Annotated in this window: 51 protein-coding genes (2 of these 51 cut by a window edge); 46 read left to right on the top strand and 5 right to left on the bottom strand. The window is 46.3% G+C overall.

The window, feature by feature from the left end; all coding sequences use genetic code 11:
- The 5 genes from AR1Y2_RS15815 to AR1Y2_RS15795 all read left to right on the top strand — a co-directional run.
- Positions 1-150, top strand: the 3' portion of a protein-coding gene (locus AR1Y2_RS15815) for an MgtC/SapB family protein (protein WP_330576940.1). 522 nt of this gene lie to the left of the window's left edge; 150 of the gene's 672 nt are visible here — the last part of the coding sequence; the start codon falls outside the window, past its left edge; it ends in the stop codon at positions 148-150.
- Positions 131-664, top strand: a complete 534-nt coding sequence (locus AR1Y2_RS15810) for a GNAT family N-acetyltransferase (protein WP_330554809.1) — start codon at positions 131-133, stop codon at positions 662-664. Before AR1Y2_RS15815 ends, AR1Y2_RS15810 begins: the two co-directional genes overlap by 20 nt.
- A gap of 65 nt (positions 665-729) precedes the next feature.
- Positions 730-1,263 carry a VanZ family protein gene (locus AR1Y2_RS15805; protein ID WP_137329830.1) on the top strand — a complete coding sequence of 178 codons (534 nt, stop codon included), beginning with the start codon at positions 730-732 and terminating at the stop codon, positions 1,261-1,263.
- A 353-nt stretch (positions 1,264-1,616) separates the two neighbouring features.
- Positions 1,617-3,104, top strand: a complete 1,488-nt coding sequence (gene abc-f / locus AR1Y2_RS15800) for a ribosomal protection-like ABC-F family protein (protein ID WP_137329829.1) — start codon at positions 1,617-1,619, stop codon at positions 3,102-3,104.
- A 56-nt stretch (positions 3,105-3,160) separates the two neighbouring features.
- Entirely contained in the window at positions 3,161-4,465 is a 1,305-nt protein-coding gene (locus tag AR1Y2_RS15795) for an NCS2 family permease (protein WP_137329828.1), read from the top strand.
- A 5-nt stretch (positions 4,466-4,470) separates the two neighbouring features.
- On the opposite strand, the gene AR1Y2_RS15790 is transcribed toward AR1Y2_RS15795, so the two are convergent.
- Together AR1Y2_RS15790 and AR1Y2_RS15785 are read right to left on the bottom strand one after the other, a co-directional pair.
- The gene (locus tag AR1Y2_RS15790; RefSeq protein ID WP_137329827.1) at positions 4,471-5,100 is read right to left on the bottom strand and encodes an SdpI family protein; all 630 of its coding nucleotides are present in this window, start codon (positions 5,098-5,100) and stop codon (positions 4,471-4,473) included.
- Positions 5,101-5,367 (bottom strand): autorepressor SdpR family transcription factor, encoded by a 267-nt coding sequence (locus tag AR1Y2_RS15785; protein WP_137329826.1) that lies wholly within the window; start codon positions 5,365-5,367, stop codon positions 5,101-5,103. It abuts the gene before it with no gap.
- Between the two features lie 150 nt (positions 5,368-5,517).
- Here AR1Y2_RS15785 and AR1Y2_RS15780 point away from each other — a divergent pair, with 150 nt between their 5' ends.
- The 16 genes from AR1Y2_RS15780 (at position 5,518) to AR1Y2_RS15705 (ending at position 22,860) form a co-directional block, all read left to right on the top strand.
- Positions 5,518-6,351: an AraC family transcriptional regulator gene (locus tag AR1Y2_RS15780; RefSeq protein WP_137329825.1), complete on the top strand. Its 834-nt coding sequence runs from the start codon at positions 5,518-5,520 to the stop codon at positions 6,349-6,351.
- Between the two features lie 35 nt (positions 6,352-6,386).
- Positions 6,387-7,340: a DMT family transporter gene (locus AR1Y2_RS15775; RefSeq protein WP_137329824.1), complete on the top strand. Its 954-nt coding sequence runs from the start codon at positions 6,387-6,389 to the stop codon at positions 7,338-7,340.
- 26 nt (positions 7,341-7,366) lie between these two features.
- Entirely contained in the window at positions 7,367-7,690 is a 324-nt protein-coding gene (trxA, locus tag AR1Y2_RS15770; protein ID WP_137329823.1) for a thioredoxin, read from the top strand.
- Positions 7,691-7,752: 62 nt separating this feature from the next.
- A complete protein-coding gene (gene trxB / locus AR1Y2_RS15765; protein WP_137329822.1) occupies positions 7,753-8,688 on the top strand; it encodes a thioredoxin-disulfide reductase in 936 nt (311 codons plus the stop codon).
- A 325-nt stretch (positions 8,689-9,013) separates the two neighbouring features.
- Positions 9,014-9,544, top strand: coding sequence for a ribosome hibernation-promoting factor, HPF/YfiA family (gene hpf, locus AR1Y2_RS15760; RefSeq protein WP_137329821.1), 531 nt, complete (start codon positions 9,014-9,016; stop codon positions 9,542-9,544).
- A gap of 464 nt (positions 9,545-10,008) precedes the next feature.
- Positions 10,009-12,576: a preprotein translocase subunit SecA gene (gene secA, locus AR1Y2_RS15755; RefSeq protein WP_137329820.1), complete on the top strand. Its 2,568-nt coding sequence runs from the start codon at positions 10,009-10,011 to the stop codon at positions 12,574-12,576.
- An 11-nt stretch (positions 12,577-12,587) separates the two neighbouring features.
- Positions 12,588-13,691, top strand: coding sequence for a peptide chain release factor 2 (gene prfB / locus AR1Y2_RS15750; protein ID WP_137329819.1), 1,104 nt, complete (start codon positions 12,588-12,590; stop codon positions 13,689-13,691).
- Positions 13,684-14,328, top strand: a complete 645-nt coding sequence (locus AR1Y2_RS15745) for a SanA/YdcF family protein (protein ID WP_137329818.1) — start codon at positions 13,684-13,686, stop codon at positions 14,326-14,328. The genes prfB and AR1Y2_RS15745 overlap by 8 nt, the downstream gene beginning before the upstream one ends.
- Entirely contained in the window at positions 14,325-14,957 is a 633-nt protein-coding gene (locus AR1Y2_RS15740) for an amidase domain-containing protein (RefSeq protein ID WP_137329817.1), read from the top strand. The genes AR1Y2_RS15745 and AR1Y2_RS15740 overlap by 4 nt, the downstream gene beginning before the upstream one ends.
- A 30-nt stretch (positions 14,958-14,987) precedes the next feature.
- Positions 14,988-15,887, top strand: a complete 900-nt coding sequence (locus AR1Y2_RS15735; RefSeq protein ID WP_137329816.1) for an InlB B-repeat-containing protein — start codon at positions 14,988-14,990, stop codon at positions 15,885-15,887.
- A gap of 137 nt (positions 15,888-16,024) precedes the next feature.
- Positions 16,025-16,468 carry an ACT domain-containing protein gene (locus tag AR1Y2_RS15730; RefSeq protein WP_137329815.1) on the top strand — a complete coding sequence of 148 codons (444 nt, stop codon included), beginning with the start codon at positions 16,025-16,027 and terminating at the stop codon, positions 16,466-16,468.
- A gap of 5 nt (positions 16,469-16,473) precedes the next feature.
- Complete coding sequence (locus tag AR1Y2_RS15725) at positions 16,474-17,688, top strand: homoserine dehydrogenase (RefSeq protein ID WP_137329814.1); 1,215 nt, start codon at positions 16,474-16,476, stop codon at positions 17,686-17,688.
- A 17-nt stretch (positions 17,689-17,705) separates the two neighbouring features.
- Positions 17,706-18,905: a cofactor-independent phosphoglycerate mutase gene (locus tag AR1Y2_RS15720; RefSeq protein ID WP_137329813.1), complete on the top strand. Its 1,200-nt coding sequence runs from the start codon at positions 17,706-17,708 to the stop codon at positions 18,903-18,905.
- Between the two features lie 22 nt (positions 18,906-18,927).
- The gene (locus AR1Y2_RS15715) at positions 18,928-20,130 is read left to right on the top strand and encodes an aspartate kinase (protein WP_137329812.1); all 1,203 of its coding nucleotides are present in this window, start codon (positions 18,928-18,930) and stop codon (positions 20,128-20,130) included.
- A 99-nt stretch (positions 20,131-20,229) separates the two neighbouring features.
- Positions 20,230-20,709, top strand: a complete 480-nt coding sequence (locus tag AR1Y2_RS15710; RefSeq protein ID WP_137329811.1) for a deoxycytidylate deaminase — start codon at positions 20,230-20,232, stop codon at positions 20,707-20,709.
- Positions 20,710-20,721: 12 nt separating this feature from the next.
- Positions 20,722-22,860, top strand: a complete 2,139-nt coding sequence (locus AR1Y2_RS15705; RefSeq protein WP_137329810.1) for a Tex family protein — start codon at positions 20,722-20,724, stop codon at positions 22,858-22,860.
- A 5-nt stretch (positions 22,861-22,865) separates the two neighbouring features.
- Here the strand turns inward: AR1Y2_RS15705 and ymfI are convergent, their stop codons facing one another.
- A complete protein-coding gene (gene ymfI / locus AR1Y2_RS15700; protein ID WP_137329809.1) occupies positions 22,866-23,591 on the bottom strand; it encodes an elongation factor P 5-aminopentanone reductase in 726 nt (241 codons plus the stop codon).
- Positions 23,592-23,707: 116 nt separating this feature from the next.
- Here ymfI and AR1Y2_RS15695 point away from each other — a divergent pair, with 116 nt between their 5' ends.
- From AR1Y2_RS15695 to AR1Y2_RS15625, 15 genes are all read left to right on the top strand, one after another.
- Positions 23,708-24,964: an LCP family protein gene (locus AR1Y2_RS15695; protein ID WP_137329808.1), complete on the top strand. Its 1,257-nt coding sequence runs from the start codon at positions 23,708-23,710 to the stop codon at positions 24,962-24,964.
- 69 nt (positions 24,965-25,033) lie between these two features.
- Positions 25,034-25,867 (top strand): YitT family protein, encoded by an 834-nt coding sequence (locus AR1Y2_RS15690; protein WP_137329807.1) that lies wholly within the window; start codon positions 25,034-25,036, stop codon positions 25,865-25,867.
- 90 nt (positions 25,868-25,957) lie between these two features.
- Positions 25,958-27,043 carry a PucR family transcriptional regulator gene (locus AR1Y2_RS15685; RefSeq protein WP_137329806.1) on the top strand — a complete coding sequence of 362 codons (1,086 nt, stop codon included), beginning with the start codon at positions 25,958-25,960 and terminating at the stop codon, positions 27,041-27,043.
- A 23-nt stretch (positions 27,044-27,066) separates the two neighbouring features.
- Entirely contained in the window at positions 27,067-27,747 is a 681-nt protein-coding gene (gene ftsE, locus AR1Y2_RS15680) for a cell division ATP-binding protein FtsE (protein WP_137329805.1), read from the top strand.
- Entirely contained in the window at positions 27,737-28,645 is a 909-nt protein-coding gene (gene ftsX / locus AR1Y2_RS15675; RefSeq protein WP_137329804.1) for a permease-like cell division protein FtsX, read from the top strand. The genes ftsE and ftsX overlap by 11 nt, the downstream gene beginning before the upstream one ends.
- 10 nt (positions 28,646-28,655) lie before the next feature.
- On the top strand, positions 28,656-29,867 hold the full coding sequence (locus AR1Y2_RS15670) for a murein hydrolase activator EnvC family protein (protein WP_137329803.1): 1,212 nt from the start codon (positions 28,656-28,658) through the stop codon (positions 29,865-29,867).
- Positions 29,868-29,979: 112 nt separating this feature from the next.
- The gene (locus AR1Y2_RS15665) at positions 29,980-30,867 is read left to right on the top strand and encodes a LysR family transcriptional regulator (RefSeq protein ID WP_175403678.1); all 888 of its coding nucleotides are present in this window, start codon (positions 29,980-29,982) and stop codon (positions 30,865-30,867) included.
- A gap of 169 nt (positions 30,868-31,036) precedes the next feature.
- Positions 31,037-31,477, top strand: a complete 441-nt coding sequence (locus tag AR1Y2_RS15660; RefSeq protein WP_137329802.1) for a MaoC family dehydratase — start codon at positions 31,037-31,039, stop codon at positions 31,475-31,477.
- Positions 31,465-33,033 carry an acyl CoA:acetate/3-ketoacid CoA transferase gene (locus tag AR1Y2_RS15655; RefSeq protein ID WP_137329801.1) on the top strand — a complete coding sequence of 523 codons (1,569 nt, stop codon included), beginning with the start codon at positions 31,465-31,467 and terminating at the stop codon, positions 33,031-33,033. Before AR1Y2_RS15660 ends, AR1Y2_RS15655 begins: the two co-directional genes overlap by 13 nt.
- Position 33,034: 1 nt before the next feature.
- Entirely contained in the window at positions 33,035-34,351 is a 1,317-nt protein-coding gene (locus AR1Y2_RS15650) for a GntP family permease (RefSeq protein WP_137329800.1), read from the top strand.
- A gap of 254 nt (positions 34,352-34,605) precedes the next feature.
- Positions 34,606-35,760 (top strand): S41 family peptidase, encoded by a 1,155-nt coding sequence (locus tag AR1Y2_RS15645; RefSeq protein WP_137329799.1) that lies wholly within the window; start codon positions 34,606-34,608, stop codon positions 35,758-35,760.
- A gap of 26 nt (positions 35,761-35,786) precedes the next feature.
- On the top strand, positions 35,787-36,638 hold the full coding sequence (locus tag AR1Y2_RS15640) for a prepilin-type N-terminal cleavage/methylation domain-containing protein (protein WP_137329798.1): 852 nt from the start codon (positions 35,787-35,789) through the stop codon (positions 36,636-36,638).
- Positions 36,639-36,842: 204 nt separating this feature from the next.
- On the top strand, positions 36,843-38,219 hold the full coding sequence (locus tag AR1Y2_RS15635) for a GntR family transcriptional regulator (RefSeq protein ID WP_137329797.1): 1,377 nt from the start codon (positions 36,843-36,845) through the stop codon (positions 38,217-38,219).
- Between the two features lie 77 nt (positions 38,220-38,296).
- A complete protein-coding gene (locus AR1Y2_RS15630; RefSeq protein ID WP_137329796.1) occupies positions 38,297-40,894 on the top strand; it encodes an EAL domain-containing protein in 2,598 nt (865 codons plus the stop codon).
- Positions 40,869-44,456 carry a response regulator gene (locus AR1Y2_RS15625; protein ID WP_137329795.1) on the top strand — a complete coding sequence of 1,196 codons (3,588 nt, stop codon included), beginning with the start codon at positions 40,869-40,871 and terminating at the stop codon, positions 44,454-44,456. Before AR1Y2_RS15630 ends, AR1Y2_RS15625 begins: the two co-directional genes overlap by 26 nt.
- Before the next feature lie 94 nt (positions 44,457-44,550).
- Here AR1Y2_RS15625 and AR1Y2_RS15620 read toward each other — a convergent pair whose 3' ends face one another.
- Positions 44,551-47,466: an InlB B-repeat-containing protein gene (locus tag AR1Y2_RS15620; RefSeq protein WP_137329794.1), complete on the bottom strand. Its 2,916-nt coding sequence runs from the start codon at positions 47,464-47,466 to the stop codon at positions 44,551-44,553.
- A 193-nt stretch (positions 47,467-47,659) separates the two neighbouring features.
- On the opposite strand from AR1Y2_RS15620, the gene AR1Y2_RS15615 reads away from it, so the two are divergent.
- The 4 genes from AR1Y2_RS15615 (at position 47,660) to uvrA (ending at position 53,618) form a co-directional block, all read left to right on the top strand.
- Positions 47,660-47,968 carry an MGMT family protein gene (locus tag AR1Y2_RS15615; protein ID WP_137329793.1) on the top strand — a complete coding sequence of 103 codons (309 nt, stop codon included), beginning with the start codon at positions 47,660-47,662 and terminating at the stop codon, positions 47,966-47,968.
- 22 nt (positions 47,969-47,990) lie between these two features.
- Positions 47,991-48,530 (top strand): methylated-DNA--[protein]-cysteine S-methyltransferase, encoded by a 540-nt coding sequence (locus AR1Y2_RS15610; RefSeq protein WP_137329792.1) that lies wholly within the window; start codon positions 47,991-47,993, stop codon positions 48,528-48,530.
- A 267-nt stretch (positions 48,531-48,797) separates the two neighbouring features.
- On the top strand, positions 48,798-50,783 hold the full coding sequence (uvrB, locus tag AR1Y2_RS15605; RefSeq protein ID WP_137329791.1) for an excinuclease ABC subunit UvrB: 1,986 nt from the start codon (positions 48,798-48,800) through the stop codon (positions 50,781-50,783).
- A 9-nt stretch (positions 50,784-50,792) separates the two neighbouring features.
- Complete coding sequence (uvrA, locus tag AR1Y2_RS15600; protein ID WP_137329790.1) at positions 50,793-53,618, top strand: excinuclease ABC subunit UvrA; 2,826 nt, start codon at positions 50,793-50,795, stop codon at positions 53,616-53,618.
- A gap of 58 nt (positions 53,619-53,676) precedes the next feature.
- Here uvrA and AR1Y2_RS15595 read toward each other — a convergent pair whose 3' ends face one another.
- The gene (locus AR1Y2_RS15595) at positions 53,677-54,219 is read right to left on the bottom strand and encodes a stage V sporulation T C-terminal domain-containing protein (protein ID WP_137329789.1); all 543 of its coding nucleotides are present in this window, start codon (positions 54,217-54,219) and stop codon (positions 53,677-53,679) included.
- Positions 54,220-54,379: 160 nt separating this feature from the next.
- Between AR1Y2_RS15595 and AR1Y2_RS15590 the strand changes: the two genes are divergently transcribed.
- The 6 genes in view from AR1Y2_RS15590 to tsaD are tightly spaced (at most 15 nt apart) and all read left to right on the top strand, a layout consistent with a single transcriptional unit that may run on beyond the window.
- Positions 54,380-54,886, top strand: a complete 507-nt coding sequence (locus tag AR1Y2_RS15590) for a YcxB family protein (RefSeq protein ID WP_137329788.1) — start codon at positions 54,380-54,382, stop codon at positions 54,884-54,886.
- A gap of 4 nt (positions 54,887-54,890) precedes the next feature.
- Positions 54,891-55,310, top strand: coding sequence for a tRNA (adenosine(37)-N6)-threonylcarbamoyltransferase complex ATPase subunit type 1 TsaE (tsaE, locus tag AR1Y2_RS15585; protein ID WP_243118782.1), 420 nt, complete (start codon positions 54,891-54,893; stop codon positions 55,308-55,310).
- On the top strand, positions 55,311-56,030 hold the full coding sequence (gene tsaB, locus AR1Y2_RS15580; protein WP_137329787.1) for a tRNA (adenosine(37)-N6)-threonylcarbamoyltransferase complex dimerization subunit type 1 TsaB: 720 nt from the start codon (positions 55,311-55,313) through the stop codon (positions 56,028-56,030).
- On the top strand, positions 56,011-56,715 hold the full coding sequence (rimI, locus tag AR1Y2_RS15575; protein ID WP_243118781.1) for a ribosomal protein S18-alanine N-acetyltransferase: 705 nt from the start codon (positions 56,011-56,013) through the stop codon (positions 56,713-56,715). Before tsaB ends, rimI begins: the two co-directional genes overlap by 20 nt.
- Before the next feature lie 15 nt (positions 56,716-56,730).
- Positions 56,731-57,642 (top strand): ribonuclease Z, encoded by a 912-nt coding sequence (locus AR1Y2_RS15570; RefSeq protein WP_137329786.1) that lies wholly within the window; start codon positions 56,731-56,733, stop codon positions 57,640-57,642.
- A 10-nt stretch (positions 57,643-57,652) separates the two neighbouring features.
- Positions 57,653-57,671, top strand: the start of a protein-coding gene (gene tsaD, locus AR1Y2_RS15565) for a tRNA (adenosine(37)-N6)-threonylcarbamoyltransferase complex transferase subunit TsaD (protein WP_137329785.1). 1,004 nt of this gene lie beyond the right edge of the window; the window shows 19 of its 1,023 coding nt (coding positions 1-19); the start codon lies at positions 57,653-57,655; the stop codon falls past the right edge of the window.

The following is a 57,671-nucleotide window of genomic DNA, read 5'->3' as shown; positions in this document are numbered from 1 at the left end:
TCTATAGAGATTCTGAACATTTCGGTGGAAAAGATGGGCGAAGAAAGTATTAAGGTGAGGCTTGATGTGAAGCTGCCTGACAGCTTTAATATGTATGATGCGATTAAGCGGCTGCTGGAGAACGAAAATATTGAATCCATTGATATCTGAGACAGAAAAGGAACCGGATATGATCAGAAAAGCACACAAAGATGACGTAAAAAGGATCACACAGATTTATAATGAGGTGGTGGCCAATTCAGCCGCCACCTTTGACTTGGAAGAGAAGTCATTAGAAGACCGGGCAGCGTGGATGGAAGAGCATAAGGGAAACCACCCGCTGCTTGTTTATGAGACGAATGGAAGTGTTGTCGGCTATGCAAGCCTGTCTTCTTACAGGGAGAAAAAAGCGTTTGACGCCACCGTGGAATTGTCCGTCTATCTGGACAGCAGGTACAGAGGCAGGGGGATCGGCACAGCGCTCATGGAAGCAATTCTTTTGGAAGCAAAGAGCCGAAAAGATATCCACACAGTAGTCTCTGTCATCACGGGAGGAAATAAAGCCAGCCAGAAGCTTCATGAAAGCTTTGGGTTTGATTTCTGCGGCACGGTCAGGGAGGCTGGGTATAAGTTCGGAACCTACCTGGATATAGACACCTATCAGCTAATTGTCAGAAATAAATAAGAATTTTGAAGTTTTTTCTTTTGTCTTTTTTGGTACCCTAATATTATAGAAAAGGGGGTAGCTTTATGGGAAGGCAAAAAGAAAGTAAACTTAGAAATACTATTTTTAACGGTGTATTCGTTTTTTATCTTGTTTTTTTGTTTGAAAATATTTTATTTAAATATGTACAGCCCTGGCAGCTGTTCCGGTCCGGAAGATACTACGCAAGATCCCTGAACCTGGTCCCATTCAAGCAGATCTTCGCATCCTCGGGGATCGGGGATCTGAATATCTATGGGAACATCATTTTATTTGTTCCGCTGGGTATTTATCTAATGTTTTACATGAAAAAGAAAAAGGCCGTAAAAAGCCTTGCCGTCATTTTCGCCCTGAGTGTGTTTTTTGAGTCATTTCAGTATGCGGCAGCGATCGGGGCCACCGATCTTGATGATGTGATATTAAATTGTCTGGGCGGGCTTGCAGGAATTCTTTGCTATAAGATCTTGGTTTTTCTATGCAGAGGGAACGAACAGACCGCAAAGACGGCTGTCACATGGATCGCCGCAGCGGCAGGGATCCTCACAGCGGTACTTGTCATATTGCTGGTTGCCTATAATTAATGGTTTACAAGAGACCGGATTTATTTTATACTAAAGTTATTATTAAGAGACGAGGTGGAAGGATGATTATTATTTCTTGCTAAAAATGAATCTGCATAAACAAGGAGGGAGACCTTCTGGTTTTATGCATTCTGCAAGAAAGATCATCCAGACTGCTGCTATATAGAGTAATGTCAATGTACGCCCGGCGTGCCTGATATTTTTGTATGCAAACCTGCAGGAAGATTCTTTCCTGCAGGTTTTTTTAGTCCATAGAAAAGTTTCCTCTATGGAATAAAAAATGCTCCGCGAGAATCCCACAAGTGGGATTCCTCATTGGAAAAGAATAGAAGGAAATTAAGGAGGTGCTATATATGTCATTGATACAAATTTCAAATTTGACATTTTCATACGATACAAGTTTTGATTATATTTTTGAGCATGTTTCGTTCCAGATTGATACAGGCTGGAGACTGGGGCTTACCGGGCGGAACGGACGGGGAAAGACAACATTTCTGAAGCTATTAATGGGAGAATATGAATATCAGGGGTCCATTCAATCTGGTATGGAATTCGACTATTTCCCGTTTCAGGTGGAGGAACCAGAACAGATGACAATTGATGTACTGGATAGAATTGATCCGCAGTATGAGCTGTGGAAGATCATGAAGGAACTGTCGCTGCTGGATATCTCAGATGAAGTGCTGTACCGGACGTTTGGGAGTCTTTCCAACGGGGAACAGACAAAAGTGCTGTTGGCAGCATTGTTTGCTAAGGAAAATCACTTTTTGCTCATTGATGAGCCTACCAATCATCTGGATGCCAATGCCAGGAGGAAGGTGGCAGAATACCTGAAATCAAAGAAGGGATTCATTCTCGTGTCACATGACCGGACCTTTTTGGATGAGTGTATAGATCATATTTTATCCATCAATAAAACAAATATTGAGGTGCAGAAGGGGAACTTTACTTCCTGGTATCAAAATAAGATGCTCAACGACCAATTTGAAATGGCGGAGAATGAAAAACTGAAAAAAGAGATCGGAAGGCTTTCGGATGCACAGAAAAGAACAGCCGGGTGGTCACGGGAAGTGGAAAAGACCAAACGGGGAACCAGAAATTCGGGTCTGCGCCCTGACCGGGGCTTTATCGGCCATAAAGCCGCAAAAATGATGAAGAGGTCAAAAGCCTCTGTAACGAGAAAGGAGGAGGCAGTCAAAGAGAAATCAAAGCTGCTTAAAAATATTGAAACTATGGACTGCTTGAAGCTGTCACCGCTGGCCCATCATGCCAGAAGGCTGGCAGAGTTTAAGGATGCAGCGATCTCCTACGGAGACAGGACAGTGGCAGAGCATCTGAGTTTTTCTGTGGAGCAGGGCGACCGGATCGCTCTTACCGGACACAACGGATGCGGAAAATCCAGTGTTTTGAAGCTTTTGATGGGGGAAAAGATTTCTTATACAGGGGCATTATACGTTGCAAAAGGACTGAAAATATCCTATGTCCCCCAGAACACGGACGGACTAAGGGGGAATCTGAGAGATTACGCATACGAATATGGGATTGATGAGAGCCTGTTTAAGGCGATTCTTAGAAAATTAGACTTTTCAAGGCTTCAGTTTGAGAAAAGAATCGAGGAATTCAGCGAGGGACAAAAGAAAAAAGTATTGATCGCCAGAAGCTTGTGCGAGGAAGCACACCTGTATATCTGGGATGAACCTCTGAATTTTATTGACGTGTTTTCACGGATGCAGATTGAAGAGCTGCTGCTAAACAGCTGTCCGACCCTTCTGTTTGTGGAGCATGACCAGACTTTCAGCGGCAGGATTAAAACAAAGGAAGTGATCATGAGGCCGCTCTGAATGAAGATTCCCCAATATGGAAAGAATATCTCCTGAAAAGCAAAAGGAGGATTCTTATGAAACACTGGATCGAAAAACAATTTCATTTGAAGAATAATCATACAGATATCAAGACAGAATTTTTGGCCGGGATCACAGTGTTCGTCACCATGGCTTACGCACTGGCAACAATACCAAACATGCTGGAAATAACAGGGGTAGATAAGCATGTGATGATGACGATCATGGTGATGCTTATTGTGGTTACAACCCTTGCTATGGCGTTTTACACAAACCGGCCGTTTGCTCTGGCTCCGGGACTCAGCAGCGCCGGGATCGTGGCCGCTATGATCGCAGGAGAACAGGTACCCGTAAAGATTGCAGGCGGTGTTGTCTTCTGGAGTGGGATATTGTTTCTTTTGATTACCTTCCTTGGACTCAGGGAGGCAATCGTCCGTGCGATTCCAGCCAGTTTAAAATATGCTGTCAGTGCGGGGATCGGTCTGTTTATCGCAGTGATCGGAGCCAAAGGAGCAGGACTCATTGTGGCAGACCAGTCTAAGAATAGTCTTTCCTTTGGGAACCTCGGATCGCCGGAGGTTATTGTCGCAGTGCTTGGGTTTCTTGTGCTTTTGGTCTTGAGAGCAAGACGGGTGCCGGGGGATATGATCCTTTCCATTCTGGCTGCCACGGCTGTTGGCCTGCCTCTGGGCGTCACAAAACTCCCTGAAAAGATCATTTCCATGCCGGCTTCTATAGGAGGACAGCTCTTTAATATTAATATTCTGGGAGCTCTGCATGTGCTGTATCTTCCGTTTTTAATTGCTTTATTCGTGCCGGACTTTTTTGCAACAGTAGGAACGATTCTGGGAGTGGGAGCTAGAGCCGGATATTTAGATGAGAACGGGAACTTTGACGGTATCGACAAATGTTTCCAAGTGGATGCTGCCGCTACCAGCTTCGGGGCCCTGTTCGGGATGCCGGGACTGACCACATACCTGGAATCCTCTGCGGGAATCGAGGCAGGGGGCAAGACAGGCCTTACCGTCGTGTTTACTAGTATCTTTTTTCTATTGGCATTGTTTTTTGCACCGGCGGCTCTGATTATACCATCTGCCGCCACAGCGCCTGTATTGATCTATATTGGGATCAGCATGTTAGAGGCTATGAGACACATTCACTATGATGATATAACAGAAAGTATGCCGGCATTTATGTGTGTTGCGTTCACTGTATTAGCTGGGAATATCGCCAACGGTATCTGTACAGCGATCCTGTTTTACCTGGTCATGAAAGCGGCGGCTGGGAAAGTAAAAGAGATACATGTGTTCATGTATCTCTTGGGTGCAGTCAGTGTGCTTTACTTCTATACGCTTTTATAAAGATTTCAGCGCTTTTTATAAAACTCCATATAGGAGAAGACAAACGGTGCGAGCACCATGACAGCCAGTACAGAGAGGAAAACGGGTACCTGGAATGGAACTGGTGCTAAGGAAGCAAGGGTGATCATAAATCCTCCCAGGACCCACAGCTTTCCGGTAAAACGATGTGTTCTGAACCAGTTCTGTTCATCTGCCAGGGCCCATGGGGTACGGATACCTATAAAGTAATTATGTTTTGTCTTAGGCAGAAGATTCCCGAGAAAAATGAACAGGGAACCGATACCGAGACAAAAGATTAGATTTACGTTAATATTCATACGGAAAGCAGCGGCTATTGTCATAATTTGGACGGCGAAGAAGACCAGGCCGATGACAAAGCTGTAGCGGTTATATTCCTTTTGGAATTTCTTGTAATTACCAGAGTTAGGATCTGTCTTTCTCATTACTTGAAAAAGTATTGTCAGAAAAAAGATAACAGCGGGAAACAGAAAGATCGTAAGCTTTGGAGCATACCGGTCGATGGTCCCATGTGCATTCCAATGTGCAGGGATCTGTTCCGGCAGGGAAGAGAATACAACGAAGGAAAGCAAAAGAGAGACTGCTGTCAGTAAAATGCTAGGTTTGTATTGTTTCATTTATTTTTCCTCCTTAAAACTTTGAAACCAGTGGATCACTTCTTCAAATACAGATAAATTTAATTCGTAATAAATATATTTTCCTTGTTTCTCATCGGTGATCAGATTTGCATTCTTTAAAATGTTCAGATGATGGGACACGGTTGCGCCTGTCATTTCAAAATGGCTGCATATCTCTCCTGCCGACAAGGAACCTTCTTTCAGCAAGTCTAATATCTCACGTCTTGTGGAATCTGACAATGCCTTAAATGTTTCCTGAAAACTCACAGTGCCTCCTCTCTGAATCATTTAGAAGTTTATCTAAATGAATTGTATCACAGCATTAGTACAAAGGCAAGAACATTTAGAGAATTATCTAAATGTATTCTGCAATATCATGCAAGATTTTTGAGAAGAGTTTGTGTTAAACTTAAAACTATGAAAGAAATAAGAGAAATTTTTTATGACAAACAATTAAATATTGAGGCTTATGGCTTTTATGGCCTGAAACAGAAATTTCCCAATCACTTTCACGACCACTATGTGATTGGATGTATTGAGAGCGGTATAAGGAAGGTCACATGCCGGGGAGAGGAATTTCTCATTGAGCCTGGAGATCTGTTGTTTTTTAATTACAGGGAGAACCATGCCTGCGAGCAGGTTGGAGATTATCCTTTAAACTGCAGGTTTATTAACATCAAGAGGGAAAGGATGAGAGAGATCGCAGAAGAGATCACTGGAAAAAGCGGCTATCCGGAATTTGTGAGACCCGTAATCCGCCAGTGTCCAAAGGCAGAGCTGCTCCGGGAGGTCTACCGGATGGTGGCAGAGGGAAAGGAAGAATTTGAAAAGGAGGAACACTTTTATCTGCTGATGGAACAGCTTCTCTCAGAATATGCAGTATTTGAAAAGAGAGGTGTACAGGTGCCGGATACGGAAAAGCTGAACGATGTCTGTGATTATATTAAGGAGCATTACAGTGAGAACGTCTCTCTGGAGCAGCTCTGCGGGATCGCCGGTGTGAGCAGGTACAGCCTGATCCGGTATTTTACAAAATATAAAAAGATAACACCGTACCAGTACCTTGAATCGATCAGGATTAATCAGGCAAAGCTTTACCTGGAAGAAGGGATGGAGCCGGCGGAGGCTGCAGCTATGACTGGATTTTCTGACCAGAGCCACTTCACCAACTTCTTTAAGCGGCTGTTCGGCTTGACACCTGCCCAGTACCAGCGGATTTTTATCCAGAAAATTGATAAGACTCCGCTATAAACCATAAATATTTTGCAGTAGAGAGGAATTTTATTATGGAAGACAAAAAATACATACAGGGCCATCTGTTTGCTATGGCCACCATTTTTCTGTGGGGTACCACATTTATATCAACGAAGATCCTTCTCCGTGAGTTCCAGCCCATCGAGATTCTTTTTTTTCGGTTTCTGCTCGGCTTCTTAGTACTGATTGTCATTTACCCAAAGAGATTGAAGACAAGAGGATGGAAGGAAGAAAAGTATTTTATCGCTGCCGGCCTTTGTGGGATCACTCTGTACTATTTATTTGAAAATATTGCACTTACCTACACTATGGCTTCCAACGTGGGAGTCATTATTTCTGTATCTCCGTTCTTTACGGCATTGCTGGCAAGGATTGTGACAGGAGAGAAGGCTCTTGGAAAGCGTTTCTTTCTAGGTTTTTTTCTTGCCATGTGCGGGATCTGCCTGATCACCTTCGGCGGGAATACAGCTCTTCATCTGAGCCCCAAAGGAGATCTTCTGGCAGTCCTGGCAGCGTTTGTCTGGGCGGCTTATTCCATGCTCACAAAAAAGATCGGAAGCTTTGGCCACAATATCATACAGGCGACAAGGCGCTGTTTTGCCTGGGGCCTTTTGTTTATGTCGCCGGTCCTGCTCTTTACAGATTTTTCTCTGGAAACAAAACGGTTCCTGGAACCTTTAAACATGGGGAACCTTCTATTTCTAGGCATTGGAGCTTCCGCCATCTGTTTTGTGACATGGAATACGGCGGTGAAACGGCTGGGAGCAGTGAAGACAACTGTCTATATCTATATGGTGCCGGTGGTGACCATCATCACCTCTGTCCTGATACTCGGAGAAGTGCTGACGGTAAAAGCTTTAGCAGGGGCGTTTCTCACCATAGCCGGTCTGTTTTTATCTGTAGAAAAGAAGAAAAAAAGGGCAGATTGTGACTTGCTCACAGAAGTATTTCCAAAAAGCGATATAATGGGATCAGAAAGTAAATAATGTTTTGATAAAAAGGAGTGACCATTATGTCAGTATTAAAAATAACCAGTGCAAATTTTGAGCAGGAAGTTTTAAATTCAAAGGAGCCGGTGCTCATCGATTTTTGGGCAACCTGGTGCGGACCGTGCCGGATGATGTCACCAGTCATTGACGCAATCGCAGAGGAAGTAAAAGGGATAAAAGTAGGAAAAATCAATGTTGATGAGGAACAGGAACTGGCAGTGAGATACCGCGTTATGTCCATCCCTACAATCCTGATATTTAAGAACGGAAGTATTGAACAGAGCTTTGTGGGAGCCAGAGATAAACAGGAGATCCTCAGGGCGCTGAAATTGCAGATGGCAGAATAAGACCACACAGGAATGTGTTATAATAAGAAGGAAAACAGACAAGTAAAGAAAGGGGTTTCCTTATGAAGATTTATGATTTGATCATTATCGGCGCGGGACCGGCAGGTATGTCCGCAGCCATTTATGCAAAAAGAGCGATGCTTGAAGTACTCGTATTAGAAAAAGAAGCTATGTCAGGAGGGCAGATCGTACAGACTTATGAAGTTGATAATTATCCTGGGCTTCCAAAAATGAATGGAATGGATCTGGGAGATCAGTTCTTCAACCATGCTTCTGATCTGGGAGCAGAAGTAAAGACCGGGGAAGTGCTGGAGATCAAACATGACCAGCCGGTCAAAGAGATCATATTAAAGGACGGAGAAGTGTTAAAGACCAAGACGGTCATGCTTGCCACAGGAGCTACCCACAGAAAGCTGGGAATCCCTGGAGAAGAAGAATTGACTGGCCTGGGTGTTTCCTACTGTGCCACCTGTGACGGAGCGTTTTTTAGAAATAAAACTGTGGCTGTGGTAGGCGGCGGGGATGTTGCGCTGGAGGATGCACTGTTTTTGAGCAGAATGTGTGAAAAAGTGTATCTGATCCACAGAAGAGATGAGTTCAGGGGCGCCAAGATCCTTAGAGATCAAGTGACGAAAAACGACAAAATTCAAGTAATCTGGAACACTGTCGTGACGAAAGTCGACGGAAATGAGAGAGTAGAATCTATTTCCATCAAAGATGTGCATAACGATGTGGATAAGTCGCTGAAAGTCGATGGATTATTTATCGCAGTGGGGACGGCTCCGCAGAGCACGCTTCTAAAAGATGAACTCAAAATGGACGAAAGAGGCTACATTGTGGCCGGAGAAGACGGAGTGACGAATATTCCAGGAATTTTTGTAGGTGGGGACCAGAGGACCAAAAATCTGCGCCAAGTGGTGACTGCTGCCGCAGATGGGGCAAATTGTGTGGTATCAGTGGAGAATTATCTCCAAAAGTTAGAATTGCCTGACAATTGAAAGAGCATACTAAAAACTTAAAAATCAAGAGGAAAAGTTTGTTTTGTCATATTTGTATATGAGTCGTATTTTCAAGTATTAAATCGAGAAATACAGAAAAAAAACATCACATTTTATCCACAGGCTAAAATAGCGGTTCTTCGCAATAATACAGTTATACACAAAGTTATCCACATTATCCACAGTTGACAAAGGTCGAAACAGTGCAAAGAAATTCGACAAAATGAAACATCTGTTTTGTGTAGAATTTATAAAAAGATTTGTTTCCAATGGAAAAGCTATATGATATAATAATTAATATCAAATAGTAAAGGAGTTGGAAGCCATGAATTTCATTATTAGCGGTAAGAACATTGAAGTAACAGAAGGAATCAAGGCAGCAGTAGAAGAGAAATTAGGCAGGCTTGACAAGTACCTGAATGATGACATTGACATCATCGTTACTTTAAGTGTTCAAAAAGAGAGACAAAAGATTGAAGTAACAATTCCTATGAAGGGGCACATTATACGTGCAGAACAAGATAGTGCGGATATGTATGTATCCATTGATTTGGTCATTGATATTCTCGAACGTCAGATCAGAAGATATAAAACCCGTTTGATGAGTAAAAAATACGAAGGCGCAGGATTAAAACAGGAGTTCATCGACAAGGACGAGGATGTGGATGATGATGAGATTCGTATTATCAGAAGCAAAAAGTTCGCGATCAAGCCGATGGATGTGGAAGAAGCCTGCATCCAGATGGATCTTCTGGGCCACAATTTCTTCGTATTCCGTAACGCCGACACTTTTGAAGTGAATGTAGTATATAAGAGAAAAGGCAGTACATACGGACTAATCGAACCAGAATTTTAGGAAGTATGATTTTTTAGGGAGCTGAGGCTCCCTTTTTTTATTCCATAGGAAAGTTCTCCCTATGGAACAAAAAAGCCCTCCGGGCATGATGCGCACGATGTGCCAAGGAAGGCTGCTTTTGCAGCCGCACATCGGCGCGCAAAGCGGAACAAGTCCCTCATGATTGAGGGATTTAGGGAGTTGAAGCGGACTTGTCCGCTTTGTTCTTTCATAGGAAAGTTCTCCCTGTGATAAAAAGCCCTGCGGCCATTATGCGAGCAAAGTGAACTTGTCTGTTTTACATTTTATAAGGAAGAATCCTGTTATGGCGGCTTGTAAGAAAAGCTGTTCTAAATACGGGAAAAATCCACTTGTATGCTGATAATTGCGGGTTCTCTTTGATAAAAGCTTTTGTTGCCACCCTATTCCAGAAGTGTTACAATATCATAGATTACATGTGAATTTGAATATTTGGGAGTGAAACTATGAGTTTGATAGGAAAAATTTTTGGTTCGCACAGTGACAAAGAGCTGAAGCGTATCAGTGGAATAGTTGATAAAATCGAGGCATTGGACGAACCAATGCAGAAATTATCCGATGAGGAATTAAGAAACAAAACCGTAGAATTTAAAGAGCGCCTGGGCAAAGGAGAGACATTGGACGATCTTCTGCCGGAGGCTTACGCGGCTGTCAGAGAAGCCAGTGCAAGGACCATCGGACTGAAGCATTACCGTGTTCAGCTGATCGGCGGTATCATTCTCCACCAGGGAAGAATCGCAGAGATGCGTACCGGTGAAGGTAAGACCTTGGTCTCCACCCTTCCCGCTTACCTGAATGCCCTGGAGGAAAAAGGTGTCCACATTGTAACGGTTAATGATTATCTGGCAACCCGTGATGCCGAATGGATGGGACAGGTTCATAACTTCTTAGGTGTCTCCGTTGGTGTTGTTACCAATGATATGGAAAATGATGAACGCAGGGCTGCCTATAACTGCGACATTACGTATATCACCAACAATGAACTAGGATTTGACTACTTGAGAGACAACATGGTCATTGAAAAAGAAGATCTGGTGCAGAGAGACCTGCACTATGCCATCGTGGATGAGGTCGATTCCGTACTGATTGATGAGGCCAGAACTCCATTGATCATTTCCGGACAGAGCGGGAAGTCCACAGAGCTTTACCGCGCCTGCGATATCCTGGCAAGACAGATGGAACGCGGTACCTCCAACGGAGAGCTTTCCAAGATGGACATTCTCATGAACGAGGATATCGAGGAAGATGGGGATTTCCTTGTGAACGAAAAGGATAAGCATGTGCTCCTGACTGCTCAGGGTGTAAAGAAGGTGGAGGAATTTTTCCACATTGATAACCTGGCAGATCCGGAAAATCTTGCGATCCAGCACAACATCATTCTGGCGTTGCGCGCCCACAATCTCATGTTCATCGACAAAGATTATGTGGTAAAAGATGACGAAGTACTAATCGTCGATGAGTTTACAGGACGTATCATGCCTGGAAGACGGTATTCAGACGGACTTCATCAGGCCATTGAGGCAAAAGAGGGAGTCAAGGTAAAAAGAGAGTCCAAGACACTGGCTACGATCACATTCCAGAACTTCTTTAACAAATACGATAAAAAATCTGGAATGACCGGTACTGCTGAGACTGAGGAACAGGAGTTTCGTGAAATCTACGGCATGGACGTTGTCGTTATCCCGACAAACAAGCCAGTGGTGCGAGTTGACCATGAAGACGCCATATATAAGACAAAACATGAAAAGATGAATGCGGTCGTGGAAGAGATTGCCGCCTCCCATGCCAAGGGTCAGCCGGTCCTGGTTGGTACGATCACCATCGACATGTCCGAGGAACTGAGCCGTATGCTCAAGAAACGCGGCATCAAGCACAATGTCTTGAACGCAAAGTTCCATGAAAAGGAAGCGGAGATCATTTCCCATGCAGGTGAGATTGGTGCAGTTACCATCGCTACCAACATGGCAGGACGTGGTACTGATATTGTCCTGGCTGACGGAGTATCTGATCTGGGCGGCCTTAAGATCATCGGTACAGAGCGTCATGAATCCAGACGTATTGATAATCAGCTGCGCGGACGTGCAGGCCGGCAGGGAGACCCAGGTGAGTCTAAATTCTACCTGTCTCTGGAAGATGACTTGATGAGGCTGTTCGGATCTGAGCGTATGATCTCAGTGTACAACACCCTTGGCATACCAGAAGGAGAAGAGATCCAGCATAAATCCATCAGCAGGACCATTGAGAAGGCCCAGAAGAAGATCGAGAACAACAACTTTGGAATCCGTAAGAACCTGCTGGACTATGACCGTGTGAACAATGAGCAGAGAGAGATCATGTACAAAGAACGCCGCCGGGTGTTGGACGGTGAAAACATGAAAGACTCTGTCCTACACATGATCAAGGAAACCATCTCTGAATATGTGAACCAGTGTGCCAGTGAGGACGCCGCACCGGAAGAATGGGATATGGATACACTGAATACAGAGCTCCGGCCAATTATTCCGTTTGGCAAGATTGAACTGAGTCAGGAAGAAATCCAGGCAGGAAAGCCGGAACTGCTCGCTGAGCGTCTGCAGGATGAAGCTGTGGAGATGTACGCCCAGAAGGAAAAAGAGTTTGAGGACTACGACCTGCGTGAGATCGAGCGCATCATTCTTTTGAAGGTCATTGACCGCAAGTGGATGGACCATATCGACGATATGGACCAGCTTAGGGAAGGGATCGGTATGCAGGCATATGGACAAAGGGATCCGGTAGTGGAATACCGCATGGCCGGATTTGAGATGTTTAATGTGATGACAAAGGCGATCCAGGAGGAGACAACCGGTGCTCTGTTCCACGTAGAGATTGAGCAGAAGGTGGAAAAAGAACAGGTTGCCCAGGTGACAGGTACAAATAAAGATGACAGCGGTGTCAAGACTCCGTATAAGAGGAAAGGGGAAAAGATCGGAAGAAATGATCCATGCCCTTGCGGAAGCGGAAAGAAATACAAAAACTGCTGTGGAAAAAATTAAGGAGTTTTCGAGTGATTGAATTAGATCAGTTAAAGTATAACTTGAATTCCTACCGGGAGCCGCTTGAGAGATTAAGCGGTTCTCTTGGTTTGGAAGAAAAAAAAGAGCGGATCGAGCAGCTGGAGCTTGATATGGAGGCTCCGGGGTTCTGGGAGGACTTAGAAGAGTCCCAGAAGGTAGTAAAAGAGGTTAAGGGTCTGAAGGACCAGGTGGAAGGTTATGAAGGCCTAAGAGAACAGTTTGAGGACATAGAGACCTTAATCGAGATGGCGGCTGAGGAAGAGGACGAAGAACTGGCAGCGGAGACTCAAGAGGCTTTTATGGAGTTTGAGACATCCTATGAAAGTCTGCGTATCTCTACGCTGCTGAGCGGGGAATACGACAAGAATAATGCCATTTTAAGTCTTCATGCGGGAGCCGGCGGAACAGAGTCCTGCGACTGGGCCAGCATGCTGTACCGGATGTACACCCGCTGGGCCGGGAAAAAGGGATTTGAGACAAAGGTCATCGACTACCTGGACGGGGATGAGGCAGGGATCAAATCGGTCACTGTCGAGATCAAAGGCGAGAACGCCTATGGATATCTCAGGTCAGAGAGGGGAGTCCACCGTCTCGTGAGGATCTCGCCGTTTAACGCAGCCGGAAAGCGTCAGACCTCCTTCGCATCCTGTGACGTGATGCCGGAGATCGATGAGGATCTGAACGTGGAGATCGCAGATGAGGACATACGGATCGACACCTACAGGGCCAGCGGAGCCGGAGGTCAGCACATCAATAAGACGGATTCCGCCATTCGGATCACACATCTGTCCACAGGGATCGTTGTCCAGTGCCAGAACGAGCGGTCGCAGCATAAAAATAAAGATCAGGCTATGAAAATGCTGAAGACGAAGCTGTATCTCCTGAAAGAACAGCAGCACTTAGAGAAGCTTTCTGACATCCGCGGCGATGTGGGAGACAACGGATGGGGAAGCCAGATCCGGTCCTATGTATTGCAGCCTTACACTATGGTGAAGGACCACAGAACAGGAAAAGAAAGCGGCAATCCGTCGGCAGTTCTGGACGGGGACCTGGACAGTTTTATGAACGCATATCTAGCCTGGAGCAATGATTAAGAAGACGCTGCGGTATGGGGCCGGAACGATAGCTGTTCTGGCGCTGTCCGCAGTGTTATTTTCTTTGTTTTGTTTTTGTCAGGTTACTGCCTCGGATGAAGTGCTGTTTATGGAAGACAGAGACTCTATCCCGAAAGCGGATGCGGTTATCATTCCGGGAGCAAAAGTAACGGACGGTATTCTCTCCGCCCCATTAAAAGATAGGGTGGACACGGCTGTTTTGCTTTACAGATGGAAAAAGGCAGATAAATTTTATCTCTCAGGAGACAGAGATGAGACCAGCGCTATGCGAAACACTCTGATCATGCAAGATATACCCAAGGATTCTATTGTAATTGATGAGGGCGGAATGAGTACTTATGATACGATCTGCCGGATTCATGAAAATGCAAAGAAGGAGAAGTTTCTTATTGCGACGCAGGAACAATATGCGAAGAGGACTGCTTTTTTGGCCAAAAAACTTGGGATGAACGCCCGGTGTGTCCGGGCGGACCGGATGTTTTACCAAAATGTTGGAAAGACGAAACTGAGAGAATATTTCGCCTGCACCAAAGCCTGGCTGGAGGCGGTGGTGTTAAGGCCGGGACCACATGATTCACTGAAGAAAATTCCTATGAAAGAGGTCGGAGAGAGATGAAAAAATGGGTGCTTTGGTTCCTTTTTACGGTGACAATTTTGTCAGGATGCCAAAGAGCGGTGAAAAAGAATCCGAATAAAGAAGGATATGACAGGAAACTGGCGGTAGAATATGCCTTGAAGTACTCGGAACACAGAAATCGAAATTACCCTAATATGCAGTTGAATTGTACGAATTTTGTCTCCCAGTGTCTGGTAGCGGGAGGGAAAAAGCAGGACAAAGGAGAGAATCCAGAGAGGGGAACGAGGATTCGTTTTGACAGTGATATCAATCGGTGGTACAGTAAGAAAAAGGTGTGGGACAGCAAGCGCCCCGCGGATTTTTATACATCTGCCGCCTTTGTGAGAACAGATGCTTTTTTTAAGTACTGGACAGAGGTAAGGGGACTGGAGCTGAAAAAGTACAAGAATACATTTGCAGGAAGGGAAAGCCTCATAAAGGAGGCTGTGCCGGGAGACGTCTTTGTGTTCTACGACGGAGAAGGACAAATCATTCATTTTGGTTTGATCACCGCAAAAGAGGACAATGATCTGTTCTATTCGGCAAATACGAAAGACAGAAAAAACTTCAGCATATGTAATATTAATTCAAGTTATTATCCTGTATACGGAGTTTTATTTGTAAAGTAGGGAAACAGCCAAAATCAGAGGAGGGATTTTATGAAGGGAATCAAAAAGTATACAGTGGTTTTGATGTCAGTTTTGCTGGTATTGATATCATCTGTATCAGTTTTCGCAACGAGTAAAAAGGACAAGAGCAACTGTGATTGCCAGATTAATGGTTTTTCAGTTACGGTCGATGGGGTTTCATATTCGGCGGACGGCAATAAAACTTATTATATTGAGGATGCAGATAAGCTGAATTTGGAACAGATAAGCAGGGCGGTCGTGAAAGATCCACGGCATACAGACGCACATCCAACCGAACTGTCTTATAGTTTTGATGATCAATCCTATCAGGTAATCCAGAAAATCGGGGAAGGAGAGAGTTCTCCTGTCTCAGTGGACATGCCGCTTGATTTTAAAGGGAAAACGGATATCTATTTTAAACTTGCAATGCAGAATCGGAATGAAACAGCCAGCTATATTCACCTGAAAACTTATCCAAAATATCAAATTACATATGACCTTAACGGAGGAAGTATGGAGGGGAATCCTGATATCTTTACGGAGGTGTCAGATACTTTTACACTGAAAAACCCTGTGAGGAGTGGATATAAATTTTTGGGATGGACTGGAACCGGGCTGGACGTAATGTCTCAGGAGGTTACAATTCAAAAAGGCAGTACCGGGGACCGCACTTATACGGCAAATTGGGAGCAGATTCAGACGACAGCCACGGATCAAACCTCAACACAGGGGCAGGGTTCCGGTACGCAACAGACGGTGGATCCTAAAAAGGCAGGGACGGACGGGAAACAGAAGGAAACCGGCAGCAGCAAAAGCGATGTTGCCAGGACCGGGGATGATCTTAAAGGAGAACCAATGATCTATTTCATGATTTTGACCGGAGGATTGATCACTATGGGTCTTGTCATCAAAAAGCGCAGAGCAAACTAAAAACGAGTATTGCAGGACATACAGCTGCATGGATTGTATGTCCTGCATTTTTGATTTATATGGTTGCTTCTTTTTCAAAAATATGATAGTATCGTGTGGAAAAACAAATGTGTTCAGCACACGCACAGAGGTGGACTATGTTAGAAGATTCAAAATATTACGTCATTAAAAAAAAGGCAGTCCCTGAGGTTTTGTTAAAGGTCCTGGAAGTCCAGAAGCTTCTGGACGCGGAGCAGGCAAAGTCCATCCAGGAGGCCACGGAGACCGTGGGGATCAGCCGGAGTTCTTATTATAAGTACAAAGACGATATCTTTCCTTTTCACGCAAGTAAAAAGGGGCGCAACATCACCTTCGTGATCGAAGTGGAGGACCAGCCGGGAGTGATGGCCACGGTGCTCCAGGTGTTTGCCAGTTATAAGGCCAATATCCTGACGATCCATCAAAGTATTCCGATCAACGGAAAAGGAGTGCTGACGGTCAGTGTGGATATTGTCGATATGGAGACCGATGTGTCTGCCATGATCGAAAGTGTAGAGAAGCTTGACAACATTACATATGTAAAAATAATTGCAAAGGAGTAAAACAGATGATAAACATTGCGGTATTGGGGTATGGAACGATCGGCTCAGGAGTTGTGGAGGTTATTGAGACAAACCATGAGAGTATCAATCACAAAATCGGGGAACCGGTTCATGTAAAATATGTACTGGACAAAAGGGATTTATCCGACACGCCGGTAGCCTCAAAGGCAGTCACAGATTATGATATCATTTTAAATGACGATGAGGTAAGCATTGTCGTTGAAGTGTTAGGCGGGGTAGAGCCGGCATATACTTTTGCAACGCAGGCATTGGAGCACGGAAAGAGTGTGGCAACGTCAAACAAAGAGCTGGTGGCGGAAAAGGGGGCAGAACTTCTGGCCCTGGCAAAGTCCAAGAACCTGAACTTCTTATTTGAAGCCAGCGTGGGAGGAGGAATTCCAATCATCCGTCCGTTAAACCAATCCCTGACTGCAGATGAGATCAATGAGATCACTGGTATTTTAAATGGAACGACCAACTATATTCTGACAAAGATGGCCGACGAAGGCACAGATTTTGATGAAGTTTTAAAAGATGCGCAGAATAAAGGATATGCAGAACTCCATCCGGAAGCGGACGTGGAGGGATATGATGCGTGCAGGAAGATTGCCATCCTGACTTCACTGGCGTTTGGAATGCAGGTGGATTACGAGGATGTACATACCGAAGGAATCACAAAGATCACAGAAACCGATATGAAATATGCAAAAGCCCTGAATATGAGCATTAAACTTCTTGGAACAAGCAAAAAAATTGGGGATAATGTATATGCTATGGTATGCCCGATGATGATTGGAAAGAATCATCCGCTCATCGGGGTCAACGATGTTTTCAACGGCATTTTTGTAAATGGCAACGTAATCGGGGATGTGATGTTTTACGGAGCGGGAGCAGGGAAGCTGCCTACAGCAAGCGCTGTTGTAGCTGACGTCATTGATGCGGCAAAGCATAAAGAGAGAAATATCATGCAGATCTGGAGTGAAAAGAAGCTGCATCTTGCGGATATCGGTGAGTTTGAGCACAAGTTCTTTGTGCGTCTTCCGAAAGACAGCGACCGTTCAAAGGTAAAAGAAGTTTTTGGCGATGTAGAAGAAGTTTCAGCAGAAGGGGTGACAGATGAATTTGCATTTGTTACACTGAAAATGAAAGAAAAAGACTATCAGGAAAAGATCAAAGCGTTTGATTCCGTTTTGGGAATGATCCGTATTAACGTAAAATAGATTTGGAGGACTAGTTTATGAAGTATGTTGTTGTGTTGGGAGACGGGATGGCCGATGAGCCTATAGAGCAGCTCGGTGGGAAGACACCGCTTCAGGCGGCCAGGACACCGGTTATGGATGCCATGGCAAAGGTATCAGAGCAGGGAATCGCCTATACAGTTCCGGAGAACCTTCCAGCCGGTAGCGATGTGGCAAATCTCGCCATGCTGGGATATGATCCTCAGAAGTATTACTCAGGGAGATCACCGCTGGAGGCTCTGTCCATCGGCGTGGATATGAAGGATACTGATATTGCTTTGCGCTGCAACATTGTCACCTTATCAGAGGATGAGGCATATGAGGAAAAGACCATCATCGACCACAGCTCCGGGGAGATCACTACAGAAGAAGCAAAAGTGCTGATCGACGCGGTGAAAAAGGAACTGGAGACAGAAGAATTCCATTACTATCCTGGGGTGAGTTACCGCCATCTGACGATCTGGGATCACGGATATGTTGCGGATCTGACACCTCCTCACGATATTCTCGGCAAACAGATCGGGGAATATCTTCCGGAAGAAAGCAAGCTCCGTGAAATGATGAAAAAGAGTTTTGACATATTAGATCACCATCCGGTCAACCAGAAGCGCAGGCAGATGGGGCTGAATCCGGCCAACAGTATTTGGTTCTGGGGAGCGGGCACCCGCCCGGCACTGGATGATTTTGAGGCTAAGACCGGAAAGAAGGGCGCTATGGTCTCCGCTGTGGATCTGCTGAAGGGCATCGCGGTGGGCACGCATATGCTCAACTTAGATGTGGAGGGCGCTACAGGCGGTCTCGATACAAACTATAAAGGAAAAGCCATGGCTGCTGTGGACTCCCTGACGGAAGAAGGGGCAGACGTAGTTTATATCCATGTGGAAGCTCCTGACGAGATGGGGCATCAGGGAAGTGTGGAGAATAAGGTAAAGGCCATTGAATTTTTGGATGACCAGGTCATTCGTGTGGTGGCAGAGGAACTTAAAAAACGGGGAGAAGATTTCCGTATGCTCATCGGACCAGATCACCCGACACCGATCTCTATCCGCACTCACTCCAAAGATCCGATCCCGTTTATGATCTATGACAGTACAAGAGAGATAGAAGGCCAGAAGGAGTACAGCGAGGAAGCAGCCAGGAGCACAGGGCTTGTGATGGAGCACGGACACGACTTGATGGACCGGCTTTTACAAAAATAAGAGAAAATTTTAGGAGGCAAGGATGCTAATTGTTAAGAAATTCGGAGGTACATCCGTAGGAAATAAAGAAAGGATCTTAAATGTGGCAAACCGCTGCATTGAGGAATACCAGAAAGGAAATGACGTGGTCGTGGTTCTGTCCGCCATGGGTAAGATGACAGACGAACTGATCGCCATGGCAAAAGACATCAATCCAAATCCGCCGAAGCGGGAGATGGATATGCTTTTGACCACCGGAGAGCAGACATCAGTTGCCATGATGGCTATGGCGATGCACTCTATGGGAGTTCCTGCCGTGTCCCTGAATGCGTTTCAGGTAGCGATGCACACCACCCATGCCTACAGCAATGCCAGGATCAAACGGATTGATACGGACCGCATTTTTAACGAGCTGGAGCAGCGTAAGATCGTCATCGTGACAGGTTTCCAGGGAGTAGACCGTTTTGACAACTACACGACTTTAGGAAGGGGAGGCTCCGACACTACGGCAGTTGCCCTGGCAGCAGCACTAAATGCCGATGCCTGTGAGATTTATACAGATGTAGACGGAGTTTACACAGCAGATCCAAGAAAAGTGTCTACGGCCAAGAAGCTTCAGGAGATCACCTACGATGAGATGCTGGAGATGGCCACACTTGGGGCTGGTGTTCTCCATAACCGTTCCGTGGAGCTTGCGAAAAAGCACGGAGTCCAGCTGGTGGTACGTTCCAGCCTGACAAAGGAAGAGGGAACGGTTGTAAAAGAAAGGATCATGATGCCGCAGGCAGAGATCAGCGGTGTGGCAGGAGACGATGACGCAGCACGTATTTCTGTGACTGGGTTGGAGGATGAGCCTGGGGTTGCATTTAAGCTGTTTAATATTCTTGCAAAGAGAAATATTAATATTGATATCATTCTGCAGTCTGTAGGGCAGAATAAAAAAAAAGACATTTCTTTTACAGTAAAGGAAGATGACGCTGAGTTAGCCGTAAACACTATCAAGGAACACCTTCCGGTGGGAAGTTATGCAGATGTAGATGCGACCACGGATGTGGCTAAGGTGTCCATTATCGGAAGCGGGCTTATCGGCCATTCCGGAATGGCTGCGCGTATGTTTGAGGCACTGTACGAAGTGGGTGTAAATATCCGAATGATCTCAACATCTGAGATTCGGGTGACCGTTATCGTGGATCGGGATGATATGGTGAAAGCCATGAATGCCGCACACGAAGCGTTTGAACTATAAAAGAAAGACAAAGAGGGAACACCGCCTGCATTCCGGGCGGTGTTTTCTGTTCCGTAGAATGGAATAGAACAATTTAGATGCTTAGGAAAGGAGAGTCGAATGAAAAGAACAGATTATTTATCATGGGACCAGTATTTTATGGGCATTGCGCTTCTGTCTGCACAGAGGAGTAAGGATGACCATACACAGGTGGGAGCATGCCTTGTCAATGACCAGAATAAAATATTATCCGTGGGCTATAACGGGATGCCCACAGGCTGTAACGACGACGATATGCCGTGGGAGAGAGACGGGGAGCCCCTGGATACAAAATATTTTTATGTCTGCCACGCGGAACTCAACGCGATCCTGAACTACGGGGGAGGCTCCCTGGACGGGGCGAGAGTGTATGTCACCTTGTTTCCGTGCAACGAATGTGCCAAGGCGATCATCCAGAGCGGCATGAAGGAAGTTATCTATATGCAGGACAAGTATGCTGACGACGATATGACCGTTGCATCTAAGAAAATGTTTGATATGGCCGGAGTAACATACCGGCAGTTTGAACCGAAGGACCAGACAATCGAATTGCACTTATAAGGAATTGGGAATATGGATATCATCAATATTTTAAAAGACGAGTTGGGAATCAAAAGAACACAGGCTGAGACGGCTGTAAAGCTCATAGACGAGGGCAATACTATACCGTTCATCGCACGGTACCGGAAGGAGATGACCGGTTCCTTGGACGATGAGACCCTGCGGAATCTGGACGAGAGACTGAAATACTTAAGAAACCTCCAGGACCGGAAGGATGCTGTGTTAAAGAGCATCGAGGAGCAGGGAAAGCTAAACGGGGAACTGAAAAAGCAAATCGAGGATGCGGTCACATTGGTGGCCGTGGAGGATCTGTACCGGCCGTATAAGCAAAAGAAACGGACCAGGGCGATGATCGCCAGGGAAAAAGGATTGGAGCCTTTAGCGGATCTGCTGATTCTGCAGGCGTCCCAAAGACCGGAAGAGGAAGCACAAAAGTTCATTGATGAAGGGAAAGGCGTGGAATCGGCGGATCAGGCCCTTCAGGGGGCCAGGGACATTCTGGCCGAAAGGATCTCCGACGACGCCAAATACCGGGAGTGGATTAGAAAATCTTATCAGGAACACGCAAAGATCCTGTCTTCTGCCAAGAAGCCGGGGGAAAAGTCTGTCTATGAAATGTATTACGATTTTGAGGAACCGGTGAAAAAGGTCGCTGGCTACAGAATACTGGCTATGAACCGGGGAGAAAAGGAAGGGCTTCTGACTGTTAAGATTGAGCCGGACCATGAAAAGATCGCTGCCTATCTTGTCAGAAATATCATAAAAAAGCAGAATCATCCTTCAGCAAAGTATCTTCTGGAAGCCATTGAGGACAGCTATAAGCGCCTGATCGCTCCGTCCATTGAGCGGGAGATCAGGAACGAACTCACGGAACAGGCTCAGACGGAAGCGATTAAGGTGTTCGGCAAGAACTTAGAACAGCTTCTCATGCAGCCTCCGATCGCGGGACAGGTAGTGCTCGGCTGGGACCCAGCGTTCCGGACAGGCTGCAAGCTGGCGGTGGTGGATTCTACCGGGAAGGTTCTGGACACCGTGGTCATTTATCCCACAGCGCCCCAAAACAAAGTCAAAGAAGCCAAGAAGACTGTGACGGACCTGATCAGAAAATATGGGATCACACTGATCTCCATCGGAAACGGGACCGCATCCAGAGAATCAGAGCAGATCGTTGTGGAGTTACTGAAGGAGATCAAAGAACCGGTCCAGTATGTGATCACAAATGAGGCAGGAGCTTCCGTTTACTCTGCCAGCAAACTGGCTACTGAGGAGTTCCCTAATTTTGATGTGGGACAGAGAAGTGCTGCTTCCATCGCAAGAAGAGTCCAGGATCCGCTCTCTGAACTGGTAAAGATCGAACCTAAAGCCATTGGTGTGGGGCAGTATCAGCATGACATGAACCAGAAACAGCTTTCAGAAGCTTTGGCAGGTGTGGTGGAAGCGACGGTAAATAAGGTCGGTGTAGACTTAAACACTGCCTCTGCGTCACTGCTGGAATATGTGGCAGGAGTTTCAAAGGCTGTGGCAAAGAATATTGTCACCTACAGAGAAGAAAACGGAAAGTTCGTCAGCAGAAGAGAGCTGTTAAAAGTTGCAAAACTCGGCCCAAAAGCCTATGAGCAGTGTGCAGGCTTTTTGAGGATCGCAGGGGGAAAGAACCCTCTGGACGCCACCGGAGTGCATCCGGAAACCTATAAAGAGACGGACCAGCTTTTAAAGAACCTTGGTTATTCTGTAAAAGAGCTGTCAAGCCAGGGGTTTAAGGATATTGGAAAGAAGATCACGGACTATCGGAAGCTTGCCGGTGAGCTGGGCATGGGAGAGATCACGCTCAGGGATATTGTGAAGGAGCTGGAAAAGCCCGGGCGTGACCCAAGGGAAGATATGCCAAAACCGATCTTAAGGACGGATGTTATGGAGATGGAAGACTTGAAAGAAGGCATGAAGTTAAAGGGAACTGTACGAAATGTCATTGATTTCGGTGCCTTTGTGGACATTGGAGTACACCAGGACGGGCTGGTGCATATCTCCCAGATGGCGGACCGCTTTATCAAGCATCCGCTGGAGGTGGTCAGCGTCGGAGATGTGGTGGATGTGACTGTACTCAGTGTAGATCTGGAGAAAAAGAGAATCCAGCTTTCCATGAAGGAGTAAGGGTATCATCCCCATCCGCCGGAAAATGTGATAACCTCGCCGGTCAGGTAACGGGGGGCTGTACAGATATGATAGATCATCTCTGCGGCCTCCCTTGGTTCTGCAATCCGGTCTGCGGGGATCTCCCGCCGGATGCTCTCTTTTTCTTCTTCTGTGAACCCGGCGTTCATATCGGTGTCAATCATGCCGAACGCAACTGCGTTTACGGTAATGTTGCTGGGCGCAACCTCCTTTGCCAGGGCTTTTGTAAAGGTATTGACGGCGCCCTTGGCAGCGGAATACAGAACTTCACAGGATGCGCCGGCGAAACCCCAGACAGAGGAGACGTTTAAGATTGTGCCTGACTTTCTGCGTATCATATAAGGGAGAGCGCTGCGGCAGGAGGCAAACAGAGACAGCACATTGGTGTCCATCATTTCCCTCCAGTCGTGTTCCGATGTATCTGTAAAGAGGCCGACTCTGGAAATTCCTGCATTATTGACCAGGCAGTCCAGACTGCCAAAGTGGCTGACCGTACTTTCTACCATCTTCTCCACAAAAGAAAGATCTGAGATGTCCCCAGTGAAAGAAAGACAGTCACAGCCAAGGCTTAGAAGCTCCTGCTTAAGGGCCTCAAGCTGCTCTGGATGGCGGAAGCCGTGGACAGCCACATTCCAGCCGTTTTGTGCAAAGACCAGGGCGGTTTCCCTGCCGATCCCCCTGGAACTACCAGTGATGAGTACAGTATTCATAGTCTCTCCTCCTCGATTTAAGAAAACTTTAAGGAGAGTATAGCATATAGTTTTGTTGAAATAAATCGATTTATTTGGTATACTGAACGGAGTTTTTAACGGAAGGAGCATGAAAGATGGCCAGAAGAGCAAGAAGAAAAGCAGGAGCCGGGGCGATCATCCTGCGGATATTGGTAGTCGTGGTACTATCAGCAGCGGTAGGAGTCGGTTCTTTTGCAGGGAGCAAAGCGTTTTTCCTGAATAGATTAAAAAAAGACAAGAAGTCTAAGATAGCGGAGGCATTAAAGGCGGAGAGCCAGGAACGGGTTGACGTATCCCTGGTCAGAGTAAAGGACGCTTTAGCTATCCGTATCTATCATAATAAGGATAAGCAGATGATCTTTGTGCCGATCAGAAAGGATACGATCCTTACCCTGGACAATGACGGAGTCAAAGCCATGGGCGGAGACAAAAAGACGGCCACAGTGGAAGAACTGGCGGCAAAGGTAAGTGATATCAAGGTCATCAAAGCACAGGTTGAAAAGACACTGGGCATCACCATCGGCAATTATGAGAGCTTATCCCAGAAGAATTTTACAAAGGCCATCAACAATGCCGGGGAAGTGGAATTAAACCTGGAAAGTGAAGTAGCTTACAAAGACCAGAACAAGATGCTGGTCCACATTCCGGAAGGCAACAACACCATCAACGGAAATCAGGCGCTGGGGCTTATATTGGACAGCAGTCAGTTCAGCGATGAAAATGACCATATCACTCTGGTAGGAGATCTGGTCACAAAGATCGCGCAGAGTATCGGAAAGAAATCACTGAGTGAATATAAAAGCTTTGCGAAGACATATTACGACAGCTATGCAAAGAGCAATGTGTCCTACGACAGCATCAAAGATAACTTGAACAGGATGCACGAAATCAGCTCTAAGGACTTTACCTATCAGATTCTTCCGGGAACCGATGAAGGGGAGAACTTTAAACTGAATACAAAGAAGACAAAAGAGATGTTTGACGAGCTTTTGTCTGAAAATGGTGAAGTACCGGACTCGGCTACGACAGCGAAGAAAAAGGACACTTCCACAACGGCGAAGAAAAAGGACACGGAAGTCTCTTCAAAGGGGATTTCCATTGAGATACAGAATTCCACCAGGATCAGCGGTCTCGCAGGAAGCTGGAGAGATAAGCTTTCCGGAGACGGGTTCACTGTGGGCAGCATCAAGACAAACCGCCAGGGTGCGCTGACAGACACGAAGATCATTGTTGCCAAAAAGGGAATGGGCGAGGATCTGAAATCATATTTCAAGAATCCTACCATTGAAGTGGGCAGCGTTGACAGCGGCGCACAGATCTGTATCATTCTGGGAAGCAATGACGATATTTAGCAAGACAGAATAAAGGGTCTAAAAGGGGCCATACTAACAATAAACAAGGTTTATGTTAGGAGGCGCCCGGTGAAACGAAAAGAAGTAATCAGTATCATAATCGGAACATTTTGTATGGCATCAGCTACCAACACAGTATTTCAGCCATTCGGAATCGTCACAGGCGGTTTCGGAGGGCTTGGGATCATTTTTGATAAGCTGTGGGGCATCCCGCTGTGGATGACGAACGTCACACTGAATGTTCCTCTTTTTTTACTTGCATTCCGCTACAAGACAAAAAAATTCATGGCGAGGACCATATGCAGTGACATTATGCTGTCTGTTTTCCTGGGAGTACTGCCTAGATTCTCATTTTTCCCGAAAGATTTTTATGTAAATCTGATATTAGGGGCCATTCTCATGGGGATTGGACTTGGAATGGTGATGAAGGAGAGGACTTCCACGGGGGGAACGGACTTAATGGCGTTTCTCCTGCATGTGGTATTGCCGCATATGAGCATCCCGATGCTGCTGGGAATGCTGGACGGGGTCATAGTATTGTTTGGTGCCTTTATCTTTGGGGTAGAGAAAACCAGTTATGCCCTGCTGGTAATCTATGGAATAACGAAGATCACAGACAGTGTTGTGGAAGGGTTCCAGGTATCCAAACTGGTTTATGTGATCAGTGGACATCAGGAGCAGATCTCAGACCAGATCCTGTTCCGGCTGGGCCGGGGGGCCACCAAGCTGTCTTCTGTAGGGGCCTATACCGGGCAGAGCAGCGAGACTCTCATGTGCATCGTCTCAAAGAAGGAAGTGCCGGTGCTGAAGAAGATTGTCATGGAAACAGACCCAAAAGCTTTTGTCATTATATCTGACACAAGAGAGACAATTGGGGAGGGGTTTGTGGATTATACACAATAAAATAAAAAAGTTACTATCTTTCTCTTTTTTTTTTGTACATTTTGCTATATAGTAGTAGAAAAGGTCGGTAAAAAGAAAGGGCGTGTGAAAATGATTTCAAATCAAATCCTGCAGGAGACATTAGACGGGATCCACAATATTTCCAATGTGGATTTATATGTAATAGATTTAAATGGAAAGGTTTTGGCAAAGACAAAAGAAACAGAAGCAGAGGATGAGGATACATTAAAAGGGTTCATCAATTCCGTGGCGGAGAGCCAGGTGGTGGGCGGAAAACAGTATTTTAAGATCTTCGACGACAAGCGTCTGGAGTATGTGCTGCTTGCTGACGGAGAGAGCGAGAGCATGTATATGGTGGCCAAGATGGCTGTATTCCAGATTGAAAATCTGCTGGTGGCTTATAAGGAAAGGTTTGATAAGGATAACTTTATTAAAAACCTCCTGCTGGACAATCTGCTTCTGGTGGACATTTATAATCGGGCCAAAAAGCTGAATATTGACATCGAGGCGAGAAGGGTTGCCTATCTGATCGAGGCCACCTACGGCAAAGAGCAGAATCTTGTGGAGACAGTGAAGCAGCTGGAGGATACCACGGATGATGATTTCATTGCCGCTGTGGATGAAAAGAGTATTGTCCTGGTGAAGGAAGTCTGTGAAAAGGCTCAGTCCAAGCAATTTGTCAAGACGGCAGAGAAGCTGCTGAAAGGATTAAAAAAGGTCGGGATCAACGATGCTAGGATCGCCATTGGCACCATAGCAAAGGGGATCAAGGATGTATCCCGTTCTTATAAAGAGGCCCAGATCGCTCTGGAAGTGGATAAGATTTTCTACGAGAACAAAGAAGTGGTGGCCTATGACCAGCTTGGAATCGGAAGGCTGATCTATCAGCTGCCGCTGCCGCTCTGTAAAATGTTCATCAAGGAAGTGTTTGGAGATTATTCACCGGAGGAGATCGATGATGAAACACTGGCTACGATCTATAAGTTCTTTGAGAATAACCTGAACGTTTCCGAGACATCCAGGCAGCTGTATATACATAGAAATACTCTTGTATACCGTCTGGACAAAATACAGAAAAGTACCAATCTGGACCTGAGGAATTTTGAGGACGCCATTGCCTTTAAGATCGCTCTTATGGTCGTACAGTACATGAAGCATATGAATACACTTGGATAAATGTCTTAGAGGGGAGTCATTCGATGATTACACTGCAGAATGTGACGAAGGAGTACCAAAAAGGCAGCATTGGACTGGATAACGTTTCACTGGAGGTAGATAAGGGGGAATTTGCCTTCATTGTTGGAAAGAGCGGATCCGGTAAGACAACGCTGATCAAGCTTTTGTTAAAAGAACTGGAAGCCACGTCTGGGGATATCGTTGTGAACGGTTATCATTACCAGAAGATGAAGAAACGTCAGATACCGTATATTAGGAGGCAGATCGGCGTGGTATTCCAGGATTTCCGGCTCTTAAGGGACCGGAGTATCTATGAGAATGTGGCATTTGCCCAGCAGGTGATCGAGGTGCCTAAGAGGGCCATGAAGCGCCAGGTGCAAAATGTCCTTGAGATGGTGGGGCTGGGCAACAGGCTCAGGGCCCTGCCGGACGAACTGTCCGGCGGTGAGCAGCAGAGGGTTGCCATTGCCAGGGCTTTAGTCAACCATCCAGCGCTTCTGCTGGCGGATGAACCCACCGGGAATTTGGACCCGCAGAACGCAAAGGAGATCATGGATCTTCTGGTGGAGATACAGAAGCGGGGGACCACGGTCATTGTTGTGACCCATAATAAGGACATTGTGAACGAGATGGGGAAACGGGTCATCGCGCTGAATGAGGGAGCCGTCCATCACGACGAGAAAGGCGGCACCTATGATATTTAGACGACTGGCCTATGGATTTAAAGAAGGGCTGAAAAATATACTAAGAAATAAGATCTTTTCTCTGGCGACGGTGGGCACGATTATGGCTTGTATTTTTCTGCTGGGAGTGACATTGTCTGTGCTTCTCAATGTGAGGGCCACGGTAAAGCAGGCGGAGGATTCTGTGACCATCTCAGTATTTTTCGATGAAAAGCTGCCAAAAGGACAAAAGGATGCCATAGGAAAAGGAATCAAAAATCATAAGGAGGTCCAGTCTGTCCGCTATGTATCAGCGGAGGAAGCGTGGGCCAAGTATAAAAAAGAAGTGTTCAAGAACAATGAGGATCTTCTGGAAGGCTTTGAGGGAAAAAACCCGTTAAATGAATCAGACTCCTATGAAGTTATGCTAAAGGACGTGAAGTACCATGAAAAGATGGTGGGAGAGTTTAAGTCCATGGACGGTGTGAGGAAGGTAGAGTATGCAAAAGGTGCGGCTGAGGGGATATCCAAGGCCAATCTGTTGGGAGCTTATGTGGCAGGAGCCATCATATTAATTCTGTTGTTTGTCTCCGTTTTTCTTGTGAGCAATACCGTTTCCATAGGAATTGCTGTGAGAAAAGAAGAGATCGCGATCATGAGGCTCATCGGCGCCACTAACCGGTTTATCAGAGCTCCGTTTATCGTAGAGGGGGCAGTCATCGGCATGATAGGCTCTTTGATCCCTGTGGGTGTCATTTACATAGGATATAAGGTGATCGTTAATTATATCATGGATAAATTCCACGTTCTGACCAACTTCATGGAGTTTGTTCCGGTGCATCAGATCATGGTATATCTCATACCGGCATCACTGCTGGTCGGACTGGGCATCGGATGTCTCGGAAGCAGCTTTACCATCAGAAAATATCTGAGAGTGTAGGAGGTTTGCTATGAAGAGAAAGTATTACAATGTACTGGCATTTCTTTTGATCGGTTCTCTTTGTTTTACTGCGCTGCCGGCAGTTACAGTAAAAGCCAAAAGCAAAACCGAGGATCTGAAGGACAAGTCCAAGAAAAAGGAAGAGGAAAACAAACAGCTGGAAAAGAAGGTTGCCGACATGGAAAAGCAGATCCAGGAGATGGATCAAAAGATTGAGAAAGCATCCAACAAGGCGGACCGGCTGGAAAAGAAACTGAAAGATACAAAAAAACAGGTGGAGGTTACCAAGCAGAAGCTTGGTGAGGCTAAGGCTTCCAAAGAGAAACAGTATAAGATCATGAGCAAGAGGATCAAATATCTGTACGAAAATGGAAGCGCCGGTTATATTGATGTGATCGTACAGGCGAAGTCTTTTAATGAATTCTTAACCAGGCTTGATTATGTCTCAAAGATCTCCAACTACGACAACAACATGTTCCGAAAGCTGAGGAAGACCCAGGACAGCATAGCACTGGCATCCAAAAAGCTGGAGAAGAGTTATCAAGAGATAAAGACTGTCACAAAGGAGGCCAAGGAGGAAGAGAACAAGATCGTCAGTCTGGCCGATGGCAAAAAGGCAAAGCTTACGCAGTTCCAGCAGAAGATCGCATCCAATAAAGATTTGATGCAGAAGTATCAGGACCGTCTGAATTCCTATGACACAGCGTCCAACACCCCTTCCGGCGGCAGCTCGGGAAGCAATTCCTCATCCGGAAGTTCCGGGGGCAGCTCTTCGGGCAGTTCCGGTGGCTCCTCATCGGGCAGCCACCATTCAGGGGGAGGCAGCTCGTCATCATCTTCCCTGACCTGGCCGGTTCCTTCCTGCCACACCATCACCTCACCCTATGGCAACCGTACTCATCCGGTGCAGGGAGGAACGAAGTTCCATGAGGGCATCGATATCGGCGCTCCGAAAGGCTCCACCGTGGTGGCGGCGGGAAGCGGCACCGTGGAAGTGGCCGGATACAGCCCATATAACGGAAACTGGGTAAAGATCGATCACGGAAACGGGCTGGAGACATTATATCTGCACAATTCGTCCCTGAACGTTTCAGCAGGGCAGAGAGTCAGACGGGGACAGAAGATCGCATCCTCAGGATCCACAGGTATGTCCACGGGACCTCATGTTCATTTCGCCGTAAAGAAAAACGGCAGCTATGTAAATCCCATGAATTATTTATGACAGGACCTATGGAATCAGGGGTATGAAAAAATATCATACCCCTGTTCTTTTTTTATCTGGAAGATTCATAGTATAATGGATTTAACAGGATAATAAAGGAAAGGAGCGGAGTATGAACTTAAAACAGCTGACTTATTTTGTCGCCCTGGCAAAAAACCAGAATTTTACCACAGCGGCAAATGAACTGTTTATATGCCAGTCGGCGCTGAGCAAGACCATCAAAGCGATGGAGGAGGATCTGAACGTGCAGCTGGTGGACCGGACGGCAAAGCATTTCTGCCTGACGCCGGAGGGCCGGATGCTCTATCAGGAGGGACAGGATGCACTGGAGAGCATCAACAATCAGATGGAGCATTTACGGGACTGTATCAATGCGGAGAACGGCGAAATCTCTGTAGGAATCCCGCCGGTGATCAGTACGATTTATTTTGCGTCCATCATTCAGGGATTCAGAAAAGCCTATCCGGGAATCCGGCTTAACATAGCGGAGGAGGGCGCCAACACGGTAAAAGAAAAGGTACAGTCAGGGGAGATCGACATCGGCGTGGTGATCCTTCCCTTTGCATCAGATGATTTTCATATCCTGCCAGTGTTTAAGTCGGATAATGTACTGACCGTCAGCACGGAGCATCCGCTGGCATGCCGGGATAAGGCCGCTTTTAGGGAACTTCGTAATGAAGAATTTATCTCTTTGGATAAGACCTTTATGCTTCACAGCCGGACAAGGGAGCTGTGTCATATGTCCGGTTTTGAGCCTAATATCGTTATGGAGAGCTCCCAGTGGGACTTTGTGGCTGAGATGGTATCCCTAAATCAAGGTGTGGCCATCCTGCCGCGGCCTATATTATCCCGTTTTAACTCTGATAAGATTAAGATCCTGACATTGACAGAGCCTGAATTCCCCTGGGATATCGCACTGATCATAAGAAAAGATAAGTATGTGTCAAACCCAATTAAAAATTTTCAAACGTATGTAAAAGAACACGGGAATATTAAATAAAGAAAATGCAAAGAACTAAACTTGAGAAGTAATTCAGGCTTAGTTCTTTTTTTTCATGCTGTCTATGAATTTTATACATTTTACTGTGAGAATCAACCAATTCTATAATAGATTTATCAAAAGAATTATGCAATGTGATGGATTAACGGTAAAAGGGAAGGAGTAAAGAATGGGAAATTGTTCATTGAAAGTGGGAGATGAGTGTTCTTTTTGTAAACAAATCAGCAATGAGGATGTTCTGGCATTTGCAGAAGTGACGGGGGATAAAAATCCTCTGCATCTGGACGACAGTTATGCAAAGAATACGGTATTTAAAGAGAGGATCGCTCATGGAATGATCAGCGCCGGAGTCATCTCCGCTGCCATTGCCATGAGGCTTCCGGGGCCGGGCACCACATATCTGGGGCAGTCTCTAAAGTTCACCGGACCTGTAAAGATCGGCGATACAGTGACAGCAACACTGAGAGTGAAAGAGATGAAAGAGAAGCCGAAGTTTACCATCGCCACTATTGAAACTACCTGTGTCAATCAGGAAGGCAAGGTTGTAGTTGAGGGAGAAGCGACTGTCATTCCACCGGAACGTAAGGAGGATGAAGCATGTCTAAATTAAAAAGCGCAGAGGAAGCGGTAAAACAGATCAAGGACGGCGACACTGTAGCAATCAATGGCTTTGGGTTTGGGTTCGGGTTCGCAGAGGAGATCGCAAAAGCTCTGGGTGAACGCTATGAAACAGAGGGGCATCCAAAAGATCTGACCCTGCTGTTTGCTTCCGGTTGCGGCGACGGCGGCGCACTGGAGGAAGACTTTGGATTGGACCACCTGGCAAAAGAGGGAATGGTGAAAAAGATCATCGCAGGGCATGTAGGGCTTGCAAAAAAGCTGAGCAAGATGATAAACGACAATAAGATCGCCGCGTATAATTTCCCCCAGGGTGTGGTTGCACATTTATTCCGCGCCATCGCAGGCGGGAAACCGGGAGTGCTGACCCAGGTAGGACTAAAGACCTTTGCGGATCCGCGAGTGGAAGGCGGGCGCATGAATGAGGCAGCCCAGAAAGAAAGCTTTGTGGAGGTTATGGAAGCAGGAGGAAAGGAATATCTGTTTTATCGCTCCATTCCTGTGGATGTGGCTGTCATCAGGGGAACAATAGGTGATGAAAAAGGAAATATGACCGTGGAGGAGGAAGGTGTTCTGCTGGAAACCCTTCACATAGCAGAGGCGGCAAAAAACTCCGGTGGAATTGTTATCGGGCAGATCAGAGAAGAGGCAAAGGCCGGAACGCTGGATCCAAGAGATGTGTATATCCCGGGAATCATGGTGGATACCTTGGTGAAATCGAAGCCTGAAAATCACAAAATGAACTGCACACTTTCATTTGATCCCTCATTTACGGGAGATGTGAAGGTACCTTCTGACAGCATTGCCCCCATGGAGATGGGCATACGGAAAGTCATCGCTAAGAGATGTGCCAAGGAATTAAAGCTGGACACCACCATCAACCTTGGCATCGGAGTGCCGGAGGGAGTGGCCGCTGTAGCCTTAGAGGCAGGAATTGCAGACCGTCTCACCATGACCATTGAGGCGGGAGCCATCGGAGGTGTTCCTCAGGGAGGACACAGCCTTGGGGCGTCCGCAAATGTGGAGGTGCTGATCGGGCAGCCGAATCTTTTTGATTTTTATGACGGAGGAGGCCTGGACCTGACCTGCTTAGGACTTGCGCAGGCAGATGCCCAGGGGAATATCAATGTCAGCAAGTTTCACGGAAGAATGGTGGGCTGCGGAGGGTTTGTAAATATATCCCAGAACACGAAAAATGTGATCTTCTGCGGGAGTTTTACTGCGGGGAAATCATTGATCGAAGTAAAAGATAAAGGGCTTCAGATCGTACAGGACGGAGAGTTCATAAAATTCGTGGATAAAGTGGAGCAGATCACCTTCAGCGGGGATTACGGGGCAGAGACGGGGCAGAATGTATTGTATGTGACAGAGCGGGCTGTATTCCGACTGACAAAGGACGGCCTGGAGCTGACCGAGATCGCGCCGGGCATTGACCTTGAGAAGCATATTCTCGAGAAGATGGAATTCAGGCCTCTGATCTCCAAGAATCTCCGGGAAATGGATGCTGATATATTTGAAAACACACCGCTGAAAATAGGAGGAGAATAGCATGATTGGAATTGTTTTAGGGCTTGCACTGCTGGTATTTCTGGCGTATAAAGGATATTCAATTATCTGGGTGGCTCCCGTGTCTGCCATGGTGGTGGCGCTTACTGGAGGTCTGTCACTCCTGCCCGCTTATACAGACACCTACATGCAGGGACTTGTGGATTTTGCGAAATCCTGGTTTCCGATGTTCCTTTTAGGGGCGATATTCGGAAAGGCCATGGAAGTCACAGGGGCTGCACATTCCGTGGCGAAAAAGCTGTCTTCTATGATTGGCGCACAGAGAGCAATCCTGGCTGTAATCATCAGCTGCGGTATATTGGTCTATGGGGGGATTTCCCTATTTGTGGTGGTATTCGCTATCTACCCAATCGCTGTCTCCTTGTTCCGGGAGGCAGACCTTCCCAGAAGGCTGATACCGGGCTGTATCGCCTGCGGAGCATTTACTTTTTCCATGACTGCTTTTCCGGGAAATCCACAGCTTAATAATATCATTCCCACGAAATATTTTGGCACCAATGCAATGTCAGGACCTATTATGGGAATCGCAGGAGGGCTTGTAATGCTTGTGGGCGGTTATATGTGGCTGTCTTACCGGTCAAAAAAAATGACTGCCGCGGGAGAACACTTTGATGAACCGGACAATATGAAAGAGAGCTCATCAGAAAATCTGCCGAACCCTTTCGTTTCTGTTGTTCCTCTGTTGATCGTGGTGGTATCATTGAATGTCCTGCCTATGTTTATCGCTTTTCCAGATGATAAAAAATCCACCTACGCTATCATTATTGCGCTTTTGCTGGGCATCGCGGCATCAGTGTTGTTGAATTTGTCTCAGTTAAAAGACATTATTGCTGCTGTCAGTGAAGGTGCCAGCGGATCTGTCATGGCGATTATGAACACATCGGCTGCCGTAGGTTTTGGGGCAGTGGTGAAAGCGGTTCCTGGATTTGCGGTGCTGACAAAGGCGGTCCTGGGAATCAAGGCAAGCCCGCTGATCTCCGAGGCATTAGCTGTGACACTGCTGGCAGGAGCTACCGGATCTTCTTCCGGTGGTATGGGAATTGCGCTGGAGGCGTTGGGACCAAAGTATATGGAGATGGCAGCGGCATTAAATATTGACCCTGGAGCATTTCACCGGGTGGCTTCCATCGCTTCTGGAGGCCTTGATTCACTGCCGCACTGCGGAGCTGTCATCACACTGCTGGCAGTGGCCGGAATGACCCATAAGAAATCCTATGCGGATATTGGAATGGTAACCTGTGTGATACCGATATTGGCTACTATCGTTGTCGTTGCAATGGGAATGATGGGGATCGTGTGACATCAGTGTTTACTTCATGATCTATACGGTCATCAAGTCAGGTATATGAAAAAAGGAGCACATTCCAGAGGCGTTATTACAAACAGTACGATTTTGCAGATCCATGAAAGTATCATATAACACCAGATATTCCTTGGAATTTACTTCCACGCCCTCAGTTGAGGGTTGTGGGAGTTTTTTTCCGGTGTTATAATGGAACACATATTTGCAGGGTGCTTTTGTATCAACAAAAGAATCCGGACATGGAGGTCGATATGAAGAAACAGTTCTCAAAAATTTTGATCGCAGTTCTCCTGGTAGTATCCCTTGGAGAGGGATTCTTTTTATACCGGGCCTATTCGGTTTCAGGAGATCAGCTGGAGGTTGCAAAAAAGCTGGATCGCCTGGAAAAAACCGTGGACCAGTATTACACTGGAAAGATAGACCAGGAACAGCTGGAGAATTACACATACAAAGGATATCTGGCAGGTCTGGGAGACCCGTATTCCACTTATTATTCAGAGAGCGAATTTAAAGAGCTGATGGAATCCACTGACGGTGTATTTACTGGAGTGGGGATTTATCTTTCCCAGGATACAGTGACGGGAGCGATCAAGGTGGTCAAAGTCATAAAGGGCGGACCGAGTGACGGAAGCGGTATCAAATCTGGTGACGTTCTCGTAGAAGTAGATGGAAAGTCTGTCAGTGACAAAGATCTGGATAAAGTTGTGTCGGAAGTCAAAGGGGAAGAGGGTACGAAGGTCAAACTGTCATTTCTCAGAGGAAAAGAAAAGGACACAAGAGATTTCACCATTACAAGAAAAAAAGTTGAGACCCAGACTGTCGAGACAAAAATGCTTGACGGAGGCATCGGCTACCTTTCCATCTCAGAGTTTGATGAGGTGACAGTGAGCCAGTTTAAAGAAGGGATACAGAAGCTTGAGAAGCAGGGTATGAAAGGCCTGATCCTGGATGTCAGGGACAATCCAGGAGGGCTTGTGGATGCCGTTGTAGATATTGTCGATGAACTGCTTGGAAAAGGAAAGATTGTGTCCATCAAGGATAAGCAGGGAAAAGAAAAGGTATACCGCTCAGATGCTGCCCAGTCAGTGAAGGTACCGCTTTGCGTTCTTGTGAACGGAAACAGTGCCAGTGCGTCAGAGATTCTGTCCGGCGCGGTGAAAGACCACAAGAGAGGTACCTTAATTGGTGAGAAGACATTTGGAAAGGGAATCGTCCAGGGCTTCTTTAAGCTGGGTGACGGCTCTTATGCCAAGCTCACATATGCATCTTACTATACACCTTCCGGGCACAATATTCACAAAAAGGGTATTAAGCCCGATGTGGCAGTGAAGAATAATTCCAAATCAAAGGGAGATCAACAGCTAAAGAATGCACAGCAGGTGCTTGTAAAACAGCTGGAGAAATAAACTATTAGTAAGAGGGATAAAAACTTATGAGAAAGAAAAAGGATGGATTTACGTTAGTGGAGCTCATTGTAGTTCTGCTGATCCTGGCAATATTAATCGCTCTTCTGATCCCATCCATGACTGGATATATAAGAAAAGCCAAGGAGAAGGCGGCCATCGTTGAATGCCGGAATTGTGTCCAGGCGGCTCAGGCAATTCTTTCAGAGCAATACGGGGAAACTGGAACTGCAGCCCTGTCTTCTCCCTACAGCCAGGTCCTGGACCAGGCGGAGGAAAAGGGAACCATTCAGGAGATTCGTTACAATGGTGACTATAAGGTGACCTACCTAAAATATACTACAAAGGGCAAAATTACGGTTGTCTATGAAAATGACACCTACAGGATCATCAGGGATGAAGCGGGCGGAGGAGGAGACAGCACCGAGTCTGGTAAGGATGAGGAAACCTCCGGCAAAGGCGTGACGATCATAGACAGCAGCGGGGCAAAGCATGAAATCAAAGCCTCTTCAAAGGATGGATGGGAACAGAAAAAGGATGCCATAAACAACGGATATGGGGCCGGGTTTGGAAATGGCGTCCTATACCAGGATCAAACAGGGCTCTATGCGTCCGTGAACGACCCGTATTTTGGTACGGACCAGAATAAGGATCTTACGCTGGCTGACCTGTCAGCAAGGAATCCCAATCAGCTGATCAAAATTGACTCCGGTACAAAACTGTATATCAAGGATGACGTGGAAAATGAGTCAGGTCCGTATTTAAAGAATGTTAAGCGCGGGGATCTGTGTTATGTGGACGGCAGCTATTATATCGCTCCTGGTCCTGTAAGTGAATGGGATAAACCAGGACAAGGAAATTGGATCAAGCTTCAGTTTTAGGATCAACATAAGAGCTGCATCTTCAAATAATCATGAGGGCTTCTGGGGGTGATACTCCCAAGAAGCCCTTGTTCTATTATGGGAAAATCTTTCTTCCTCTCTGTTGCTATCCTGGTAGAATTATGCTAAAATTTATTAATATATATATGAGCAGAGTTTGAGAATATAATTTTAACAGATCATTACATACGGGGTGCTATAAATATGGAGTTAGAATCCGGGATCAATAAGCTTATTTTTGAATACTATGAGGCCAGAATCGTCTATGGATATTATGAATATGGAGATAAACTTCCTGCAATTCCAAAGATCTGTGCGGTTTTTCGTATGGCTCCGGCCACAGTCCGCGCCGGTTTAGCGGCCTTGGAGAAACAAGGTTACATACGTATTGACGCAAGGAAGGCCTCAATGGTGATCTACAAAGCGGACCGGGCAAAGAGACGAAAGCTGGCAGCTGAATATTTTGTGCCTAGAAAGGAAGAAATTAAGGATTTGCTTGATTCCAGCGACATGCTGATCAGACCTATATGGGACTTGGCCATAAGCCGTCTGGGAATGGAAGACTGGGCCAGGTTCAAAGAGGAATTGGGACAGCCGTCGGAATTTTTGGGAATGATGCCAATCCGTTTTTTTCTGTTCACTCTGTGTGAACTGGGCAACAGTCTGATTTTAAATCTGTATTGGGAACTGATCCGCTTTCTGCGTTTTCCTTATCTGGAGATCAGCCGGCAGACGGATCCGGGTGGTCAGGAATACAGCCATAAAACGATGCTGGAGTTGAGAAATCAGTATGAGGCCGAGTTCCGGGACGGCGTAGACAGATTGTTTGATTTTATAGAGGAATCCGTGAAGGAATATGCTATGGAGGATACAGAACAGATTTCATTTGAATGGAATATTTACCGTCAGAGGCCTCAGCTGTGTTATACACTTGTCTGTCATGTGATTCGCGATATCGGAAAGGGAATTTATCCTGTTGGAAGTTTTCTGCCATCTCTGCCGCAGATGTCTAGACACTATGGTGTATCTGTCAGTACTGTCCGTCGGTCATTGAGTATTTTAAACAGCGTAGGGATCACACAGTCCTTCCAGGGAAAAGGGACACAGATCCAGATGAACGTCCGAGAGATCAATTTTGAACGTCCTGAGATCAGAGACGGCCTCAGGCTTTACTGTGAAAGCCTGCAGCTGCTGCATATTACGATGCAGCATGTATTCTTATATACATTTGAAAATGTCTCAGAAGCGGATAAAGACATATTTAAGCATCGGTTTTTACAACTCCTAGAAGAGAAAAACAGCTATCTTTGCTTTGATATCAGCCTGGCATTTATAGAGGAACACTGTCCTCGTTCCATTATTCGGGAATGCTATAAGAAGGTCAGGGAGCTGACAGCATGGGGATATCCGTTCACTTTGTACCGTCTGAACGGTAAAAGTATGCACATGGAATACTCACAGATCATAGAGAAAGCCGCTGGTTATTTAAAAAGCGGTGATCTGTCTGCATTTACCGACTGCCTGGAAGATTTGTTAGAACGAGAAGAACACAATGTCAACGTTGCTTTTTCAAAATACTAGGCTTTTTCATAACACGATGTCAAACCGGCGAAGAGGAGGACTTCCTTCTGCACGTTTTGGATAAAGAAAGGATTTATATGCTGTCTCAGAAAAAGGTATTGGTAGTAGAGGACAATCAGATAAACCGGCAGTTGCTTTGCCAGATTTTAAATTCTGATTATGATGTTCTGGAAGCGGAAAACGGAAAAGAGGCATTGGAGGTATTAAAGCAGTATGGGGAAGGGATCTCACTGATACTGCTGGATATTGTCATGCCTGTTATGGATGGGTATACATTTCTGTCTCTGATGAAAGCGGACAAAGCATACTCATCGATTCCTGTCATTGTCACAACGCAGAATGATGCGGAGTCCGATGAGCTGGCGGCCTTGTCCCACGGGGCGTCAGATTTTGTAGCCAAACCTTACAGGCCCCAGATCATCCTGCACCGGGTGGCAAGTATTATCAACCTGCGGGAGACGGCTGCCGTGGTAAACCAAGTGAAGTTTGACCGTTTGACAGGCCTGTACAGCAAAGAGTTTTTCTATCAGCTCATCCGGGATGCCCTCATGCGGAACCCAACGGGGCGGTACGATATCATTTGTTCTGATATCGAGAATTTTAAGCTCGTCAATGATGTATTCGGAATACCTGCGGGAGATCGGCTTCTCCAGGACATCGCACAGATGTATGAGAGAGAGATCAATGGAAGAGGGATCTGCGGAAGGCTGAATTCAGACCAGTTTGTATGCATGACTGAACATAGGCGGAATTATAAAAGTGAGATATTCCAGGAAGCAAACGAGAGAGTTAATCAAATGATGGAAGCTGGAAGTATTGCAATGAAATGGGGGATTTATACGGTGGAAGACCGGGAGTTGTCTGCGGAACAGATGTGTGACCGGGCACTTTTGGCTGCGCGCAGCATCAAAGGACAGTATGGAAAATATTTTGCCTTTTATGATGACAAATTGAGAAGCAGGCTGCTGCATGACCAGGCTATCACTGACGGCATGGAGCAGGCCTTGGCTGAAAACCAGTTCCAGGTCTATCTGCAGCCAAAGTACCGGATCGTGGACGGCAGCCTGGCAGGAGCTGAGGCACTGGTCCGATGGGAGCACCCTGAGTGGGGACTACAGTCACCGGCAAATTTTATCCCTCTGTTTGAGAGCAATGGGTTTATCACAAAGATGGACCAGTACGTCTGGGAAAAGACATGTGAGATGCTCAGAGAGTGGGAGGATAAGGGGTATTCAGCGATCCCGGTATCAGTCAATGTATCCAGAGCGGACATTTATAATGCCGATCTTTCCGATATTTTGTGCAGGATTGTAAAGAAATACGGACTTGACCCCTCCAGGCTGCATCTGGAGATCACCGAAAGTGCCTACACAGAGACGCCTGCCCAGATCATTGAAACGGTTTCCCATCTGAGGGAGCTGGGTTTTGTTATCGAAATGGACGATTTCGGAAGCGGCTATTCATCACTGAACATGCTGAATAATATGCCTATTGACATCCTTAAACTGGATATGAAGTTTATCCAGAGTGAGACGGCAAAACCTGTCAGTCAGGGAATCCTTAAGTTTATCATCAGCCTGGCCCGGTGGATGCATCTCAGCGTAGTGGCGGAAGGAGTGGAGACAAAGGAACAGCTGGAACGTCTGAAGGAAATAGGCTGTGACTATGTACAGGGATATTATTTTGCAAAACCAATGCCGTCTATGGAGTTTGACCAATTGCTGGCAGAGAACACAGTAAGCTCGCTGTTCAATGTGGAACGAGAAACAGTTAGGCCGGATGAGGAAAAGGAGATTCTTTTGGTAGCGGAAGAAGATCTCTCCTTACGGGAAGAGATCAAGAAGGAATTAGGGGAGGAGTACCAGATCATCGAGCCTGTGGGCAGAAAAAGTCTTTTGGAAACAGTGAGGGGCCGTGAAAATGATGTGGCTGCCATCTTATTAAGCCTGACTTGGATGGGACCAGATACTTATCTTCTGCTGAAACAGCTGAAGGAGGACAGGGGGTGCAGGAATATACCGGTCATTGCCACTGCAAATCCCGATGCCAAGACAGAGGAACGGGCACTCCGAGCGGGAGCGGATGATTTTATAGGACGGCCGTTTTTAAAAGAGAGCTTGGTAAAGAGAATATGCCGGGCATCTGAGATTAATGCTTACCATTTGCGTGAACAGGTTTTGCAGGATGAAGAATTCCAAGATTATCAGACAGGACTGTTGAACCGGAAAGGGCTGAAGGCAGCTGTGAAGTCCCTCAGGGAAGAAGACATGCCGCTGGCTGTTTATTTATTCAGTTTGGATGAACCCGGACATAGCAGTGGTATAGGAGACAATCAGGTTTATGAGTTAGGCACGGTTTTGCGCACTCACACGAGAAGAAGTGATATTTTGGCTAGGTTCAGCGGAAATGAATTCTTGGCAGTTATGAAGCAGGCAGGATCAGGAGAGTTTATCATCCAAAAAGGGGAAGAAATCTGCAAAGCTGTCAAAGGGGTCTGGGGCGGAGAGAGAAATATCATCTGTTCAGCCGGCGCAGCCCTCCTGGAAGATGGAGATACGATAGCCAAAGCCATAGAACGGGCCGATCAGGTTCTAAGCTGTACAAAAGCAGAAGGTAAGGGCGGCTGCCGCCTATGGAGGGAAGAGATATATGGGCGAACAAATGAATGCGATTGACACTGTCCGGGAGTTTTGCAGCTGCTGGTTTGAGTTGCGTGATGCGGAAAAAACCGCCGGATATCTATCGGAGGATATCAGTTTTATCGGTACGGGGGAAAAGGAGTATGCCTGCGGAAAAGAGGAGATGGTCCGATACCTGCATCAGGATATTGGAGAGATCCCGGAGCCCTTTGACATAGAGTGTCATGTGATCTATGAGCAGGCTCTGGATGAGCAGGTAAGGATGGTGTTTGAAGAGATCATCCTCAGGAATTCTGTATATGCCTGGAGAGTCCGGGGAATCTTTAATCTGACAAAGACCGGGGAGCGCTGGTCAATATCCAGTCTCCATTTTTCTGAATCGGCAGTAAGCCAGGGAGAAGAAGAACATTATCCAAGGACCTTGGTGGTGGAGAATATCACAGGACAGCGCCAGAAGATCCTGAATGATTCATTGGCTGGAGGGATGATTGGAGGATATCTGGAAAAGGGCTTCCCATTCTATTTTATTAACAGAAGGATGCTGCAGTATTTAGGTTATGAAAGCGAAGAAGAATTTGTTTTAGATATCCATGGACTGCTTCCCAACAGTATCCACCAGGATGACCGCATGGAGGCTTTAGCCAGCGCAAAACGCCAGATGGAAGAAAGCGGCGAATATACCCTGGAGTACCGGATGCGCAGAAAGGATGGTTCCTATATATGGGTCCATGATGTTGCCCACAAGGTGGAGGCTGAAGATGGGCGGCCTGCCATCATCTCTGTGTGTATTGATATCACAGAACAGAAGAAGGCCCAGAATGAAATTCTGCATATTTATAATAACATCCCCGGAGCTGTATTTCGATGCCGGTTTGATGAACAATTTTCGGTTATAGCTGCCAATGACGGACTTTACGATTTCCTGGGGTATACAAGGGAAGAGTTTGCGGCTTTGGGAAACCACATGGCAGCGGTGATCTATCCGGATGATCTGGTCATCATGGCGGACAGGCTGAAGGCCCAGCTCAAACAGGGAAATACAATCCGCAATGAAAACAGACTGATCCGTAAAGACGGCAAAATTAAATGGATCTCTATTCAGGCCCAACTGTTTACAGAGGAGGACGGAGAACAATATTTTTACTGTGTATTTGTGGACATCACGGAAGAAAAGCTTCTCCAGGAGCGGGTCAAAGAGCTCTATGAAAATGAACTGGCTTATTTTGCTGAGTTGTCATCGGATGGAAGAAGCATCCAGGGACGGATGAATGTGACTCAAGATATGGTGGAAAACTATGTGGCTGCCCCGGAGGTGGCGGTGACAGGTGTCGGAAAAAGCTATCAGTATACAGTGCAGAAACTGGTGGAGTCAGCAGCTGACCCTGCATACGGTAAAAAAATCGGGGAGGCTCTGGCCCGGGAAAAGGTTATCAGGGATTTTGCTGCTGGAAAGGTTGACTATAAATTCGATTACCTGAGAAAACGCAAAGATGGAAGCGCCTTTTGGAGCAATACAAACTTCAGATCCTATTTAAATCCGGAGACGGGAGACATTATTGTATTTTTCTATACCTACGATGAGACGGAACAAAAGATGCAGAAAAAACTGCTCTATAAGATCACAGACTTGGATTATGATATGATCGTAGATATTGACATTGTCCACGATGCCCACCGGTTGTTTACCTTGAACTCAAAAGTTATGAATACAATTCCGATTCAGGGTAAATTCCAGAAGGAAATCCGTAAGATGGCTGATCGGTTCATGGATGAGGAAACCAGAAGGACGTATCTGGAAAACTTAAATTATGGTTATATGATCAAGATGCTTTCAGAAAATGAATCCTATTCATTTATGGTGCAGATGAAGGACCCGAACGGAATTCTTCAGGTGAAGAGATGCGAGGTATTTTACATTGACAAGGAACTTGGGCGGGTATGTCTGGCCAGGACGGACGTGACAGACATTGTCAGGCAGGAGCAGAGGCAGAAACAAGAGCTGGCTGCGGCACTGGCTGGAGCGGAGCAGGCAAATGCGGCCAAATCAGACTTTTTATCCCGGATGAGCCATGAGATCCGTACACCTATGAATGCCATTATCGGCATGTGCACCATAGCAGCCCAGTCCATTGGGAATGATGCCAAAGTGGAAGACTGTATCTCCAAGATCGGTATCTCCTCCAGATACCTTCTGGCATTGATCAATGATATTCTGGATATGAGCCGGATTGAGAGTGGAAAAATGCTGCTGAAAAATGAAAAAATCCCCATGGAAGAGTTCCTCAATGGGATCAATTCTATCTGCTATGCACAGGCAGAAGCAAAGGGTGTTGATTATGAATGTATCGTAGATCCGGTAATCGATGATTTTTATATCGGTGATGCTATGAAGCTGCAGCAGGTGTTGATCAATATTATTGGAAATGCAGTGAAGTTTACAGAGGAGGGCGGTAAGATCACCTTCTCCACCCGCCGCTTTAAAAAGGCCAAAAATGATGTGACTCTGCGTTTTATCATAAACGACACCGGAGTGGGCATGAGTGATGATTTCCTGCCACATTTATTTGAAACCTTCTCCCAGGAAAGCAGCGGGATTACGTCAGTTTACGGCGGAACCGGACTTGGACTGCCGATTTCCAAAAGCATTGTGGATATGATGGATGGAAGGATTACGGTTCGTTCTATCAAAGGCGTGGGATCAGAATTCACAGTGGATGTGAAACTGGGCATCACAGAGGAAGAAAAGCTCCGTCACAATCAAAAACAGCACCATTATAATTTCTCCCATCTCAGTACCCTGGTGGTGGATGATGACGTGGCAGTGTGTGAGAGTGCCATTGTGACCCTGAAGGAGATGGGCATCAAGGCAGAATGGGTGGACAGCGGGCGCAAGGCAGTGGAGCGGGTGAAGTTTTTATGGGGAAGCGGGAAATATTTTGATATGATACTGATCGACTGGAAGATGCCGGAGATGGACGGGATCGAGACAGCCCGGCGCATCCGGAGCATTGTGGGGCCGGAAGTAACGATCATTATCATGACTGCTTATGACTGGACCTCCATCGAACATGAGGCAAAACTGGCAGGGGTGAACCTGCTGATGAGCAAGCCGATGTTTAAGGCTTCCTTAGTCTCAGCCTTTACGAAGGTGTTCTGCCAGAAAGAGGAAGAGAAGGAGCAGAAAGAGGAAGCAGACTTTGACTTTACCGGAAAAAGAGTGCTTCTTGTGGAAGACAATGCCTTAAATACCGAGATCGCAAAAATGCTGCTGGAGGGAAAGGGCTTTCTCGTGGAGACAGCGGAAAACGGACTGCGCGCCATGGAGATGTTTAGCAAATCAGAGAAGGGCTACTACGATGCTATCCTCATGGACATCCGGATGCCGATCATGGACGGGCTGACGGCTACTACCAATATCAGAAACTTAAGCAACGCAGATGCTGAAAATATTCCGATCATAGCCATGACAGCAAACGCTTTTGATGATGATGTGGAAAAAAGCAAAGCTGCTGGGATGAACGCCCATTTGGCTAAGCCAATCGAACCGGAACATCTGTATCGGACACTGTATGATTTTATCTATGAAATAGTGGAGTAAAAATTAACCCAGAGACGGTTATAATCGTAAGAATGCGTACATTAGTTTAAGACCTAATGTACGCATTCTTTTATAATGCCATGTTCGATTGAAATTACCTTAGTCTCTTTCTTAAGATTAGAATGAAGACTGCGGAAGCCAGCAGCACAGGCTGCCATAACCCAGGATTCTTAGTGTCACCTGCCTTCACCGGTTTTGAATGTCTGCCTGCCCCAGTGTTTTGGTGTTCGTTGTTTATTGTCTTGGTTTTTCCTTTCTGAGACCATTTTGCATAGAGGGTAAAGGAATCCTGCACCTTCGTTGTAAAATCGTATGCTTCCTTACCTTCTTTATCTAAGTACCAGCCTATAAATGTAGATCCTTTTTTAACTGGATTTTTAGGCTTTGTGATGGAGGTTCCGTACTTGACAGTTTGTGGGGACACTTTTGTTCCTCCGTTGCTGTCAAATGTAATCTCAACATTTTCCGAGGTGAGAACCGCATAAGTGGAGAAACTCTTTGCATAGAATTCAATACTTCCATTTTTACGGTTTACTTTTTCAGCCGTAAGGACCTCTGCCCTCCTATTATGGACATGGGCAATTCTCACAGCTTTTTCCTGGATCCATGAAGGCTCTACATGGAGTTGAAACAGCAGAGGAGTTTCCAGCATGGAAAGGTTTATATTTTCTATCTGCAGGACCGTTCCGTCCGGCGATTCAACACGGATAGAGATTGCCACAGAAAGATCAAAATACGCAGCGGCCTGTTCATCTGCCCGCATGACGGAGGCAAATTCATGCCGTTCATCTTCAGAAGCCTGTTCTTTTCTTTCTGCCTGCAGGGAAAGGACGGTAATGACGGAATCATCTTTTCCAGCTGAATCCAACAGAGTTTTAATCTTTTTTGCGTCTCCGGAACTCATTCCCGCAGGTACTTTTCCTGCAGCTATTTCATTTATTATGTTTCTGGCCTGCCGGGCTGATTCAGTGACCGTCGCGTCTGAGACGGATACACCTGTACCGTCCGGAGATAATTCAGGCACCTCTATCTGGATATTTGGATCAGAGGCAAGAGGTATCAGGTTCCATTTGGCCGTATAAACCGTTGTGCCTGCAGGGAATTTCTCGGGCAGCAGTATCGCTTTCCTGCCTTTTTGGTCAAACCATCCGGCAAAACTGTAACCTTTGCGGGCAGAAACCACTGGCATGGTCCTGTCATGGATGACTTCATCTGTTCTTCCGATCTTATCAGGGATTGTGAAATCATCTGTTTTTGTTTTAAATACGATCCTGGATTCTTTTGGGGAATAAACAGCTGTGTATGTTTTATCTCCTTCAGAATGTCCAGCAACCGTTACTTCTTTTTGAGGGGAACTGATGCCGCTTCCTGTCCATCCAACAAAATCGTACCCTTCCTTTTGTGGATTTACCAGAGTAAAGGCACTGTCAAAATACGTGTACCCGATGGGATTCTTCTTGCCTCCAGGCAGTTTTCCGCCGGCGTAATCATAGGTCAGTGAATAAGTACGCGGAACAACTCTATAGAGGTTGTCCTGATCTTTTTCCTTTTGGCACTCAAAATGATTTGCGCAGTAGGCGTCTGAGAGAATGCTTGAAAAACGGCCGCCGGAGATAGCCATCGCATCATTTCCGGCAAGGTTGTCAAAAATGACTGCAGCTTTCTGGGTCCCGGAAATGACCCTTAAGTCTTTGTCTTCTGCCTGGTAAATCTGTATTGTTTTTATCAATGTTTCCTGGCTGTTGACGCTGTATTCACGGATGGCTGTATGCTTAAGACTTTTTAGAATACCGCCTGTAATGGATACATCCAAACTCTTCGCGGCGCCATACTCGCCTCCTCTGGATAAAACAGACAGAGCAGCACCGTCTAAAACTGAACCAGTACCCGGGTCAGCAGCAGATATGGTGTCAGCTGTTGCGGTGATCATACCGCCGGTGACAGACAGACTGCCTGCTCCGCAGAACTGGATCCCATTTTTACCTTCTATGGTTCCTCCGTTGACAGTCAGGTAACCGTCCTGCGGTTGATAAATTGCTGTCCCACTATTGCCCAACGCCTTGACTGTCCCTCCGTTGACTGTGACACTGGTCGCGTCACTAGTACCGTTTCCGGCAATTCCAAAAGAACCGCCCTCTACCAGACCACCGTTGATCACAAGTTCTGGCCGCCTGTCATCTTTCGTATCACTGATGATATTGATTCCGGATGTGGTGCCTTTGACTGAGGTATTCTGCCCACGGACTGTAACCTGCGGCACAGACCCCTCAGTCGGAGTGGCGTTCTTTTCGATTCTGATACCTGCACCGGAGATATCAGCCGCCGGGCGGGCTTCCAGCTTTACATTGTCCAGGATTACATTTCCGCAGCTTCGAATATAAAGCGGCATGCATATACTCATGGAGTCATAGTCGCTGCTACAGCTGCTGTAAATTGCTCCATCCCTGATGGTTACGGTGATACCGGCTGTATTGTATTTATTGACAAGAATCGTATAATTTTTTAAGCCGTCTATACTATGTCCATTCAAATTTAGAGTGATGGATTTATCAATCGTATAATATCCCACTGCGGCCGGAATATCTTTTAATACAATGATCTCCTCACCATCCGAAGCTTTGCTCAGTGCGGTACGAAGATTAGTATAGAACAGTTCATTTCCGTCACGGATGATTTTAGCTACATTGTTGTCCTCATCTGCGTATGGAGACGGAGCTTTGGCAGCACGGGAAACGGCTGCAGTGGTTTTGTCCGGTGTCTTGTTTTCTTTTGCAGGTTTTGCAGTCTTTTGAAGATCTGAGTTGGTCCCGGCTGTGCTGGTCTGTTCTTCTGTCTTGGGCTCCTCGGTCTCTTTAACAGTACTGGCCGGCAGTTCTGTTGAAACTGCCGATTTTGTTTGATTATCTGGCTCTTCTGCATTTTTTGCATATAGCACAAAACCATTCATGGACAATGCTATAGTAAATAATAGAACCAGCAAACGTTTTCTAAAGTGCTTGTTTTTTGTCATTTTCTACCCCCTTTATCCTAACCCCTTTTATATAGAAAAAACCAAAACAAAATATAGTTAATTTTAGTTTATACTTCCAGTTCATGTACTGTCAAGTACTATCGGAAAACCCCATTTTACTTGACTCAGCAGGTACTGAAAGATAGAATAAAATTATAAAGAAATTTGTCATACAGAGAGGGGATGTGCGCTGATGAAAAAGATTTTAGATGAATCGCTGGTCTACGAAATTCTCTCTGTAGTGGAAGAAATTCCGGAGGGAAATGTCGCCACCTATGGACAGATCGCAAGGCTGATCGGCAGAGACAAAAACTCCAGATTAGTCGGCACAGTACTGCGCAGGGCCGGTCTCTACGGAGAATATCCGTGCCATCGGGTTGTCAATCACGCTGGCCGGATTGTCCCCGGATGGACGGAACAAAGGTATTTATTAGAGCAAGAGGGAGTTTCCATGAAAAACGACACCCATGTTGATCTGAAGCGGTTTCAATGGGATTGTTAAAGGGATAAAAAGGAGAAGGATCATGATTTATACGGTACATTATGACTCTCCGGCAGGACGGATCCTGCTGGCGGCAAAGGAAGATGCATTAGCCGGGCTATGGATCGAACGCCAAAAATATTTTCTCGGATCTGTGAAGGAAGAGAAGAAGGAGCAGGAGGATCATCCTGTTTTAGTGCAGGCTAAGGCGTGGCTGGACCGGTATTTCGCGGGGGAAAAGCCTGAGATTACAGAGCTAAAGCTTTCACCTGAGGGGAGTGAATTTCGTCAGGCAGTATGGGAGATTCTCTGTCAGATCCCGTATGGAGAAGTGACAACCTACGGAGAAATATCCAAAGAGATTGCCTTAAAATTTGGAAGAAAGCAGATGTCAGCGCAGGCTGTGGGCGGCGCAGTCAGCCATAATCCCATCTCCATCATTATTCCCTGCCACAGGGTGGTGGGTTTCAACGGGAGCCTGACCGGTTACGCAGGAGGAATCGATAAAAAGATACAGCTGCTCACCCATGAAGGGGCAGATATGGAGCGGCTGTATGTACCAAAAAAGAGAACAGCGAAATAATCGAAAGAGGGAATAGCCAAGGACTATTCTCTTTTCTTTTTATTAGAGATATGGTTGCATTCCCGGAAGGATTCTGCTAAAATGGAAGGAACATATGTTCTTGGCGCTGGAGATAAAAAGTACGGATCCAAATAAATTACCAATAATGTGAACATACTAATCAGTCTTTTCTTGTGTTATACTAGGTCAATATATATGGAATTGTAAGAAACTGTTTTAAAGAAACGGATTTAGTTGAACATATCATTGCAAAGGAGGCTTTGAGCTATGGATCATTTTGAATTAGTATCTGAATTTGAACCCACCGGAGACCAGCCGGAGGCAATCAAACAGCTGGTCGGCGGGTTTAAGCAGGGCAACCAGTTTGAGACGCTTCTGGGTGTCACAGGTTCAGGCAAGACATTTACCATGGCAAATGTCATCAAAGAATTAAATAAACCAACCCTGATCATCGCACACAACAAAACGCTGGCTGCGCAGCTTTACAGTGAGTTCAAAGCGTTTTTTCCTCATAATGCAGTGGAATATTTTGTCAGTTATTATGATTATTACCAGCCGGAAGCCTATGTGCCCTCCACTGACACTTTTATCGAGAAGGACTCTTCAGTCAATGACGAGATCGATAAGATGAGGCACAGTGCCACAGCCGCCCTTATTGAGAGGAAGGACGTGATCGTAGTGTCCAGTGTGTCGTGTATCTACGGCATCGGTAACAAAGAAAGCTACACGGAGATGATGATCTCCCTGAGACCGGGCATGGAGAAGGACCGGGACCAGGTGATTGACGAGCTGATTAACATCCAATATGTCCGTAATGAGCTGGATTTCAAGAGGGGAACCTTCCGGGTAAAAGGCGATGTGCTTGAGATCCTTCCGGTATCCACCTTCGAGGAGGCTGTCCGGGTGGAATTCTTCGGGGATGAGATTGAACGTATTGTGGAGTTCGATGTGTTGACCGGGGAAGTTAAGAGAAGCATTAACTTTCTGGCCATTTTTCCGGCATCCCACTATGTAGTGCCGCAGGAACAGATCGAGCGTGCCATCGTAGACATTAAAAAGGAGATGGCAGAGAGGGTTAAGTATTTCCAGGAAAATGACCAGCTCATCGAAGCCCAGAGGATCGCCGAGAGGACCAACTTTGACATTGAGATGATGAGAGAGACTGGATTCTGCTCGGGCATTGAGAACTATTCCAGGCATCTCACCGGTGGAAAGCCGGGAGAACCGCCAAATACTCTCATCGATTTCTTTGGGGATGATTTTCTGATCATCGTGGACGAGTCCCACATTACGATACCGCAGATTGGCGGTATGTATTCTGGAGACCAGTCCAGGAAGTCCACATTGGTAGACTTCGGATTCCGGCTGCCGTCGGCAAAAGACAACCGCCCGCTGGAGTTCAGCGAGTTTGAGAGTAAGATTGACCAGATGATGTTTGTTTCTGCGACTCCGAGTAAGTACGAGGCCGGGCATGAGCTTCTGAGGGCAGAACAGATCATACGCCCTACCGGTCTTCTGGATCCACCGATTGATGTGCGCCCGGTGAAGGGGCAGATCGATGACCTTCTGTCTGAGGTCCATAAGGAGACAGAACAGGGGCATAAGGTTCTCGTGACAACCCTCACGAAGAGGATGGCGGAGGAGCTGACTGATTACATGAGGGAAGTAGGAATCCGCGTAAAGTACCTGCATTCAGACATTGATACTCTGGAGCGGACAGAGATTGTCAGAGATCTGAGGATGGATGTGTTTGACGTGTTGGTGGGAATCAACCTGCTGAGAGAAGGTCTGGATATTCCGGAGATTACGCTGGTTGCCATCCTGGACGCAGATAAGGAAGGATTTTTAAGATCAGAGACATCCCTGGTACAGACGGTCGGCCGTGCGGCCAGAAACAGTGAAGGACATGTTATCATGTATGCGGACAATATAACTGATTCCATGGAGGCTGCCATCAGTGAGACCAACCGGAGAAGGGCTATCCAGGATCAGTATAATAAGGAGCATGGCATCACACCGCAGACGATCAAGAAAGATGTCCGTGACCTGATCAAGATTTCTGATGAGGAGGAAGCGGTACAGTCCAACGAAAAAGACGTTGAGTCCATGAATAAGAAAGAACTTAAAGAAAACATTGAACGGCTCACCAAGAAGATGAACAAAGCGGCGGCAGAGCTGAACTTTGAAGAGGCTGCAGCACTTCGCGATGAACTGAAGGAATATAAGATTGCTTACAGAGATTATGATAAGTAAGGAGATACTATGAAGAAGGATGTTATCCGAATCAAAGGGGCGAAAGAGCACAATCTAAAGAATGTAGATTTAGAAATACCAAGGAATGAGTTTGTTGTCCTGACCGGACTGAGCGGCTCAGGGAAGTCCTCTTTGGCATTCGACACGATTTACGCGGAGGGACAGAGGCGGTATATGGAGTCTCTTTCCTCCTATGCAAGGCAGTTCCTTGGGCAGATGGAAAAACCTGATGTTGACAGCATTGAAGGGCTGTCCCCTGCGATTTCCATTGACCAGAAGTCGACAAACCGAAATCCCAGATCCACAGTTGGAACCGTGACGGAGATCTACGATTACTTCCGTCTGCTGTACGCCAGGATCGGTATCCCGCACTGTCCTAAGTGCGGAAAACCGATCAGCAAGCAGACCGTGGATCAGATGGTTGACCGGATCATGGAGATGGAAGAGGGGACAAAGTTTCAGCTTCTGGCACCGATTGTCCGGGGACGGAAGGGCAGGCACGAGAAGATCTTCTCCAATGCCAAGAGAAGCGGCTATGTCCGTGTGAGAGTGGATGGAAATATCTATGACCTGGAGGAAGAGATCACACTGGACAAGAATAAGAAGCATAATATAGAGATTGTTGTGGACCGCCTGGTTGTCAAGAAGGGGATTGATAAGAGACTTTCTGATTCTATCGAGACAACGTTAGACCTGGCGGACGGTCTGATGACCGTGGATATCATCGGCGGAGAGCCGATGAACTTCAGCCAGAGCTTTTCCTGCCCGGACTGTGATATCAGCATCGATGAGATTGAACCGAGGAGTTTTTCTTTCAACAATCCGTTCGGGGCGTGCCCGGTCTGTCATGGACTTGGGTATAAGATGGAATTTGACGTGGATCTGATGATCCCGGACCAGAAACTGAGTATTGCCGAAGGAGCCATCCAGGTGATGGGATGGCAGTCCTGTACGGATAAAAAAAGTTATACCAGAGCTATTCTGGACGCCCTTGCCAAAGAGTTTAAGTTTGACCTGAACACACCGTTTAAGGATTATCCAAAGAAGATCAAGGATATTCTTCTCTATGGAACCAACGGAAAAGAAGTCAAGGTTTACTATACCGGACAGAGGGGGCAGGGTGTTTATGATGTAGCTTTTGAAGGACTGATCAGGAACGTGGGCCGCAGGTATAGAGAATCCTCTGAGTCTATGAAGGCCGAATATGAAAACTACATGACGGTGACGCCGTGTGAAGAATGCCATGGACAGAGACTGAAAGCGGAGTCTCTGGCAGTTACCGTAGCAGGGAAAAATATTGCCGAGATGTGTGAGATGTCTGTGGGAGAGATCTTAACCTTCCTGGATGAGATGGAACTGACGGAACGGCAGCAGTTTATCGGAAGCCAGATCCTCAAGGAGATTAAGGCCAGAGTTGGCTTTCTTAATAATGTAGGACTGGAATACCTGACACTTTCCAGAGCCACAGGTACACTGTCTGGAGGAGAGGCCCAGAGAATCCGTCTGGCAACACAGATCGGCTCAGGTCTAGTGGGAGTAGCATATATTCTGGATGAGCCAAGCATCGGACTCCATCAGAGAGACAACGATAAGCTCATCAATACCTTAAAGAACCTAAAAGATCTGGGGAATACCCTGCTGGTGGTAGAGCACGACGAGGATACGATGCTGGCGGCAGACCACATTGTGGATGTGGGACCCGGAGCTGGGGAAAACGGTGGAGAGATCATAGCCCAGGGTACCGCCCAGCAGATCATGAAGAACAAAAAATCTGTCACAGGCGCATATCTAAGCGGAAGGATTAAGATTCCGGTTCCAAAAGAACGCAGAAAGCCGGCAGGCTGGATGAAGGTGATTGGAGCCAGGGAGAATAACCTAAAGAACATTGATGTGGATATCCCTCTCGGGGTATTCACCTGTGTGACCGGCGTGTCCGGCTCAGGAAAGAGTTCTCTGATCAACCAGATCGTATACAAAAGGCTGGCGAAGGAGTTAAACCGTGCCAAGATAAAAGCGGGAAAGCATACCGACATAGAAGGGTTTGACCAGCTGGACAAGATTATTGACATTGATCAGTCTCCGATCGGGCGGACACCAAGGTCCAATCCGGCAACTTATACGGGTGTCTTTGACCAGATTCGGGATTTGTTTGCTATGACAAAGGACGCAAGAAGCCGTGGATACAATAAAGGGAGATTCAGCTTTAATAAAAAGGGCGGAAGGTGTGAGGCATGTGCCGGAGACGGTATCATTAAGATCGAGATGCATTTCCTTCCGGACGTGTATGTTCCATGTGAGGTATGCCAGGGAAAAAGGTATAACAGGGAGACACTGGAAGTCCTTTATAAAGGCAAGAGTATTTATGATGTTCTGGATATGACGGTTGAGGAAGCGTGTGAGTTTTTTGCCAGCATTCCGAGCATCAGCCGGAAGATGGAGACTCTCAGGGATGTGGGGCTTTCTTACATCCGTCTCGGGCAGCCGTCAACCCAGCTTTCTGGGGGAGAAGCACAGAGGATCAAATTGGCAACGGAGCTGAGCAAAAGAAGTACAGGAAAAACCATCTATATATTAGATGAGCCTACCACTGGACTTCATTTTGCCGATGTGCACAAGCTTGTAGATATTCTGGGTAAGCTCACGGAAGGCGGTAATACGGTGATTGTGATCGAGCATAACCTGGAAGTCATTAAAACAGCAGATTATATTATTGATATCGGCCCTGAAGGCGGCAATAAAGGAGGAACAGTTGTAGCTCAGGGAACCCCAGAAGAAATATGTAAGGTGGAACAGTCGTATACAGGAAAATACCTGAATAAATATCTAAGATCATAAAGAACTGCCGGACATGCATTGCATGCCGGCAGTTTTTTGTACGGCGTATCAGCTTTTGCTAATCTTCCATTTGTTTTCCAAGGAAAGAAGCTCCGATTTTTGCGATGGTCAAATCCTGATCGGTTATTTTAGAATCATTGGAAAGAATACAGACAAGGCCGATGGCGTCCCCTTCAGCGATGATGGTGGCCGCCGCCTGGCTTATAAATTCATCTGGGAAATCTGAGATGATCGGCACAAACTTCTGATCTCCTTTGTTTGCGCTGAATTGTCCGCGGTCAATGATGATCTGTTCTGCCTGTTCGTGCAAAAGTTTTCCGGACAATTTCTTGCCGTTTGGTCCTGCGGCAGCGATGACAGAATCCTGATCGCAGATGCAGATCGTGTGAGGAAGGGTGGCAGCTATGGACTCAGCATATTGTTTTGCCACCTGCCCCATCTCTCCGATTGGAGAATATTTTTTTAGTATGATGCTTCCGTCATGCTCTGTAAATATCTCCAAAGGATCGCTTTCTCTGATATGCATTGTCTTTCGGATCTCTTTTGGAATCACGATCCTTCCCAAGTCATCGATACGTCGTACTATTCCTGTTGCTCTCATGTGTTTACGTCTCCTCTCACATACATATATTTTCCCATGTGGATATTGTTTGCATCGAGAGAAAAAATATACCAAAACTCTTTTCACTATGATATAATTAAAAACTAGAGCAAGTCCAAAACAAAGGATTTTATTATCCTGAAGATGAAGGAGCAGAGCAATGATATTAAAAATTAAGTTATCGGTAAAAGATTTATTTCGATTTTCTATGATTCATTCATACCAGGGACAGACAGGGATTTTTACTGCCTTTTGTATTTTGGTTGGAATTATGATGATATTCCGGGGCATCGCTCAGAGCAGTGCTTATTACGGATTTATGGGTGTTTTGATCATGGTACTTTTTGTACTTGTGACACCGCTTACATTATATATGAAGGCAAAGAAGCAGGCGGCAACAAACCCTATGTATAAGACAGAGTCTGTTTATGACATGCAGGATGACGGGATCCATGTGACCATCGATGACCAGAACGGAAATATTCCGTGGGATCAGATTGTCAAGATCAGATATAACCGGGGTATGTATATTTTATATACAGGAAAGCAGAGCGCTTTTATTTTCACCGATGAGGCTCTCGGCAGCAGAAAAGACGAGATCATGAATTATATTTACCAGCATGTACCGGCCAGCACAAAACTTCCTAAGAATGCAAAAAGGGCTTAGTGCGATGGAGAGTTTCAGCAGCAGGGATACATTTCAGGCAGGCTTTTTGCTTGCACAGCAGGCAGGCCCTGGAGACGTTTACTGTCTGGAGGGAGACTTGGGAGTCGGCAAAACCGTATTCACCCAGGGTTTCGCAAAGGGCCTGGGAATCGAGGAGCCTGTGCAGAGCCCCACATTCACCATCGTGCAGGAGTATGAGGACGGACGGCTCCCTTTCTACCATTTTGATGTGTACCGTATCGGTGATGTGGAGGAGATGGATGAAATAGGATATGAACATTATATTTACGGGCAGGGAGTATCTTTGATCGAGTGGGCCAATCTCATTCAGGAGATCCTTCCTGATCATTATACAAAGATTACGATTTCTAAAAACCTGGAACGTGGGTTTGATTACCGGGAGATCAAGATTGAGGAGATATAGATGAAGATTTTAGCATTGGATAGTTCGGGTCTTGTGGCATCGGCTGCTTACCTTGTGGACGGCGCGATGATTGCTGAGTATACGGTCAACGACAAATTGACCCATTCACAGACGCTGCTCCCTATGCTGGATGTCATAAGAGGACAGGTAGGAATTGAGCTGACTGAACTGGATGCCATCGCGGCTGCCATGGGACCGGGATCCTTTACAGGATTGAGGATTGGAGCAGCTACAGTCAAGGGGCTGGGGCTGGCTCTTGACAAACCAGTCATACCGGTGCCGTCTGTGGACGGGCTGGCATATCAGCTATACGGAGCACAGGGCATCATCTGTCCTGTTATGGATGCCAGGAGAAATCAGGTTTATACTGGATTCTACAGGTTTGAACACGGACAGTTCAGAGTCATGAAAGAGCAGTGTGCCCAAAGTATCAGCGATACTTTGGATCAGTTGAAGGAATACAAGGAAACTGTGACGTTTCTTGGGGATGGAGTTCCAGTCCATAAGGAAGTCATATCAGAGCATATGGGAGAACACGCACTGTTTGCCCCTGGGTTTGCGGCAAGGCAGAGAGCGGGTGCAGTAGGAGCTCTGGCCGAATTATATTATCAGCAGGGGAAAGCAGTTTCTGCTGATGACTTTGAACCTGAATATTTACGGAAATCCCAGGCAGAAAGGGAAAGAGAAGAACGACTGAGAAATGAAAAAACCAATATTTGAGGTAAGAGAAAAAGATCTGCCGATGATCGCGGAGTTGGAGAAGCAGTGTTTTTCTGATCCATGGTCACTTCGTGTGATCGAAGATGCCTTCAAAAACAATGACTATTTTATTTATGTATGGCGTGACATGAAACGCGTCAGCGGTTATGTCATAGGCAGAATAGCAGCGGACGAAGGTGAACTGTTGAGAGTAGGCGTGCTTCCGTTCATCCGTAATTTCGGGATTGGTGCACGGCTGGTATGTGTCCTTCAGGAAGAACTTGCAAAAAGACGGGTGTCTGCGGTTTATCTTGAGGTGAGGGAATCCAACATCCAGGCCATCCATATGTATAAAAAGAGAGGATTTATCGTCCAGGGACGAAGGCCCAAATATTACCGAAATCCAATGGAAGACGCTGTTTTAATGCGTTGGGACGTACCGGCCCAATCATTACCAGTAGTATCCGAAGAAGAACCTTCTTATAATGAGACCCATAAGGAGGAGAATGAGATGATGTGCAACTTATGTGGTCGAACTATAAAAGAGAAGGAAGATTATTTTAAGGGAGAAAAGCAGTGGGGATATTTTTCGGACAAAGATCTGGAATGCCACGAATTTTTTCTTTGTGAACATTGTTATGACGAGCTGGTGAAGAAGTTTAAGATCCCAGTCTCAGTCAAGGAAAAAAGTGAAGTTTTGACTTAGAAAAAAGGATAAAAAATGTTAGATGTATGTTTATTAGGCACCGGAGGCATGATGCCTCTTCCATATCGGAAACTGACGGCATGTATGACACGGTTTAACGGACATGACGTGCTGATTGACTGCGGTGAGGGAACTCAGGTGGCCATCAAGGAACGGGGGTGGAGTGTAAAACCTCTGGATGCCATTTGTTTTACCCATTTTCACGCGGATCATATCAGCGGCCTGCCGGGCCTTCTGTTGACTCTCGGAAATGCGGAGAGGACGGAGCCCCTTTTGATCATTGGACCAAAAGGAGTAGAGCGGGTCGTTCAGTCATTGAGGATTATCGCCCCCGATCTTCCATTTGAAATTGAATTTCTCGAACTCTCCGGAAAAACCCAGGTGATCCCGATGGATGGATATCAGATTGAGGCATTCCGGGTTCAGCATAATATTGTATGCTACGGATATAATATTGTGATACCGAGGGCCGGAAAGTTTGACCCTGATAAGGCCAGACAAAATGAAATTCCGATGAAATACTGGAGCCGGCTGCAAAAGGGGGAGACCCTGGAGGCTGACGGCCGTGTGCTGACCAGCGATATGATCCTTGGGGAAGCCAGAAAAGGGATTAAGCTGACCTACTGTACGGACACCAGGCCTATCCCTGCCATAGCCGAGCATGCTAATGGAGCGGATCTGTTTATCTGTGAGGGTATGTACGGGGAAGAGGGAAAAGAGAAGAAGGCAAAAGAATATAAGCATATGACATTTTATGAAGCCGCAAGGCTTGCAAAACAGGCAGATGTGGGTCAGCTTTGGCTGACTCACTACAGCCCGTCTTTAGTGAGACCGGAAGAATTTATGGGGAAAGTCAGAGAGATCTTTCCAAGGACTAAGGCGGGGAAGGACGGGAAGACCATTACTTTAGATTTCAGTGAGGAATAAGGAGCGGACAATGGATAAGATTATTAAGA

The organism is Anaerostipes rhamnosivorans (assembly GCF_005280655.1).
In the GTDB taxonomy this organism is placed as follows: domain Bacteria; phylum Bacillota; class Clostridia; order Lachnospirales; family Lachnospiraceae; genus Anaerostipes; species Anaerostipes rhamnosivorans.
Note: the sequence above shows the minus strand (reverse complement) of the source record. Positions and strands in the feature narration are given on the sequence as shown.

Excerpts from the sequence above, each read along its gene's own strand:
- AR1Y2_RS15805 (WP_137329830.1), top strand. The coding sequence starts at position 730 with ATGGGAAGGCAAAAAGAAAGTAAACTTAGAAATACTATTTTTAACGGT.
- abc-f (WP_137329829.1), top strand. The coding sequence starts at position 1,617 with ATGTCATTGATACAAATTTCAAATTTGACATTTTCATACGATACAAGT.
- AR1Y2_RS15795 (WP_137329828.1), top strand. The coding sequence starts at position 3,161 with ATGAAACACTGGATCGAAAAACAATTTCATTTGAAGAATAATCATACA.
- AR1Y2_RS15790 (WP_137329827.1), bottom strand. The coding sequence starts at position 5,100 with ATGAAACAATACAAACCTAGCATTTTACTGACAGCAGTCTCTCTTTTG.
- AR1Y2_RS15780 (WP_137329825.1), top strand. The coding sequence starts at position 5,518 with ATGAAAGAAATAAGAGAAATTTTTTATGACAAACAATTAAATATTGAG.
- AR1Y2_RS15775 (WP_137329824.1), top strand. The coding sequence starts at position 6,387 with ATGGAAGACAAAAAATACATACAGGGCCATCTGTTTGCTATGGCCACC.
- trxA (WP_137329823.1), top strand. The coding sequence starts at position 7,367 with ATGTCAGTATTAAAAATAACCAGTGCAAATTTTGAGCAGGAAGTTTTA.
- trxB (WP_137329822.1), top strand. The coding sequence starts at position 7,753 with ATGAAGATTTATGATTTGATCATTATCGGCGCGGGACCGGCAGGTATG.
- hpf (WP_137329821.1), top strand. The coding sequence starts at position 9,014 with ATGAATTTCATTATTAGCGGTAAGAACATTGAAGTAACAGAAGGAATC.
- secA (WP_137329820.1), top strand. The coding sequence starts at position 10,009 with ATGAGTTTGATAGGAAAAATTTTTGGTTCGCACAGTGACAAAGAGCTG.
- AR1Y2_RS15745 (WP_137329818.1), top strand. The coding sequence starts at position 13,684 with ATGATTAAGAAGACGCTGCGGTATGGGGCCGGAACGATAGCTGTTCTG.
- AR1Y2_RS15740 (WP_137329817.1), top strand. The coding sequence starts at position 14,325 with ATGAAAAAATGGGTGCTTTGGTTCCTTTTTACGGTGACAATTTTGTCA.
- AR1Y2_RS15735 (WP_137329816.1), top strand. The coding sequence starts at position 14,988 with ATGAAGGGAATCAAAAAGTATACAGTGGTTTTGATGTCAGTTTTGCTG.
- AR1Y2_RS15730 (WP_137329815.1), top strand. The coding sequence starts at position 16,025 with ATGTTAGAAGATTCAAAATATTACGTCATTAAAAAAAAGGCAGTCCCT.
- AR1Y2_RS15725 (WP_137329814.1), top strand. The coding sequence starts at position 16,474 with ATGATAAACATTGCGGTATTGGGGTATGGAACGATCGGCTCAGGAGTT.
- AR1Y2_RS15720 (WP_137329813.1), top strand. The coding sequence starts at position 17,706 with ATGAAGTATGTTGTTGTGTTGGGAGACGGGATGGCCGATGAGCCTATA.
- AR1Y2_RS15715 (WP_137329812.1), top strand. The coding sequence starts at position 18,928 with ATGCTAATTGTTAAGAAATTCGGAGGTACATCCGTAGGAAATAAAGAA.
- AR1Y2_RS15710 (WP_137329811.1), top strand. The coding sequence starts at position 20,230 with ATGAAAAGAACAGATTATTTATCATGGGACCAGTATTTTATGGGCATT.
- AR1Y2_RS15705 (WP_137329810.1), top strand. The coding sequence starts at position 20,722 with ATGGATATCATCAATATTTTAAAAGACGAGTTGGGAATCAAAAGAACA.
- ymfI (WP_137329809.1), bottom strand. The coding sequence starts at position 23,591 with ATGAATACTGTACTCATCACTGGTAGTTCCAGGGGGATCGGCAGGGAA.
- AR1Y2_RS15695 (WP_137329808.1), top strand. The coding sequence starts at position 23,708 with ATGGCCAGAAGAGCAAGAAGAAAAGCAGGAGCCGGGGCGATCATCCTG.
- AR1Y2_RS15685 (WP_137329806.1), top strand. The coding sequence starts at position 25,958 with ATGATTTCAAATCAAATCCTGCAGGAGACATTAGACGGGATCCACAAT.
- ftsE (WP_137329805.1), top strand. The coding sequence starts at position 27,067 with ATGATTACACTGCAGAATGTGACGAAGGAGTACCAAAAAGGCAGCATT.
- ftsX (WP_137329804.1), top strand. The coding sequence starts at position 27,737 with ATGATATTTAGACGACTGGCCTATGGATTTAAAGAAGGGCTGAAAAAT.
- AR1Y2_RS15670 (WP_137329803.1), top strand. The coding sequence starts at position 28,656 with ATGAAGAGAAAGTATTACAATGTACTGGCATTTCTTTTGATCGGTTCT.
- AR1Y2_RS15665 (WP_175403678.1), top strand. The coding sequence starts at position 29,980 with ATGAACTTAAAACAGCTGACTTATTTTGTCGCCCTGGCAAAAAACCAG.
- AR1Y2_RS15660 (WP_137329802.1), top strand. The coding sequence starts at position 31,037 with ATGGGAAATTGTTCATTGAAAGTGGGAGATGAGTGTTCTTTTTGTAAA.
- AR1Y2_RS15655 (WP_137329801.1), top strand. The coding sequence starts at position 31,465 with ATGTCTAAATTAAAAAGCGCAGAGGAAGCGGTAAAACAGATCAAGGAC.
- AR1Y2_RS15650 (WP_137329800.1), top strand. The coding sequence starts at position 33,035 with ATGATTGGAATTGTTTTAGGGCTTGCACTGCTGGTATTTCTGGCGTAT.
- AR1Y2_RS15645 (WP_137329799.1), top strand. The coding sequence starts at position 34,606 with ATGAAGAAACAGTTCTCAAAAATTTTGATCGCAGTTCTCCTGGTAGTA.
- AR1Y2_RS15640 (WP_137329798.1), top strand. The coding sequence starts at position 35,787 with ATGAGAAAGAAAAAGGATGGATTTACGTTAGTGGAGCTCATTGTAGTT.
- AR1Y2_RS15635 (WP_137329797.1), top strand. The coding sequence starts at position 36,843 with ATGGAGTTAGAATCCGGGATCAATAAGCTTATTTTTGAATACTATGAG.
- AR1Y2_RS15630 (WP_137329796.1), top strand. The coding sequence starts at position 38,297 with ATGCTGTCTCAGAAAAAGGTATTGGTAGTAGAGGACAATCAGATAAAC.
- AR1Y2_RS15625 (WP_137329795.1), top strand. The coding sequence starts at position 40,869 with ATGGGCGAACAAATGAATGCGATTGACACTGTCCGGGAGTTTTGCAGC.
- AR1Y2_RS15620 (WP_137329794.1), bottom strand. The coding sequence starts at position 47,466 with ATGACAAAAAACAAGCACTTTAGAAAACGTTTGCTGGTTCTATTATTT.
- AR1Y2_RS15615 (WP_137329793.1), top strand. The coding sequence starts at position 47,660 with ATGAAAAAGATTTTAGATGAATCGCTGGTCTACGAAATTCTCTCTGTA.
- AR1Y2_RS15610 (WP_137329792.1), top strand. The coding sequence starts at position 47,991 with ATGATTTATACGGTACATTATGACTCTCCGGCAGGACGGATCCTGCTG.
- uvrB (WP_137329791.1), top strand. The coding sequence starts at position 48,798 with ATGGATCATTTTGAATTAGTATCTGAATTTGAACCCACCGGAGACCAG.
- uvrA (WP_137329790.1), top strand. The coding sequence starts at position 50,793 with ATGAAGAAGGATGTTATCCGAATCAAAGGGGCGAAAGAGCACAATCTA.
- AR1Y2_RS15595 (WP_137329789.1), bottom strand. The coding sequence starts at position 54,219 with ATGAGAGCAACAGGAATAGTACGACGTATCGATGACTTGGGAAGGATC.
- AR1Y2_RS15590 (WP_137329788.1), top strand. The coding sequence starts at position 54,380 with ATGATATTAAAAATTAAGTTATCGGTAAAAGATTTATTTCGATTTTCT.
- tsaE (WP_243118782.1), top strand. The coding sequence starts at position 54,891 with ATGGAGAGTTTCAGCAGCAGGGATACATTTCAGGCAGGCTTTTTGCTT.
- tsaB (WP_137329787.1), top strand. The coding sequence starts at position 55,311 with ATGAAGATTTTAGCATTGGATAGTTCGGGTCTTGTGGCATCGGCTGCT.
- rimI (WP_243118781.1), top strand. The coding sequence starts at position 56,011 with ATGAAAAAACCAATATTTGAGGTAAGAGAAAAAGATCTGCCGATGATC.
- AR1Y2_RS15570 (WP_137329786.1), top strand. The coding sequence starts at position 56,731 with ATGTTAGATGTATGTTTATTAGGCACCGGAGGCATGATGCCTCTTCCA.